The 56247-nt window shown below is 67.7% G+C and carries 52 protein-coding genes and 1 riboswitch (1 of these 53 only partly in view); of the genes, 26 read left to right on the plus strand and 26 right to left on the minus strand.

Translation table 11 applies throughout. The annotated features are described in order from the left end of the window. Positions 1-488 precede the first annotated feature (488 nt). Positions 489-1910 carry a DEAD/DEAH box helicase gene (locus ABIA73_RS17165; RefSeq protein ID WP_025878444.1) on the plus strand — a complete coding sequence of 474 codons (1422 nt, stop codon included), beginning with the start codon at positions 489-491 and terminating at the stop codon, positions 1908-1910. 602 nt (positions 1911-2512) lie between these two features. Here the strand turns inward: ABIA73_RS17165 and ABIA73_RS17170 are convergent. Together ABIA73_RS17170 and ABIA73_RS17175 are read right to left on the minus strand one after the other, a co-directional pair. Beyond that, on the minus strand, positions 2513-5107 hold the full coding sequence (locus ABIA73_RS17170; protein ID WP_354276073.1) for a M14 family zinc carboxypeptidase: 2595 nt from the start codon (positions 5105-5107) through the stop codon (positions 2513-2515). A 64-nt stretch (positions 5108-5171) separates the two neighbouring features. Beyond that, entirely contained in the window at positions 5172-7811 is a 2640-nt protein-coding gene (locus ABIA73_RS17175; RefSeq protein WP_088101635.1) for a TonB-dependent receptor plug domain-containing protein, read from the minus strand. A gap of 195 nt (positions 7812-8006) precedes the next feature. Between ABIA73_RS17175 and queD the strand changes: the two genes are divergently transcribed. Next, positions 8007-8369: a 6-carboxytetrahydropterin synthase QueD gene (queD, locus tag ABIA73_RS17180; RefSeq protein ID WP_025878441.1), complete on the plus strand. Its 363-nt coding sequence runs from the start codon at positions 8007-8009 to the stop codon at positions 8367-8369. Between the two features lie 593 nt (positions 8370-8962). Here the strand turns inward: queD and asnB are convergent. Continuing rightward, positions 8963-10864: an asparagine synthase (glutamine-hydrolyzing) gene (asnB, locus tag ABIA73_RS17185; RefSeq protein ID WP_354276074.1), complete on the minus strand. Its 1902-nt coding sequence runs from the start codon at positions 10862-10864 to the stop codon at positions 8963-8965. Between the two features lie 345 nt (positions 10865-11209). On the opposite strand from asnB, the gene ABIA73_RS17190 reads away from it, so the two are divergent. Together ABIA73_RS17190 and ABIA73_RS17195 are read left to right on the plus strand one after the other, a co-directional pair. Continuing rightward, a complete protein-coding gene (locus ABIA73_RS17190; RefSeq protein ID WP_025878439.1) occupies positions 11210-11899 on the plus strand; it encodes a winged helix-turn-helix domain-containing protein in 690 nt (229 codons plus the stop codon). Continuing rightward, positions 11896-13239 carry an ATP-binding protein gene (locus ABIA73_RS17195; RefSeq protein ID WP_099841841.1) on the plus strand — a complete coding sequence of 448 codons (1344 nt, stop codon included), beginning with the start codon at positions 11896-11898 and terminating at the stop codon, positions 13237-13239. The genes ABIA73_RS17190 and ABIA73_RS17195 overlap by 4 nt, the downstream gene beginning before the upstream one ends. On the opposite strand, the gene ABIA73_RS17200 is transcribed toward ABIA73_RS17195, so the two are convergent. Together ABIA73_RS17200 and ABIA73_RS17205 are read right to left on the minus strand one after the other, a co-directional pair. Further along, positions 13236-14708 (minus strand): sensor histidine kinase, encoded by a 1473-nt coding sequence (locus tag ABIA73_RS17200; RefSeq protein WP_049466079.1) that lies wholly within the window; start codon positions 14706-14708, stop codon positions 13236-13238. The two genes, ABIA73_RS17195 and ABIA73_RS17200, sit on opposite strands and share 4 nt — an antisense overlap. Then, positions 14705-15424: a response regulator transcription factor gene (locus ABIA73_RS17205; protein ID WP_032976390.1), complete on the minus strand. Its 720-nt coding sequence runs from the start codon at positions 15422-15424 to the stop codon at positions 14705-14707. The genes ABIA73_RS17200 and ABIA73_RS17205 overlap by 4 nt, the downstream gene beginning before the upstream one ends. A gap of 144 nt (positions 15425-15568) precedes the next feature. On the opposite strand from ABIA73_RS17205, the gene msrB (ABIA73_RS17210) reads away from it, so the two are divergent. The 4 genes from msrB (ABIA73_RS17210) (at position 15569) to ABIA73_RS17225 (ending at position 20280) form a co-directional block, all read left to right on the plus strand. Continuing rightward, entirely contained in the window at positions 15569-16144 is a 576-nt protein-coding gene (gene msrB, locus ABIA73_RS17210) for a peptide-methionine (R)-S-oxide reductase MsrB (RefSeq protein WP_354276075.1), read from the plus strand. Positions 16145-16146: 2 nt separating this feature from the next. Next, the gene (locus ABIA73_RS17215) at positions 16147-17910 is read left to right on the plus strand and encodes a cytochrome c biogenesis protein DipZ (RefSeq protein WP_025878434.1); all 1764 of its coding nucleotides are present in this window, start codon (positions 16147-16149) and stop codon (positions 17908-17910) included. 14 nt (positions 17911-17924) lie between these two features. After that, positions 17925-18662, plus strand: a complete 738-nt coding sequence (msrA, locus tag ABIA73_RS17220) for a peptide-methionine (S)-S-oxide reductase MsrA (protein ID WP_025878433.1) — start codon at positions 17925-17927, stop codon at positions 18660-18662. Between the two features lie 169 nt (positions 18663-18831). Then, the gene (locus tag ABIA73_RS17225) at positions 18832-20280 is read left to right on the plus strand and encodes an aminotransferase-like domain-containing protein (protein WP_080150123.1); all 1449 of its coding nucleotides are present in this window, start codon (positions 18832-18834) and stop codon (positions 20278-20280) included. A gap of 65 nt (positions 20281-20345) precedes the next feature. On the opposite strand, the gene bioD is transcribed toward ABIA73_RS17225, so the two are convergent. Continuing rightward, positions 20346-21038, minus strand: a complete 693-nt coding sequence (bioD, locus tag ABIA73_RS17230) for a dethiobiotin synthase (RefSeq protein WP_032976392.1) — start codon at positions 21036-21038, stop codon at positions 20346-20348. A 67-nt stretch (positions 21039-21105) separates the two neighbouring features. On the opposite strand from bioD, the gene msrC reads away from it, so the two are divergent. After that, positions 21106-21588, plus strand: a complete 483-nt coding sequence (msrC, locus tag ABIA73_RS17235) for a free L-methionine (R)-S-oxide reductase MsrC (protein WP_025878430.1) — start codon at positions 21106-21108, stop codon at positions 21586-21588. Further along, the gene (locus tag ABIA73_RS17240; protein ID WP_025878429.1) at positions 21585-21947 is read left to right on the plus strand and encodes a TfoX/Sxy family protein; all 363 of its coding nucleotides are present in this window, start codon (positions 21585-21587) and stop codon (positions 21945-21947) included. Before msrC ends, ABIA73_RS17240 begins: the two co-directional genes overlap by 4 nt. A gap of 90 nt (positions 21948-22037) precedes the next feature. Here the strand turns inward: ABIA73_RS17240 and ABIA73_RS17245 are convergent, their stop codons facing one another. Continuing rightward, positions 22038-22616: a histidine phosphatase family protein gene (locus tag ABIA73_RS17245; RefSeq protein WP_354276076.1), complete on the minus strand. Its 579-nt coding sequence runs from the start codon at positions 22614-22616 to the stop codon at positions 22038-22040. 176 nt (positions 22617-22792) lie between these two features. Next, a riboswitch (cobalamin riboswitch) is annotated at positions 22793-23013 on the plus strand. 117 nt (positions 23014-23130) lie between these two features. Here ABIA73_RS17245 and btuB point away from each other — a divergent pair. Continuing rightward, the gene (gene btuB, locus ABIA73_RS17250; protein WP_354276077.1) at positions 23131-24972 is read left to right on the plus strand and encodes a TonB-dependent vitamin B12 receptor; all 1842 of its coding nucleotides are present in this window, start codon (positions 23131-23133) and stop codon (positions 24970-24972) included. Between the two features lie 78 nt (positions 24973-25050). Here btuB and gph read toward each other — a convergent pair whose 3' ends face one another. The 3 genes from gph to ABIA73_RS17265 are packed head-to-tail and all read right to left on the minus strand — an operon-like array spanning position 25051 to position 27487. After that, positions 25051-25719, minus strand: coding sequence for a phosphoglycolate phosphatase (gene gph, locus ABIA73_RS17255; protein ID WP_223483362.1), 669 nt, complete (start codon positions 25717-25719; stop codon positions 25051-25053). A gap of 50 nt (positions 25720-25769) precedes the next feature. After that, positions 25770-26561 (minus strand): class I SAM-dependent methyltransferase, encoded by a 792-nt coding sequence (locus ABIA73_RS17260; protein ID WP_223483297.1) that lies wholly within the window; start codon positions 26559-26561, stop codon positions 25770-25772. Continuing rightward, a complete protein-coding gene (locus ABIA73_RS17265; RefSeq protein WP_025878424.1) occupies positions 26558-27487 on the minus strand; it encodes a LysR family transcriptional regulator in 930 nt (309 codons plus the stop codon). Before ABIA73_RS17265 ends, ABIA73_RS17260 begins: the two co-directional genes overlap by 4 nt. Before the next feature lie 106 nt (positions 27488-27593). Here ABIA73_RS17265 and ABIA73_RS17270 point away from each other — a divergent pair, with 106 nt between their 5' ends. Together ABIA73_RS17270 and ABIA73_RS17275 are read left to right on the plus strand one after the other, a co-directional pair. Beyond that, on the plus strand, positions 27594-28232 hold the full coding sequence (locus ABIA73_RS17270; RefSeq protein ID WP_154879260.1) for an NAD(P)-dependent oxidoreductase: 639 nt from the start codon (positions 27594-27596) through the stop codon (positions 28230-28232). A 173-nt stretch (positions 28233-28405) separates the two neighbouring features. Further along, entirely contained in the window at positions 28406-29317 is a 912-nt protein-coding gene (locus ABIA73_RS17275) for an MBL fold metallo-hydrolase (protein WP_033830260.1), read from the plus strand. Positions 29318-29688: 371 nt separating this feature from the next. Here ABIA73_RS17275 and dinB read toward each other — a convergent pair whose 3' ends face one another. After that, positions 29689-30783: a DNA polymerase IV gene (dinB, locus tag ABIA73_RS17280; protein ID WP_354276078.1), complete on the minus strand. Its 1095-nt coding sequence runs from the start codon at positions 30781-30783 to the stop codon at positions 29689-29691. A 191-nt stretch (positions 30784-30974) separates the two neighbouring features. On the opposite strand from dinB, the gene fabA reads away from it, so the two are divergent. Continuing rightward, the gene (gene fabA, locus ABIA73_RS17285) at positions 30975-31490 is read left to right on the plus strand and encodes a 3-hydroxyacyl-[acyl-carrier-protein] dehydratase FabA (protein ID WP_025878420.1); all 516 of its coding nucleotides are present in this window, start codon (positions 30975-30977) and stop codon (positions 31488-31490) included. Beyond that, on the plus strand, positions 31490-32698 hold the full coding sequence (gene fabB / locus ABIA73_RS17290) for a beta-ketoacyl-ACP synthase I (protein ID WP_025878419.1): 1209 nt from the start codon (positions 31490-31492) through the stop codon (positions 32696-32698). The genes fabA and fabB overlap by 1 nt, the downstream gene beginning before the upstream one ends. Positions 32699-32989: 291 nt before the next feature. Here the strand turns inward: fabB and ABIA73_RS17295 are convergent, their stop codons facing one another. From ABIA73_RS17295 to ABIA73_RS17305, 3 genes are read right to left on the minus strand one after another with little or no spacing between them, the layout of a single operon-like run. Further along, positions 32990-33673: an HAD family hydrolase gene (locus tag ABIA73_RS17295; RefSeq protein ID WP_263930278.1), complete on the minus strand. Its 684-nt coding sequence runs from the start codon at positions 33671-33673 to the stop codon at positions 32990-32992. Continuing rightward, a complete protein-coding gene (locus tag ABIA73_RS17300) occupies positions 33670-34371 on the minus strand; it encodes a pseudouridine synthase (RefSeq protein ID WP_059065872.1) in 702 nt (233 codons plus the stop codon). Before ABIA73_RS17300 ends, ABIA73_RS17295 begins: the two co-directional genes overlap by 4 nt. Next, the gene (locus ABIA73_RS17305; protein WP_025878416.1) at positions 34368-35438 is read right to left on the minus strand and encodes a class I SAM-dependent methyltransferase; all 1071 of its coding nucleotides are present in this window, start codon (positions 35436-35438) and stop codon (positions 34368-34370) included. The genes ABIA73_RS17300 and ABIA73_RS17305 overlap by 4 nt, the downstream gene beginning before the upstream one ends. A gap of 156 nt (positions 35439-35594) precedes the next feature. Here ABIA73_RS17305 and ABIA73_RS17310 point away from each other — a divergent pair, with 156 nt between their 5' ends. Further along, positions 35595-35858 carry a hypothetical protein gene (locus ABIA73_RS17310; protein WP_025878415.1) on the plus strand — a complete coding sequence of 88 codons (264 nt, stop codon included), beginning with the start codon at positions 35595-35597 and terminating at the stop codon, positions 35856-35858. Between the two features lie 156 nt (positions 35859-36014). Here ABIA73_RS17310 and ABIA73_RS17315 read toward each other — a convergent pair whose 3' ends face one another. Further along, a complete protein-coding gene (locus tag ABIA73_RS17315) occupies positions 36015-36305 on the minus strand; it encodes a DUF3247 family protein (RefSeq protein WP_025878414.1) in 291 nt (96 codons plus the stop codon). 44 nt (positions 36306-36349) lie between these two features. Then, positions 36350-38335, minus strand: coding sequence for a hybrid sensor histidine kinase/response regulator (locus ABIA73_RS17320; RefSeq protein WP_223483302.1), 1986 nt, complete (start codon positions 38333-38335; stop codon positions 36350-36352). A 249-nt stretch (positions 38336-38584) separates the two neighbouring features. Here ABIA73_RS17320 and ABIA73_RS17325 point away from each other — a divergent pair, with 249 nt between their 5' ends. Then, positions 38585-39151, plus strand: a complete 567-nt coding sequence (locus ABIA73_RS17325; RefSeq protein ID WP_354276079.1) for a DUF3016 domain-containing protein — start codon at positions 38585-38587, stop codon at positions 39149-39151. Positions 39152-39360: 209 nt separating this feature from the next. On the opposite strand, the gene alr is transcribed toward ABIA73_RS17325, so the two are convergent. Both alr and ABIA73_RS17335 read right to left on the minus strand, forming a co-directional pair. Next, complete coding sequence (alr, locus tag ABIA73_RS17330; RefSeq protein ID WP_099782682.1) at positions 39361-40431, minus strand: alanine racemase; 1071 nt, start codon at positions 40429-40431, stop codon at positions 39361-39363. Beyond that, a complete protein-coding gene (locus tag ABIA73_RS17335) occupies positions 40410-41714 on the minus strand; it encodes a D-amino acid dehydrogenase (protein ID WP_032976409.1) in 1305 nt (434 codons plus the stop codon). Before ABIA73_RS17335 ends, alr begins: the two co-directional genes overlap by 22 nt. 149 nt (positions 41715-41863) lie before the next feature. On the opposite strand from ABIA73_RS17335, the gene ABIA73_RS17340 reads away from it, so the two are divergent. Next, on the plus strand, positions 41864-42343 hold the full coding sequence (locus ABIA73_RS17340) for an Lrp/AsnC ligand binding domain-containing protein (protein WP_025878409.1): 480 nt from the start codon (positions 41864-41866) through the stop codon (positions 42341-42343). Between the two features lie 57 nt (positions 42344-42400). On the opposite strand, the gene ABIA73_RS17345 is transcribed toward ABIA73_RS17340, so the two are convergent. Together ABIA73_RS17345 and ABIA73_RS17350 are read right to left on the minus strand one after the other, a co-directional pair. After that, the gene (locus tag ABIA73_RS17345) at positions 42401-42553 is read right to left on the minus strand and encodes a lana protein (protein ID WP_080150149.1); all 153 of its coding nucleotides are present in this window, start codon (positions 42551-42553) and stop codon (positions 42401-42403) included. A gap of 497 nt (positions 42554-43050) precedes the next feature. Then, complete coding sequence (locus ABIA73_RS17350; protein WP_025878407.1) at positions 43051-43425, minus strand: hypothetical protein; 375 nt, start codon at positions 43423-43425, stop codon at positions 43051-43053. 138 nt (positions 43426-43563) lie between these two features. Here ABIA73_RS17350 and msrB (ABIA73_RS17355) point away from each other — a divergent pair, with 138 nt between their 5' ends. The 5 genes from msrB (ABIA73_RS17355) (at position 43564) to ABIA73_RS17375 (ending at position 46944) form a co-directional block, all read left to right on the plus strand. After that, on the plus strand, positions 43564-44031 hold the full coding sequence (msrB, locus tag ABIA73_RS17355) for a peptide-methionine (R)-S-oxide reductase MsrB (RefSeq protein ID WP_025878406.1): 468 nt from the start codon (positions 43564-43566) through the stop codon (positions 44029-44031). Between the two features lie 101 nt (positions 44032-44132). Then, the gene (motA, locus tag ABIA73_RS17360; protein ID WP_012509934.1) at positions 44133-44987 is read left to right on the plus strand and encodes a flagellar motor stator protein MotA; all 855 of its coding nucleotides are present in this window, start codon (positions 44133-44135) and stop codon (positions 44985-44987) included. Positions 44988-44990: 3 nt separating this feature from the next. Next, positions 44991-45965: a flagellar motor protein MotB gene (gene motB, locus ABIA73_RS17365; RefSeq protein WP_033830250.1), complete on the plus strand. Its 975-nt coding sequence runs from the start codon at positions 44991-44993 to the stop codon at positions 45963-45965. A gap of 180 nt (positions 45966-46145) precedes the next feature. Continuing rightward, entirely contained in the window at positions 46146-46655 is a 510-nt protein-coding gene (locus ABIA73_RS17370) for a hypothetical protein (protein WP_032977057.1), read from the plus strand. A gap of 13 nt (positions 46656-46668) precedes the next feature. Then, positions 46669-46944 carry a DUF4031 domain-containing protein gene (locus tag ABIA73_RS17375; RefSeq protein ID WP_025878403.1) on the plus strand — a complete coding sequence of 92 codons (276 nt, stop codon included), beginning with the start codon at positions 46669-46671 and terminating at the stop codon, positions 46942-46944. An 87-nt stretch (positions 46945-47031) separates the two neighbouring features. On the opposite strand, the gene ABIA73_RS17380 is transcribed toward ABIA73_RS17375, so the two are convergent. Beyond that, positions 47032-47574 (minus strand): DUF6630 family protein, encoded by a 543-nt coding sequence (locus tag ABIA73_RS17380; protein ID WP_025878402.1) that lies wholly within the window; start codon positions 47572-47574, stop codon positions 47032-47034. A gap of 90 nt (positions 47575-47664) precedes the next feature. On the opposite strand from ABIA73_RS17380, the gene ABIA73_RS17385 reads away from it, so the two are divergent. Next, complete coding sequence (locus ABIA73_RS17385) at positions 47665-47913, plus strand: DUF3297 family protein (RefSeq protein WP_025878401.1); 249 nt, start codon at positions 47665-47667, stop codon at positions 47911-47913. 81 nt (positions 47914-47994) lie between these two features. Here ABIA73_RS17385 and ABIA73_RS17390 read toward each other — a convergent pair whose 3' ends face one another. From ABIA73_RS17390 to ABIA73_RS17405, 4 genes are all read right to left on the minus strand, one after another. Continuing rightward, on the minus strand, positions 47995-49638 hold the full coding sequence (locus ABIA73_RS17390) for a Na+/H+ antiporter (protein WP_025878400.1): 1644 nt from the start codon (positions 49636-49638) through the stop codon (positions 47995-47997). A 110-nt stretch (positions 49639-49748) separates the two neighbouring features. Further along, positions 49749-49880, minus strand: a complete 132-nt coding sequence (locus ABIA73_RS17395) for a hypothetical protein (RefSeq protein ID WP_263930282.1) — start codon at positions 49878-49880, stop codon at positions 49749-49751. After that, entirely contained in the window at positions 49877-50686 is an 810-nt protein-coding gene (locus ABIA73_RS17400; RefSeq protein WP_354276080.1) for a dioxygenase family protein, read from the minus strand. Before ABIA73_RS17400 ends, ABIA73_RS17395 begins: the two co-directional genes overlap by 4 nt. 43 nt (positions 50687-50729) lie before the next feature. Continuing rightward, complete coding sequence (locus tag ABIA73_RS17405) at positions 50730-51140, minus strand: DoxX family protein (protein WP_033830247.1); 411 nt, start codon at positions 51138-51140, stop codon at positions 50730-50732. Positions 51141-51234: 94 nt separating this feature from the next. Here ABIA73_RS17405 and ABIA73_RS17410 point away from each other — a divergent pair, with 94 nt between their 5' ends. Next, entirely contained in the window at positions 51235-52116 is an 882-nt protein-coding gene (locus tag ABIA73_RS17410) for a LysR family transcriptional regulator (RefSeq protein ID WP_279208436.1), read from the plus strand. Between the two features lie 145 nt (positions 52117-52261). On the opposite strand, the gene ABIA73_RS17415 is transcribed toward ABIA73_RS17410, so the two are convergent. Beyond that, complete coding sequence (locus tag ABIA73_RS17415; RefSeq protein ID WP_032952063.1) at positions 52262-55324, minus strand: bifunctional diguanylate cyclase/phosphodiesterase; 3063 nt, start codon at positions 55322-55324, stop codon at positions 52262-52264. Between the two features lie 174 nt (positions 55325-55498). Between ABIA73_RS17415 and ABIA73_RS17420 the strand changes: the two genes are divergently transcribed. Further along, a protein-coding gene (locus ABIA73_RS17420) for a M13 family metallopeptidase (protein WP_080150158.1) crosses the window boundary here: on the plus strand, positions 55499-56247 show its beginning. Its footprint extends 1363 nt past the window's final position; the window shows 749 of its 2112 coding nt (coding positions 1-749); its start codon is at positions 55499-55501; its stop codon lies off the right edge, out of view.

Raw genomic sequence — 56247 nt, forward strand, 5'->3', positions numbered from 1 at the left:
CGGAAACCGGTCGACGGCGGGGTGGGTCCGGTTGCGGGGGCGTGAGCGCCATGGATGGCGCGACCGAGCCTACATGGACGTATTCACGGCGGCCCCCGCAACCGGACCCACCCCGCCATCCCACGGTATGCCCGCTGTTGCTGTTGCTGTTGCTGTTGCCATTGCCGTCGATTCGGCGGGTGCAGGGCGCAGCCCTGCCGAACCCCCAACCTGAACAGCCTGCTTTGCGTCAGGTCTCATCCTTCCGTTAGACTATGCGGGTCTGCAGCGGCCGTCCGTTTCCCTCCGGGATCGCCGGCGACCGGGGTTCGCCCCATCGCCCGCCCCCACTCCGACGCCGTTCGTCACGCATTCCAGCCTGCGCTTCGCGTTGGCTGCACCCAATTCTCGCAGCGCGGTTCACGGGAACGCTCCGAGTCAGCCGATCAGTTTGATCTGCCCCCGTCTGTCCGTTCGGACAGGCGTTAACTGTACTTGGAGCAATCTCGATGTCTTTTGAATCCCTGGGCCTTGCGCCCTTCCTGCTGCGTGCGCTCGCCGAGCAGGGCTACGAAACCCCGACCCCGATCCAGCAGCAGGCGATCCCGCTGGTGCTGGCCGGTCGCGACCTGCTGGCCGGCGCACAGACCGGCACCGGCAAGACCGCCGCGTTCGGCCTGCCGCTGCTGCAGCACCTGGGCACCGCTTCGCAGGAAGTGCGCACCGGCCCGCGCAAGCCGCGCGCGCTGATCCTGGCACCGACCCGCGAACTGGCCACCCAGGTGCATGACAGCCTGCGCGGTTACAGCAAGTACCTGCGCATCCCCAGCGCCTGCATCTACGGCGGTGTCGGCATGGGCAACCAGCTGGACATCCTGCGTCGCGGCGTGGACCTGCTGGTGGCCTGCCCGGGCCGCCTGATCGACCACCTGGAGCGTCGCAGCATCGACCTGTCCGGCATTGAACTGCTGGTGCTGGACGAAGCCGACCGCATGCTGGACATGGGCTTCCTGCCCTCGATCAAGCGCATCCTGGCCAAGCTGCCCAAGCAGAACCGCCAGACCCTGCTGTTCTCGGCCACCTTCGAGGACAACATCCGCCAGTTGGCGCTGGAATTCATGCGCAACCCGGAACAGATCCAGGTCACGCCGAAGAACACCGTCGCCGAAACCATCACCCACAAGGTGCATCCGGTCGATGGCAGCCGCAAGCGCGACCTGCTGCTGCACCTGCTGGCGCAGGACAGCCGCGAGCAGACCCTGGTGTTTGCCCGCACCAAGCACGGCAGCGACAAGCTGGCCGCGTTCCTGGAAAAGTCCGGCATCAAGACCGCGGCGATCCACGGCAACAAGAGCCAGGGCCAGCGCCTGCGTGCGCTCGGCGACTTCAAGGCTGGCCGTGTCACCGTGCTGGTGGCCACCGATATCGCCGCGCGCGGCATCGACATCAACGAGCTGCCGAAGGTGATCAACTTCGATCTGCCGATGGTGGCCGAAGACTACGTGCACCGCATTGGCCGTACCGGCCGCAACGGTGCGACCGGTGAAGCGATTTCGCTGGTGGCGCAGGATGAAGTGAAGCTGCTGCGCGCGATCGTGCGCCTGCTCGGCCGTGACATGGACATCCGCGATGTGCCGGGCTTCGAGCTGCAGACGCCGATCCGCTGGGGCAACAGTGCTCCGGGCAAGGCCGAGGCCGATACCGGCGAGCGCGTGCCGCGCAAGACCCACGCGCGCCGTCCGCACGGCGATGCGCCGCGTCATGCCCATGCAGGCCCGAAGAAGGCCGGCGGTGGCCGCCGCGAGGGCGCCGGCAACGGCCAGCAGCGCGCAGGCGCAGGTGCCGGTCAGGGCCAGCGTCGCGGTGGCGGTGCCAATACTGGTGGCGGTCGTGGCCGCGGCCAGGGTGGCGGCGGCGGTCGCGCCAGCTGATCCCAGCTGACAGGGATGGCGTCTCCCGCTGCGCGGGGGCTGCTTATCGGGGGACGACGCTTACGCGTCGTCCCTTTTTTGTTGCTGGCTGCCGGGTGGTTTGAAAGCTGGCGGTGGGTTTTGTGTGGGCGTTGGGGAGCGGGGGCGGTGCAAAACACGCCGTAAACCCATCCATGGGGGCTCGTAGGCGCCTTGCTCGTGTGCGCTGTCCTGCGCACACGGCAAGATCGGGGTTCGGCGTCCTGCCCAACCCGCCCGGGGCATGCCTCGGGCCCATGGCGCCTGCGGTTTTGCACCGCCCCCGCTCCCCAACGCTTCAGACATTTCCAGCGCCTACTTGTCCCGCCGGGTAGCCGAGAGAAGAAGGCTCAATTCAAAGACAAAAGCAAAAGCCGGAATTCCAGCTTTTGCTTTTGCCCTTGCTCCCGCCTTGGGTTTGATGCATCCGCGCCCGCAGGAAACTGTCTGGGGAGGACGGATGGGCCGCGCAGGACCGCAGGCGCCATGGATGGCGCCTACGAGCCTACACGGACGTACTTGCGGCGTGTCCTGCGCGGCCCATCCGTCCTCCCAATCCCAGCGTCAGTTCGGCGCGTAATGCCTCAACCCCGCGCTTTACTCGGATTCACCAGATTCCCGAAGAAGATCGCGTTGATCAGCATCCGATCAGTGCCATGCCAGTACTTGCGATGCGCCGGATCATCAGCAAACAGGATCACGTTGCCCTGCCCCTGCGCTGACACCAGCAGCCATGCGCTGCCGGCCACGCGACTGCGGTTGCGCTCGGACAGATACCCGTTCACCCGCGGTGTGTCGTCGATCCGCACCACCGTGGAAAACCCGTTCGCGCTCGGCTGCAGGATGACCGTGTTCTCCTTGTTGATCGCCAGTTGCCGGCGCGGCACGCCGAACGCCAAAGGATGACTGGGGTCGACGTCGGCGCTGAGGATGTTGCCGCTGACCCGCTCGATCGCGGCGATATCGCGCTGGTCACCGAAGGCGCGGCGCGCGGTGTCTGTTGCTTCCTCGTCCTTGCCCAGCTTCTCGCCGTCGGCAAGTTTCTGTTCGATCGCCCACTTCGACGCGCTGCCATAGGTGACCAGTGACCCGCCGGCCTGGATCCAGCGCTTCAATGCCGCTACCGCGGCCGCGTCGATGCCGGCATAGGTGCCGCCGGACAGCACGATCGTGGTGTAGCGGTCCAGAGATACCTTGCCCAGCTGCTGCGGGTCCAGCTTGCTGGCCGGCAGGCGCAGCTGCTGGTCGAGCAGGAACCAGGCCGAACCGATTTCGGTGGCGGCCACGCCCTCGCCCATCACCAGCGCGACGGCGGGCTTGCGCAGTGCCTTGACGCCGTCACTGCCAAGGTCGATGCCATCGCGGCTGCGACCGCTGGCCAGCGCATGCACCTGCAGACCGGCGGCCCGCGCGGCGGCGGCGACCGCCTCCTGCAACGCCGCACCCTGCAGCGGCTGCCCGGCCACCGGTACCACGATGCTGCCCCCGGCAAAGGCCACCTCACCTTGTGCGGTGGCCGCGGTGAACGGCTGGAAGGTGGCACGCGTGGACAAGCCCTTGGCCTGCAGGGCGGCCAGTGCGCGGCCCGCGTTGTAGTCGCGCCAGTCGATCACGTAGGCGAAGCCCGCTTCACCGCCGGTCAGCCCGCCCTGCACTGCGGGAACCTCGACCATGCGGGCGCCGCCATCGATGCGGCTGCGGCTGCCGGCAAAAGCCACGCCGTAGGCCGGGGCGATCGCGTAGCTGGTGCTGCCGTAGAACACGTCGCCCTTGATCGGCGGGGTCTCGGCGAAGATCGAATGGACCAGGCGGAACTGCGCCTGCTGCACCGGCACCACGTAGGCGCTGCCCGCTTCGAAACGCTGGCCATCTACGCTGACGGCGCGGTCCAGTGCATGCACTTCAATCCTGTGCAGCAACAGCAGTTCCAGCAGGCGTCGGGTCAATGCCGGATCATGCGCGTCGCCGAACACGAAGCTCTTCACCGGCTGTTGTGCGGCCTGCTTCAGCGCGCTCTGGAAGAAACTCTTCTGCAGATCGAACAGGGCGCTGCGCTCGGTCACCGCACCGCGCACCGTGCCCAACCCGGTGGCAACCTGATTGCGGATGGTGAACGGGAACGTCAGCAGGCCATTCACCGATTCCTGCACGCGACCGCGCGAGCTGGCCTGCTCCACGGTGACGCCGACCGCGCCGTGGAAATCCGGATAGGTCGAGCCGTACACGGGCGAGAAATTGTCGAAGTTCTCACCGGTGTAGTACAGCGAACCCAGCGCATCGAGCGCCTGGGCGTGGTACTTGGCCAGGGTCTTGTTGAACTCGTACGATGCTGCCGGGATCAACGGGCTATGCATGCTCTTCGGCGATGGCTCGAAGTAGTACGTGCTGTCCTTGCCCATTTCGTGGAAGTCGATCTGCACGTTCGGGTACCACTGGTGGAACTGCGCCACCTTCGGCCGCGAATCCTGCTGTGTCAGTGCCAGCCAATCGCGGTTGAGATCGGTGAAGTAGTGGTTGGTACGGCCCTGCGGGAACGGTTCGACGTGTTCCTTGTCGGCCGGATCGGCCGAGGCCGGATCGGACGCCCAGGCGTTGTGCCAGTTGGCGGCGCGATCGCGGCCGTCGGGATTCTGCGCCGGGTCGAACAGCACCACTGCCTGCTGCAGCCACTGCTGCGTTTCCGCGCTGCGGTTGGCCACCAGGTAGTAGGCGGTCAGCATCGCCGCTTCGCCGCTGGAGGTCTCGTTGCCGTGCACGCTGTAGCCCAGCCACACCACCACCGGGCTGTCACCGGCAGCGCTGCGCGGCTGCGCCGGGTCGGCCAGGGTCGCGTGCTGCTGGCGGATCTGTTCCAGCCGCGCGTGGTTGCCTGCAGCAGTGACCGTGGCGATCAGCAGCGGTCGGCCCTCATAGCTGCGGCCGATCTCGCGCACGCTGATCTTGTCCGAGTGCTTGGCCAGCTCCTGGAAGTAAGCCACCAGCTGGTCATGGCGGGTGTAGCGGCTGCCGATCGGATAGCCGAGGAACTGCTCCGGCGTGGGAATGGCGGTATCGAATGCCGCGGCATCGGTGGTCTGCGGGAAGAAATAGCCGCTCTGCGCATGTACCGCAGGCGGCAACGATACGGCGGTGGCGACGGCGAGCAACAACGGGAAAACGGCACGGCGGTGGAAGGACACGGTGACTCCCCTGGAACATGGCAACACGGCCGGCCACACACGGTGGCCGGCCGCGGTGGGTGGATCAGAAGCGGTAGTCGAAGCCCAGCGTGAAGTAGCGGCCGCGCAGGTCGTACTGGCTGAAGTCGTACGGCGCGCGGATGCCCGGGAACGAGGCATCGTACGGCGGCGTCTTGTCACCCAGGTTCTGCACCTTGGCGTACACGGTCAGGTTGTCGATGCCGGTGTAGCCCAGGTAGAGATCGAACTGGTTGTAGGCGTCGACGCGGCTCTGCACCGCAGCGGCAGCGGTGCTGGCCTTCTGGTCGTAGCCACTGGTGTAGTACCAGGTCACCGCGGCGGTGTAGTCGCTGTACTTCCAGTCCAGGGTGGTGGTGGCCTTGTTCTTCGGCAGGGTGGCGCCGAGATTGCTGCCGGCATAGTCCACCAGCGGGCCACCGACCACGGTCGGGCGCCGGTAGTCGCGAACGTGGGTGTAGGCCGAGGTCACGGTGAAGTCACCGAAGGCCGTGGTCGGGATGCGCTGGCGCAGCTCGACGTCGATGCCCGAGGTCTTCAGCTCGCTCAGGTTCTGGTAGCGGTTGTAGACCGCCTGCAGCTTGCCGCGCTCATCGCGCTGCACGGCACCGGCGACGTTGTCGTTGACCAGGGTCTGGGTGTTGTTGGTACCGACCAGGTTGTCCAGCTGGATACGGTAGTAGTCGATGCTCAGGTTGGTGTTCGCCCACGGCGACAGCACCACGCCGAAGTTCACGCTCTTGGTGCGCTCCGGCTTCAGGTCGCTGTTGCCGACGGTGAAGAAGGTCGGGTTCTGCCGCGAGCCCGGCACGTCCGGATCACGCGGATCGACCACGCTGCCGTAGGCGATGCTGGTGCTGTTGGAGTTCTCCGACAGCGACGGTGCACGGAAGCCCTTCGACGCGGAGGCACGCACCAGCAGGAAATCCAGCGGCTGCCAGCGCAGGCCGAGCTTGGGCGAGAACGCGTCGCCGAAATCGTCGTAATGATCGGCGCGGGCGGCGGCGGACAGTTCCAGGGTCGAGGCCAGCGGCACGTTGACCTCGGCGTAGGCGGCGCTGACCTTGCGCTCGCCATGCACTTCGGCGATTGCCGGGCGCACCTGCAGGCCGGCATCGATCTGCCACGGGTTGTTCGAATCAAGCTTTTCGCGGCGCCATTCGGCACCGGCGGCGAACCCGATGTCGCCGGCCCAGGTGTGGCCGAGACTGCCGGAGATCTTCGCATCGATGCCCTGCAGCACCGACTCGGCCGGACGCAGGGTGGCGATGTTGATCGAATCGCGCACCGACTGCGGCGTCGCGGCCGGGTTCAGCAGGTTGTAGCTGCCGGTGGCCAGTGCATTGGCCAGTGCCCAGCGGTTGGCGAAGCCGCCGGAGACGGTTTCGCGCTCGCTGCTGCGCGCGCCGAACGCGGCCACTTCCCAGTCCCACTTCTCGGTGTTGCCACGCAGCCCGAACACACCGCGATAGGCGGTGGACCGGTTGGTCTTGATGGTGCCGCCGAGGTCGAAGAAGGTGTATTCGATGGGGATCGCGCGGCCGTACGGGTTGTACGGGTTGCTGGCCGGCAGGTTGGACGACACCGGCTCGGCCAGGCCGGTCTGCGCGTTCAGTGCGAAGCGACCGCTTTCCAGGGTGAAGAACGGGCTGCTGCCGAACCAGGCAGCACTCTTGATCTGGCTGTACAGCACTTCGCCGAACGCTTCGACGTTGTCGCCGAGGCGGAACGTGCCGTTGGCGTAGGCCTGGTAGCGCTTGGTGGAGGGAATCAGGGTGGTGTACGGGGCCTGGTTGAAGCCGCAGGTATCACCGGCCAGGCCGTCGATCGGCGCGCTGGCCACGCGGGTGGTGCCGGTGGGGCAGTTGCCGTTGGCATCGAGCATCGGCACGGAGGTGCCATTGACCAGATAGCGTGCACCCTTGGCCGACCAGCCGTTCCAGCGGCCGCCGGGCTGGTCGCTGTAGATGCCGCTCTTGGTCAGGTTGCGCTCGTCCTGGTCCAGTCGCTCGCGGTTGTAGCCCTGCAGGCTGAAGAGGATGTTGTAGCCGTCCTTGTCGATGTCGCCCAGGCCACCGACGAACTTCAGGTTCTGCTCGTGCAGGCCGCCCTGGTCGGCGCCGCCGAAGCTGCCGCCGATCTCGGCGCCTTCGAAATTCTGCCGGGTGATGATGTTGACCACGCCGGCCACCGCATCGCTGCCATACACCGCCGATGCACCGTCCTTGAGCACTTCGATGCGTTCGACCGCCACCAGCGGCAGCGCGTTGAGATCGACGAAGGTGTCCGACAGGCCGCCGGCCGGGAAGCCGTAGTTGGCCAAGCGGCGGCCGTTGAGCAGCACCAGCGTGTTCTTCTGCGAAAGACCGCGCAGGCCGATGCCGGCCGAGCCCGAGGCCCAACCGTTGTTGGTGGTCTCGTTGCTGGCGTTGCCGGTGTTGGCCGAGATCGAACGCAGCACATCGGCCACGGTGGCCTTGCCGGTCTGTTCCAGCTGCTGGCGACCGATCACCTGCACCGGGTTGGAGGCTTCGGTATCGGCGCGTTTGATGTTGGAACCGGTGACGCGCACGGCAGCCAGGGTGCTGGCTTCGCCGCTGGCGTCGGCGGGGGTTTCGGCGGCGGCAGACAAAGGCGCGGCCAGAGCGACGGCCAGGGCCGCCACGAGCAGGGTGTGCTGGGGCATGACGATGTGGGGGAGGTAGTGGAAGGACGAGGTAAGTTCCGCAGTAATCCATGCCTGGCCGGGGTGCGGCCAATAACATCTCTTCATACGGATATAAGAGAAACTATCATCTCTTCATCCGGATGGAAATAATTTCTTCACGGGAAGGCAACGCAAAGCCGGGCTGATCGGCCGCCCGCGGCGTACAATCGCGCCATGGAAATCTTCAAAGTCTTCATGCTCGAGGCGGCGCACCGCCTCCCCAACGTGCCGCCGGGGCACAAGTGCGCGCGCCTGCACGGCCACTCCTTCCGGGTGGAACTGAAAGTCGAGGGCGAGCCGGGCGCGCAGACCGGCTGGATCATGGATTTCGGTGACGTGAAGGCGGCTTTCCAGCCGATCTACGACCGCCTGGACCACCATTACCTCAATGACATCCCCGGCCTGGAGAACCCGACCAGCGAGAATCTGGCCGTGTGGATCTGGAACGAGCTCAAGCCCACCCTGCCGGCATTGAGCGAGATCACCGTGCACGAAACCTGCACCTCGGGCTGCCGTTACCGCGGCCCCGCCGCCTGATCAACCCATTGATCTGAAAGGCCTCAAGGCGCCAGAGATGGCGCCTTCGTGATTTTTGTTGCATTGCCGCATGATCGGCGTATGCTGCATTGCATCAATACAAATGCACGGCGGATGCGACTGGCAGGCAACAGCCACCGGCGCGACGCCCACGCTCATTGCATGGGTCCCTCCCCCCATGCAATCCGGACCCGGCAGATCCCTCCCTCTGCCGGGTCTTTTTTTGTCTGACGTCTGGATTCTCGAGCGCGTCTTCGTCCGGGTCTCTGCGATCTGAAGGGCCCCGTCGGGGCAGGTGGGGGCCTGGGCAAATGTCCCCCGGCGCCGGCCGTTGGCCGCCACCTCCTCCTTTACTTTGCCCAAACCCCCACCTGCCCCGACGAGGCTCGGCTTGCGGCACCAGGCGCGCAGATGCAGCGCTCGCGACGGCCCTTCAATGAGACGCCGACGAGCTCCGGACGCAGGGCGGAGGCCCTTGCGTGCGAAGTAAAGGGGGAGGCGGTGGCCGCAGGCCGGCGCCGGAGGACATTCGCACGCAAGGGCCTCCGCCCTGCGCCAGGAAGATTCGCCGCGCCCGTAAGGATCGCTCCGGGTTATCGCCCGCGGTTGCCGTGCCAGTGCTGGTACCACGCCTGGAACATCAACACGTTCCACAGGTGCGTATGCCATTTGCGCTCGCCGCGCAGGAACGCCTCCCAGATCGCGCGCACGCGTACCGCATCGAAGCATCCCTGGTTGCGCAGTAGCTGCGGGTCGAGCAACGCTTCCGCCCAGTCGCGCAGCGGGCCGGCCAGCCAGCGTGCCATCGGTGGGCCGAAACCGCGCTTGGGGCGATAGACCAGCGGCGCGGGCAGGTAGCGCGCCAGCAGATGCTTGAGGATCCGCTTGTGCTCGCCGTCGTGGTACTTCAAGTGCTGCGGCAGGCGCCAGGCCAGGCGTATGACCTCCATGTCCAGCAACGGCGAGCGTGTCTCCACGCCGGCCGCCATGCCGGCACGGTCGACCTTGGCAAGGATCCCCTCGGCCAGGTCCATGCGGAAATCCAGCAGCTGGATGCGCGCTTCCGCCGGCAGTGCGGTGTCCTGCTGCTGGAAGATCGTCGCCGGTTCGCGCGCCCCCAGTACCACCTGGGTCGGTTGCCGCCAGCGGGTGACGCGCTGCAGGTAATGCCCCTCCACGTCGTTGGCGGCCACCTCGGCCACCAGTGCGCGCCAACCGCCAAGCCGACCACGCTCGACGTTCAAGCGGCTGCTGCCACGCCGCGCCAGATCGCGCACCCAGTCCGGCAGGCCACCGCACAGGCGCGCATTGCGCAGCGCGCGGCCATAGCTGGGGTGGCCGAAGAACAGCTCATCGCCGCCGTCGCCGGTCAGCGCCACCGGCTTGCGCGCGCCGAGCAGCTCGCTGGCCAGCAGGGTGGGCAGCTGCGAGGCATCGGCGAAGGGTTCGCACCAGACCTGCGGCAAGCGCTGCAGCAGTTCCAGGCCCTGCCGGCTGTCCATCCTGTGCAGGTGGTGATGCACGCCCAGGTGGCGGGCCACCTGCGAGGCCCAGTCGCTCTCGTCGTGACCGGGGTCGTCGAAACCCACCGTCCATGCTTCCACCGGCAACGCCGACTGCGCCTGCATCATCGCCACCACCAGCGACGAATCGGTGCCACCGGACAGGAATGCACCGCAGGCCACGGGTGAATGCATGCGCGTGGCGATCGCCTGCTGCAGCACCACCTCCAACTGGTCGGTGGCCTGCTCCAGGCTGGGCGCCGGCTGCAACGGCTGCTGCAGCGCGGATTGCATCGCATCGCGCGCGCACCAGTAGCGATGGCCGCCCTGCGTGGCCTGCGCTGATCCGCCGGCGGCATGATCGTTGAGGTCCACGCGCAGCATCGCCCCGGCCACCAGCTTGTGGATGCCGCGATAGATGGTGTGCGGCGCCGGCACATAGTCATGGCGCAGCAGCAGGCTCAATGCATCCTGGTCGATGCTGGGAGCGAATCCGGCAAAGGCCTGCAGCGCCTTCAACTCCGAAGCGAACAGGAACTGGCCCTGGTACCAGCCGTAATACAACGGCCGTTCGCCGACCGGGTCACGCGCCAGCCAGAGCTCATGTGCGTGGCGGTCCCAGACGCTGAACGCAAATGCCCCTTCGATGCGCGACAGTGCACGCTGCACGCCCCACTCGACGATGGCCTGCAGCAACAGGCGTGCATCGGTGCAGCTGCGTGGCAGGTCGCGCAGCTGCGACTGCAGGGCCGCGCGGTTGTAGATGCGGCCATCCAGGCACAGCACGTAGCGCCCGCAGCTGGAGCTGAGCGGCTGCAACGGCATGTCGGTCGGCGCACGGCAATGACCGAGGGCCAGCCCTGCGTCGGCATCGGTCCAGTACCCGATGCGACCGCGGCCGCGCTGCTGCAGCGCCCGCAGCATCGGCGCCAGCTGCTGCAGCAGCTGCTCATCGTCGGCAGGCGGCAGCCAGGCCCCGACCACGCCGCTCATCGCTGGCCTCCATGGCAAGGGCATTCAAGGAAAAGCGCGGGACAGGAGGCGGACGGCATGAGGGCGGCACGCGGATGGGGAGAGCTGCCATGCTCGGCCCCGCCGAGCGCCACGTCAGTCGTAGCGCTGTCAGCGACCGTCACCGCAGGCGCGGCTTGCGTAACGTTTTGTAACAACCCGATGGCTACCGTGCGGCCAAGTCGTTGCCCGGCCTGAGGCCCGGCCCGCGCGCCAGCAACCCCGGCTGAATGGCGCCCGCTCCTTGGACCCGAGCGGCCCGGCAGCTGGGATAGCATCGCCGCGCTCGTGCCACGGCGGTACGGAAGCACCCCGGAGGCCTTGTAGATGCTGGATATCGTACTGGTTGAAGACGACGCTCGGCTGGGCACGATGGTCAGCGACTACCTGAAGCGCCACGGTTACCAGGTCGCCCACGAACGCTGCGGCCAGCGCGCGATCGCCCGGATCCTCAGCGAGAAGCCGGCGCTGGTCCTGCTCGATATCGGCCTGCCGGGCCAGGATGGTTTCGAAGTGTGTCGGCAGATCCGGCCCCACTATGACGGGATCATCTGCGTGCTGAGCGCCCGCACCGACAACATCGACCAAGTGCTGGGGCTGGAGCTGGGCGCCGACGACTACATCGGCAAGCCGATCGAACCACGGGTGCTGCTGGCCCGGCTGCGCGCCCACCTGCGCCGCCACCGCCGGGTCGAGCCACGCGATGGCGCCCTGCGTTTCGGTGAACTGAGCATCGACCCGTCCACCCGCAACGTGCACCTGCAGGGCCGCCTGCTGGAGCTGACCACCGCCGAGTTCGACCTGCTGTTCCTGCTGGCCGGCAACGCGGGCCAGATCCTCGACCGCGATGCGCTGCTGCGTGGCCTGCGCGGCATCGCCTTCGATGGCCTGGACCGCTCGATCGACGCACGCATCTCGCGCCTGCGGCGCAAGCTCGGCGACAACCCGGAGCAGCCCGAGCGGATCAAGACCGTGCGCGGCCGTGGTTACCTGTTCAGCCGATCAGCATGGGGATGAAGCATCCGTCGTCGGCCATGCGTGGCCATGCCTTCCACTTCCTGCGCTACGGCATCGGTTTCCTCACCGCCCATCTGCTGCTGATCGTGCTCGGGCTGTGGGCCTGGGATGCGCTGCTGGAAGACCGCACCGAGGCCAGCCTGCAGGCGGAAATGCGCGGCCCGCACGCCATGCTGCAACATCGCTTCGCCGAAACGCCGCCGGCGCAGTGGCCAGCCCTGGCACAACAGTTGGACAGCGATTTCGCCTATCCGCTGCAGCTGATGCCGCTGACCGAAGCTGCCGCGATACTGCCGGCGAAACAGCGCAAGGGCTTGCTCAACGGACACGTGCAGATCGAGCTGGACAGCATGCGCAGCCTGCAGCGCGTCGGCAACAGCAGCAGTGCGCTGATCCTGGGGCCGCTGGACCAGGCCCTGCCCGAAGAAGGCTGGCAGGACAGCGAAGCCTCCGGCGTGGCCATCATCCTGCTGATCCTGATGGTGGCGGTGGCATTGCCGATGTACGTGATGGTCTACCGGTTGTGGCGCGATGTCTCGCAGCTGGCGCAGACCGCACGACGGATGCGCGATGGCCAGCTCGACAGCCGGGCGCCACGCGCCGGTACCGCACTGGTGCGGCCATTGGCCAAGGCGTTCAACCACATGGCCGAACAGCTGCAGCTGCTGCTGGACAGCCAGCGCGTGCTGGCCCAGGCGGTGGCGCACGAAGTACGCACGCCGCTGGCACGCATGCGCTTCGGCCTGGCTGACCTGGAAGACACCGGACTGGACGACGCCCAGCGCGATGCGCTGTCCGGCCTGCGCATCGACATCGACCGGTTGCAGCACCTGACCGATGCGGGTGTCGAGTACGCCGCGCTCGGCCGCTGCCATCAGGTCACCCGCCAGCGCCTGCAACTGGCCGCGCTGGTACGCGGTGTGGTCGAGCAGTTCGCACCACTGACGATACCGGTGCAGCAGGACCTGTCACCGGCAGGGCTGGTCAACGTCAACCGGCACATGCTGGAACTGGCGCTGCGCAACCTGCTGGGCAACGCGCTGCGCTATGCGCGCCGGCAGATCCGCATCGTCAGCACGCTCAACGAGGGATGGCTGTGCCTGCAGGTGGAGGACGACGGCCCCGGTATCGCCGTCGAACTGCGCAGCCAGGTGCTGCAGCCCTACGTGCGGCTGGACCTGGCCAGCCCGGGCTTCGGGCTGGGCCTGGCGCTGGTGCAGGTGGTGGCGGACAAGCATCGCGGCCACGTGGAAGTGGCCGATTCGGTGCTCGGCGGTGCCTGCATCCGGCTGCTGCTGCCGATGGAAAGCGGTGTCCCGCCACCGGCAGACAACGTCTAGTTCGCCTCGGCATCGGCACGCGGCAAGGCGAACACGAACAGCGCGCCCTGTTCGCTGTCGCGCAGTTCGATACGGCGGCCATGCAACTGCACGATGCGCTGCACGATCAGCAGGCCGAGCCCGCCGTTCTCGCCACGCCGCGCGCCCAGTGCCGCCGGCGCCTGGAACAGTTGCCCACGCAGCGCCGGCGGCACCCCAGGGCCATCGTCCTGCACCGCCACCTGCACACTGTCGGGCAGCGCCGACAGCTGCACCTGCACACGGCCCCCGTCCGGGGCATGCCGCAGCGCGTTGTCGAGCAGATTGGTCAGCACGCGCTCCACAAGACCCAGGTCGGCGCGCACCAGCGGCAGGCCCGGCGGGAAATCAGCGTGCAGGCGCTGCCCACGTGCCTGCGCGGCCAGCTCGAACTTCTGCAGTACGTCCTGCAGCAGTTCCGGCAGCGCGAACACTTCCCACTCCAGCCGCACTTCACCGTGCTCCAGCCGCGCCAGTTCAAACAACGCCCGGGCCAGACGGCCGACCTTGGCGCTCTGCGCCAGCGCGATTCCGAGATAGCGACGACGCTCCTGCGGCGACAGCGTGGCTTCTTTCAGCGCCAGCGTTTCCAGGTAACCGTGCAGCGAGGACAACGGCGTGCGCAGGTCGTGCGAGATGTTGGCCACCAGTTCGCGGCGCTGCAGGTCCTGCTGGCGAAGCTGCTGCCACTGCTCGCCCAGCCGCTGTGCCATCTGCGAATGGGCATGTTCGAGGATCTTCAGTTCATCGCGCTCGCCCGCGCGCAGCGGTACCGGCGCGGGCAGTGGCGTCGGTGCGTCGATGTCGAAGGCCTGTATGCGCCGGGTGACCTGGCGCAAGGGCCGGGTCACCCAGTAGAAGGCCACCAGGCCGGCAAGCAGGCCCAGCCCGCCGATCAACAGCACCGACCAGAGCGTGGTGTGCCATTGGCTGCCGGCGGCCAGATCGTCGGCCAGCATCTGCCGGTGTTCGCCCACCAGTACCACGTACACGTAACCCGCCTGCCGCCCCTGCACCACCAGCGGCGCGACACTGAACACCTTGCGGCCATCGGCACTGCGGGGATCGTCACCGAGGATCGGCAGCGGCGCACCGGACAGCAGGCGCCGCAGCGGTGCCACGTCCACCCGGCTGCGCACCAGATGGCCGCTGGGCGCATCGTGGCCGAGGATGCGACCCTGCTCATCCAGCAGGTACACCTCGACACTGGGGTTGACCGCCATCAGCTGGCCGAACAATGCGCGCACCGCCGCATCGCGCATGCCGCTGGTGTCCATCAGCTCGCTGCGCTGGGCGATGTGCTCGGCCAACCCAAGCGACAGGCGCTGCACCACTTCCTGCTCATGCCGGGTATTGGTGCGCATCTGCCAGGCCAGCAGCGCCATGCAGCACGTCAGCATCAGCGCCGACATCACCAGCGCCAGTTTCTGCCACAGGTTCGGCTTGATCATGTGGCCGCCCCGGCCGGGTCGACCAGTTTGTAACCGCGCCCCCACACCGTCAGCAGGCGCCGCGGGTTGCCCGGGTCGGTCTCGATCTTGCTGCGCAGGCGGTTGATGTGGGTGTTGACCGTGTGCTCGTAACCGTCGTGCTGGTAGCCCCAGACCTGGTTGAGCAGTTCCATCCGCGCAAACACCTGGTCCGGGTGGCGGGCGAAGAACAGCAGCAGTTCGAACTCACGCGGGGTCAGTTCCAGTGCATTGCCATCGACGGCGGCAGTACGGGCGACCGGGTCCAGCCGCAGCCCGCCGAGTTCGATCGCCCCGGCATCGATGCGCGCGTTCTGTGCCATCGCTTCGGCGCGGCGCAGAAGCGCACGCACGCGCGCCACCAGTTCCGGCATCGAGAACGGCTTGGCCAGGTAGTCGTCCGCGCCCAGTTCCAGGCCGACGATGCGCTGGGTTTCGCTGCCACGTGCGCTGATGATGATGATCGGCACGTAGCGCGCCATCGCGCGTGCACGCTGGCAGACCTGCAGGCCGTCCACGCCCGGCAGCATCACGTCCAGTACCAGTGCATCCCACGGACCTTCCTGTTCGATCAGGCGCAGGCCGGCATCGCCGCTGGCGGCGTGTGCGACTTCATAGCCCTCATCACCCAGGTGCATGCGCAGCAGGTCGGCGATGTGGGCATCGTCTTCAACGATCAGGACACGTTTGGCGGACATCGGCAGCTTCGGGCCAGTGGGGAGGCTGCCCGCATTGTGGCGCGGGAGCGACGTGGATACCTCACGAAAAATTGAATCCTGCGTGAGGATTCGTTGACCGGAGGGGGCGCAGCATGGCCCCGTCGCCCCTTCCCGGAGTCCACCATGTCCCTCACCCGCCGCCATCTGCTGGGCCTGGGCGGTGCTGTCACCGCCGCCGGCCTGCTGGGCCTGGGCGCGTGCAGCCGCGCGGCCCCGGCCGCTGCCGAGGCACGGCCTGCGCGACAGTTCGAGGTGGTCCGCAGCGATGCCGAGTGGCGCCGGCTGCTGAGCCCGGCGCAGTACGCCGTGCTGCGCCAGCAGGCCACCGAGCGCCCCTGGAGCAGTCCGCTGAACAAGGAACATCGGCAGGGCACGTTCGCCTGTGCCGGCTGTGCGTTGCCGCTGTTCTCTTCGTCCACCAAGTTCGAAAGCCACACCGGCTGGCCCAGCTTCTGGGCGCCGCTGCACAACGCCATCGGCGAGGACCGTGACACCACCTTCGGCATGTTGCGGGTGGAAGCACATTGCCGCCGCTGTGGCGGCCATCTCGGCCATGTGTTCAACGACGGCCCGCGGCCGACCGGACTGCGCTACTGCATGAACGGCGCCGCGATGGCGTTCATGCCCGGGTCTGCGCAACAGGACGCCGCTGGCGGCTGGCGCGTGCCGGTCGGTTCTTCCCCTGCTTCTGGAGTCTGATGATGCTGCTGTTGCTGCTTGCCTATCTCGGCGGCGTGCTGACCCTGCTCAGCCCGTGCATCCTGCCGGTGCTGCCTTTCGTGTTCGCACGCGCTGATCGTCCTTTCCTGCGCAGCACCCTGCCGCTGCTGCTGGGCATGGCACTGACCTTCACCGTGGTCGCCAGCCTTGCCGCGGTCGGCAGCCAGTGGGTGGCGCAGGCCAACCAGGTCGGCCGCTGGGTGGCATTGGTACTGATGGCGGTGTTCGCCATCGCGCTGCTGTGGCCGACCCTGGCCGACCACCTGCTGGCGCCGTTCCAGCGCATCGGCGCGCGCCTGAGCGCACGTGCCGACGCCGCGGATGCGGCTGGCCGTGGCGGCGCCTGGACCTCGCTGCTGATCGGCATCGCCACTGGCCTGCTGTGGGCCCCCTGCGCCGGTCCGATTCTCGGCCTGGTGCTGACCGGTGCCGCCCTGAACGGCGCCAGTGTCGGCACCAGTTCGCTGTTGCTGGCCTACGCGCTGGGCGCCGTCACCGCACTGGCGCTGGCGGTGTGGGTGGGCGGCCGTGTGTTCCGCGCACTGCAGGCCCGGCTCGGCCTGGGCAATGTGGTGCGCCGGGTGCTCGGCGTGGCAGCGTTGCTGGCGGTTGTGGCGATCGGCCTGGGCTGGGACACCGGCCTGCTGACCCGCCTGTCCGCGGTCAGTACCGCACGCATCGAACAGGGCCTGCTCGATGCCGTGCCCGGCACGCAGCCGGCAGCACCACCGATGATGATGATGGCAGCCGGCCAGGCAGGCGCGCCGCTGCCGGTGGAAGGAACGCTGCCCACGCTGGACGGCGCCACCGGGTGGCTCAACAGCCCGCCGCTGAGCCGCGAGCAGCTGCATGGCAAGGTCGTGCTGATCGACTTCTGGACCTATTCCTGCATCAACTGCCTGCGTGCGATGCCGTTCGTGCACGAATGGGCGCAGCGCTACCGCGACCATGGCCTGGTGGTGATCGGCGTGCACACCCCGGAATTCGCGTTCGAGCGCGACCCGCGCAACGTGATGAAGGCCGTGCAGCAGCTGAAGGTCGAGTACCCGGTCGCACTCGACAACCAGTATGCGATCTGGCGCGCGTTCAACAACCGCTACTGGCCGGCGCACTACTTCGTCGATGCGCAGGGCAACATCCGCGGGCATCAGTTCGGCGAGGGCAACTACGCGCACTCCGAACAGGTGATCCGCCGCCTGCTGGTGGAAGCCGGGCAGACCGAGCTGCCGCCGCCTGCTGATCCGGCCGCGGCTGACCTGCAGGGCGTGGCCACGCAGGCCGACATGGGCAACCTGCGCTCGCCGGAAACCTACCTGGGCCACGCACGTGCCGAGCAGTTCGCCTCGCCGGGCGGGCAGCGCGCCGACGCAGCATTCGGCTACACGCTGCCGTCCACCCTGGCGCTGAACCAATGGGGCCTGTCTGGACAGTGGCGGGTCAACGATGAGGCTGCACAACTGCAGCAGGCCGGCGGCCGCATCGCGTTTCAGTTCCACGCCCGCGACCTGCATCTGGTGCTGGCACCGGGCGAGGACGGCAAGCCGGTGCGCTTCCGCGTGCTGCTCGATGGCAAGCCACTGCCCGCGGCCGATGCCGGCGCCGACGTGGCCGCCGATGGCACCGGCACCGTCAACGAGCACCGCCTGTACCAGCTGATCCGCCAGCGCGGCACGATCGGTCCGCATCGTTTCGAGATCGAATTCCTCGACGCAGGCGTGCAGGCCTACGCCTTCACCTTCGGTTGAACCGGGAGCACACGATGAAACTCTCCTTCGAACAGGGCATTGCCGCCGGCGTCGCCGGCCTGGTCGCCACCGCGCTGGTCGCGGGTGTGCTGCTGGTGGACCACAGCGCGATCGCCGCCCCGGCCGAGCCCACCGCACAGCTGCAGGCACTGCCTGCGCCCAGCGGTGATGCGGCGTTCCGCGATGACGCCAGCCACGCCAGCGTGGTCTTCGCCGGCGGTTGTTTCTGGGGCGTGCAGGGCGTGTTCCAGCACGTCAAAGGGGTGAGCAACGCGGTGTCCGGTTACATCGGAGGCAGTGCCGCCGACGCCCGCTATGAACGCGTCAGCGGTGGCCGCACCGGCCACGCCGAAGCGGTGAAGGTGGACTACGACCCGCGCCAGGTCAGCTATGGACAGTTGATGCAGGTGTTCTTCTCGGTGGTGCACGACCCGACCCAGCTCAACCGCCAGGGGCCCGATCATGGCAGCCAGTACCGCTCGGCGATCTTCGCCGAAGACGCGCGCCAGCAGGCAGCAAGCCGTGCGTACATCGGCCAGCTCGGCCAAGCGGGGAGCTACCGCGCGCCGATCGTGACCCAGGTGAGCAGCGGCCAGCGCTTCTACCCGGCCGAGAGTTACCACCAGAACTACATGAGCAACTACCCGCAGGCCGCGTACATCCGCTACTACGACGCGCCCAAACTGACCGCGCTGGGCAAGCAGTTCCCGGCGTTGTACCGCCGCGATCCCGCGTTGGTGCCGATGCGCTGACACCCCATGGTGGGGCCGGCCGCTGGCCGCCACCACGGCATGAAAAAGACGCACGGCCACAGGGCCGTGCGCTTGGGAAGTATCGACCCGGCCCCGATCAGGCCCGGCCGACAACGACATGCTAGGCTCGTCAGCATCATGGGTACAGAACCAGACGCGGGCCGGGTCGATGGATACAGAAGACGCCACCACGATGATTCCTCCCCGCTACCAGCGGCTGTCGGACGAGCTGGCTGAAGCCATCCACGGCGGGCGCCTGCCGGTCGGCAGCCGGCTGCCGTCGCTGCGGCAGATGGCATCGCAGCGCCAGCTCAGCCTGAACACCGTGATCGCGGCCTACCGTCAGCTGGAAGACGCCGGTCTGGTCATTCCGCGGCCCAAGGCCGGCTTCGAAGTCGCGCCGCGACTGTCGGTTCCGCAGCGCTCGCTGCGTGATGCGCCGTCCGCGCCCACCGCCCCGCTGCAGCAGGTGCTGATGGCGCGGGTACTGGAAGCGCAGCGGCGCCCCGGCGTGATCGACCTCGCCTTTGCCGGCCCGCGTGGGCGCCAGTTCTACCCGGGTGCGCAGCTGGCCCGGCACACCGCGCAGGTGCTTCGCCATGGCCAGCAGACCGTGGAGACCTACGCCCGTCCCAATGGTTCGCCTCGCCTGCTGGCGCAGATCGTGCGGCGTGGCCCGCGGATGGGCCTGCATACCCACCCCGAACGCCTGCTGCTGACCCATGGTGCGATGGAAGCACTGCAACTGGCACTGCGCGCGGTCACCCAGCCCGGCGATGCAGTCGGCATCGAAGCACCCTCGTACTTCAACCTGTATCCCCTGTTGACCACGCTGGGCCTGCAGCCGATCGAACTGCCCACCCATCCGCAGCGCGGCCTGGACGTGGATGCGCTGGAAGCGCTGCTGGAGCACACCCCTCTTGCGGCGCTGGTGGTGATGCCGACCGTGCACAACCCGCTGGGCTGCACGATGCCGATCGCCGACAAGCAGCGCCTGGCCGAACTGGTCAACGCACGCCAGCTGCCGCTGATCGAAGACGCGGTGTATGCCGAACTGCAGTTCAGCGAGCCGCCGGCGCCCTTGCTGAAGGCGTTCGACCGCGACGGTTGGGTGATGGTGGTCGGTGGATTCTCGAAGACGCTGGCACCGGACTACCGCATCGGCTGGCTCGATGGCGGCCGCTTCGCCGAACGCATCGCGCTGCTCAAATTCCAGTCCACCGGCGGCGAACCGCAGCTGCTCGGTGATGCGGTGGCGGCCTACCTGGAAGCAGGCAGCTACGAGCACCACCTGCATCGCATGCGCCGGTTGTACCGCGAACAGGTCGGTCGCCTGCGGCAGCTGGTGGCCGAACATTTCCCGGCCGGCACCTGCGCCACCGAGCCGCAGGGAGGATTCCTGCTGTGGCTGGAGCTGCCTGGCGTAGACACCCGGGAGCTGTTCGAGCGCGCATTGGCAGAGGACATCGTGTTCATGCCGGGCCAGGTGTATTCGCGTGGCGCGCGCTACCGGCATTGCCTGCGGTTGTCGTGCTGCCAGACCCTGGACGCGCGCTTCATCGCTGCGGTGGAACGGCTGGGTGCGATTGCACGGGAGCTGGTGACGGCAACACGGTAGTGCCGGCCGCTGGCCGGCAACCTCGAGGTGGTGAAACGCGTGCAGTTGCCGGCCAGCGGCCGGCACTACCTGTGGTCGCTGTGCAGATACGCGCTCAACGCTTCACCATCGGCGCCCGGCAGATGCGGCAGCCGGCCCCAGCAGGGCATCGGCAGACGCTGCTGCAAGGTCGCGAAATTCTCATCCTGGCGCTGCATCGAAGGATCGATGTGGTTGCCGATCCATCCCAGGCACTCCACGCCACTGGCCTGCAGCGCGTGTGCGGTCAACCGCGCATGGTTGACGCAGCCCAGGCGCATGCCGACCACCAGCACCACCGGCAGCCGCAGCGCACGTACCAGGTCAAGCTGGTCCAGCTGCGCCGACAACGGCGCCAGCCAGCCGCCCACGCCTTCGACCACCACCACGTCGGCCTGTGCGCGCAGGCGTTCGAAGGCCGCCACGATCGGGGCCAGTTCGATGCGCACGCCATCTTCTGCGGCCGCCAGTTCGGGCGCCAACGGCTGGCGCAATGCGTAGGGGTTCAGATCGGCGTAGTCAGGCACCGGCAGGCTGGCGGCCTGCAATGCCAGCGCGTCGTCGTTGCGCAGCCCCTGCCCCGCGTCATGGCTGCCGCTGGCCACCGGCTTCATGCCCACCGCGCGCAGGCCGCGCCGGCGCAGCGCGTGCAGCAGCGCGGTACTGGCGGCGGTCTTGCCGATCTCGGTATCGGTACCGGTGACGAACAGGGCCGTCGGCAACGTGGCAGGCAGGGACATCACAGGCTCCAGCAGGGCAGCAGAGCCCCCATTATCGCTGGCCCGGCACGCTTGCTAGACTGCGGCCATGTTCGCCAACGCCTCGCTCACCGGCAGCAAGCCGGAACAATACGCCCAGCTGCTGGAACAGGCCCGTGGCCTGGTCTACGGCGAGTCCGACCGCATCGCCAATGCGGCCAACCTCGCTGCACTGGTCTACCACGCCCTGCCCGACCTGAACTGGGTGGGCTTCTACCTGTATGACGGCAAGGAACTGGTGGTCGGTCCGTTCCAGGGCCTGCCGGCCTGCGTACGCATTCCGCTGGACAAGGGCGTGTGCGGTGCGGCCGCCAGCCAGCGCGTTACCCAGCGGATCGAAGATGTGGACGCCTTCCCCGGCCATATCGCCTGCGATGCCGCATCGCGCTCGGAACTGGTGGTGCCGTTGCTCCGTGGTGGGGAGCTGATCGGTGTGTTCGATATCGACAGCCCGGTCGTCGGCCGCTTCGATGCCGAGGACCAGGCCGGCCTGGAAGCCATCGCCGAGGTGTTCGTCGGGGCGTTGGCGTGAGCGCGGTCAAGCTGCGCAACATCGGCCCGAAGAGTGCGGCATGGCTGCGCCAGGTGGGCCTGCGCAGCCGTGAGGACCTGGTTGCCATTGGTGCCGTCGGTGCCTTCGTCAAGGTCAAGCGTGCCGGCTTCAAGCCCAGCCTCAACCTGCTGTATTCGCTGGAAGGTGCGCTGCTGGACTGCCACTGGCAGGAATTGAGCGAGCCGCAGCGTACGGCACTGGTGCAGGACTACGAAGCGCGGATTGCCGTGCATCCGCTGAAGGCGGCAGGTCCGGCCTCGGGCCCGGTGCATGAGCAGCGCTTCGACGCCGAGGACGACGGCGAAGAAAGCACGGCAGAAAGCGCCGACGAGGATTGACTGTTTGGTAGTGCCGGCCGCTGGCCGGCAACCTCAGGAACGTTGCGAAGATCGTGCAGTTGCCGGCCAGCGGCCGGCACTACCGTCCGATCAGGGTTGCTGCAGCTCCAGCAGCTCGCCCACCAGCCCCACTTCACCGCGCTCGACCCACACGCGCAGGCGCGTGCCGTGGTCGATGCGCAGCGCCCAGCACAGCGACATCGGCAGGCCGCACACCAGCGACAGCACCATGCGCAGCGGTCCGCCGTGGCTGACCACGACCGTCGGCGGCGGGTCGTCGTCATCCAGCAGGCGATCCAGCGCGCGTGCGATGCGCCGTTCGAAGTGGCCCCAGCTCTCGCCATGCGGCGGCGGAAACGCGTGCGGATCGGCGTGGAACGCGGCCAACGCCTCTTCCGGCAGATCGAACAATGACTGGCCATCCCAGTCGCCGAAATCCAGCTCTTCCCACTCCTGGTCGGCCTCAACATCCAGCGCGCGCGGTGTGGCCAGTGCCATCGCCGTATGCAGCGAGCGCAGGCGCGGCGAACTGATCACCCGTTCCCACGATTGCCCGGCATAGGCATCGACCAGTTCCTGCGGCAGGCGGGCCAGCTGCGGCGGATCGCTGCGGCCATCGAGGAACTCATCGCGACCGTTGCCGGCATGGCGGACCAGGTCGAGGATCATGCGCGTGCCCAGTCAGGGCGGCGCGGGAACAGCGGAAAACAGACGGACATCGGCAACGGCACCACGATAATTCGAGCTGCATTCTAGGCGCTGGCGCAGGTCTGCTGCACCGTGCAGGTGCATCCGCGCCTGCTCAGTCGTGCGGGTTCGACGCTACGGGCCGGCCGCGATGCCGTAGACTGCGCGCACTTCCAGGTGACCTGCGGCCCTGCCGGCAGGTTGAAACGGGAAGCCGGTGACGCGTGACAACACGCCATGCCGGCGCTGCCCCCGCAACGGTAAGCACGTCAATTCCAGGCAACCCGCCACTGTGCCGCAGGCATGGGAAGGCGCCTGGACGGTGGCCTCGGGCCACCCGGCGGCGAGCCCGGAGACCGGCCCGGAAGCCTCAGGTCGCGATGCGGTGGGCATGGCGCTGGATGTCTGTGGCGATGGCCGCGGCATCGGCGCGTGCCTGCCTGTTGTGACTCCTCCCCTTCGCTGCGCGGGCGTGCGCGGCACCTGGAGTCCCCCGATGAAACTGCAGTCCCGAATGCTGTCCCTGGCCGTGCTGGCCGCACTTCCTGCATTGGCCCTGGCCGATGATGGCGCCGCCGACCTCGACCAGGTGCTGGTCACCGCTACCCGTACTCCGATCGCCCTGCAGGACAGCATTGCGCCTGCGCAGGTGATCGACCGTGCGCAGATCGAATCCAGCCAGGCCACCTCCCTGCAGGAACTGCTGCAGGGCCGCGCCGGCATCAACCTGACCAATGCCGGTGGCCTGGGCAAGCAGAGCTCGCTGTTCCTGCGTGGCACCAATTCCTCGCACACCGTGGTGCTGGTCGATGGCGTGCGCATCAACAGCGCCGACCTCGGCCTGGCGATGTACCAGGATCTGCCGCTGGCACAGATCGAGCGCGTGGAAATCGTGCGCGGCCCGCAGTCCAGCCTGTACGGTGCCGACGCCATCGGCGGCGTGATCCAGATCTTCACCCGCCGCAACCAGGGTGATTTCGCTCCGCACTTCCAGCTGGGCGGCGGCAGCAATGGCCTGCGTGAAGCCAGCGGCGGCATCGGTGGCGGCACCGAACGCGGCTGGTTCGGCGCCGACATCGCCTACCAGCATTCGGATGGCATCGATGCCTGCCGCGGTTCGGCCACGCTGTTCACCGGCTGCTTTGCCGATGAACCCGACCGCGATGGCTACCGCAACCTGTCCAAGAGCCTGCGCGGTGGTTACAACCTGAGCGACCAGTGGACCGTGGAAGGCAGCGCCCTGCGTGCCGACGGCAAGAACCACTACGACGGCTACTACAACTACTCCGAGACCCGCCAGCAGGTGCTGGCCGGCAAGGTGCGCTACACCCCGTCCGAGCAGTTGACGCTGACCGCCAACGTCGGCCGCAGCGACAACGAGTCCGACAACTTCGGTGATTTCGGTGCACGCGGCAGCGCACAGACGCACCGCGACAGCGCTTCGCTGCAGGCCGACATCGGTATTGCCGAAGGCCAGCTGCTCAGCGCCGGCGTGGACTGGAGCGAGGACAACCTGGATGGCAGCAGCGCCGGTTACCTGGTCGACAGCCGTCGCAACACCGGCGTGTTCCTGCAGTACCAGGCGCGCTTCGGCCGTCACCAGCTGCAGGCCAGCGCACGCAATGATGACAACCAGCAGTTCGGCAACCATGCCACCGGCAGCCTCGGCTGGGCGATGGAGCTGGGCCACGGCCTGCGCGTCAACGCCAGCTACGGCACCGCGTTCAAGGCACCGACCTTCAGCGACCTGTACGACCCGTGGAGCGGCGTGCCGACGCTGGACCCGGAGAAGTCCAAGAGTGCCAACCTCGGCATCTCGCAGCAGGGCCAGGGCTGGCGCTGGGGCCTGGACGTGTACGAAACCCGCATCGATGACCTGATCACCTACGACGCGGCCAACTTCCGCATGCAGCAGGTCGAAAAGGCACGCATCCGCGGTGCGGAACTGACCGGCGGCGCCACCGTGGCCGGCTTCGACATCAACGCGCAGCTGAGTTTCACCGACCCGCGCAACCGCACCAACGGCAGCGCGCAGTTCGACAACTGGCTGGCACGCCGTGCGCAGCAGACCGCGCGCCTGGACATCGACCGCCGTTTCGGTGATTTCCGCACCGGCCTGACCGTGCAGGGCGCGGGCAAGCGCTACGACGATGCCGCCAACGCGGTGAAGGTCGGCGGCTACGGCACGCTGGATCTGCGCGCCGAATACGCGCTGACCCCGGCATGGTCGGTGCTGGCGCGGGTGGCCAATGTGTTCGACCGCGAGTACGAAACCGTGGCGTGGTTCAACCAGCCAGGCCGCGAGTATCAGCTGAGCGTGCGTTACCAGCCCAGGTAAGTGGTAGCGCCGGGCCATGCCCGGCGTCGGGGCGCCAGATCGAAGGGCCGCCGGGCATGGCCCGGCGCTACCGGCGGGTCAGATCGCCGATACCGCAGCCAATCCCGGCAGTTCACGCAGGTCGTCGATTACCGCGACGGCCTGCGCGTTTTCCAGGTCCAGTCCTCGCGGATAGCCGTAGCGCACCAGCACAATCGGCATGCCGGCGTCCTCGGCAGCACGATAGTCGGTGAGCGAATCGCCAACCATCAGGCACGCGTCGACGGGCAGTTCGAAGTGCGCGGCGATATGCCGCAACGGCTCACCACTGGGCTTGCGCTGCGGCAGCGAATCACCCCCCAGCACCAGCGCAAAGGCATCGGCGATGCCCAGGTGCTGCAGCAACGGCGGCACCAGCGCGGCCGGCTTGTTGGTGCAGATGGCCAGCGGCACGTTCAACGCGCGCAACTGCGCCAGCGCGTCCACTACGCCAGCGAACAGCTGCGGGCTGCGCAGCAGGCATTCGCGGTAATGGACCATGAAGGTCGGCATCACCGCTGCCAGATCGATCTGACGCCCGGCGGCCTGCACGGCCTGTTCGACCAGCCGGCGCACGCCGTCGCCGATCCAGCCCAGCACGGTGGCTTCGGGTACGCGCGCCAGGCCGATGTCTTCCAGCGTGCGGTTCAGTGCTTCGGCGATATCGGCGGCGCTGTCGACCAGCGTGCCATCGAGGTCGAACACGACCAGCGGATAGGGATACGACAAGGGACGGCTCACTCGTGCAACGTGGGGCCGTCCATTGTACGCCCGCGTCTTCAGCCGATCCGGCGTGCGCGGGTGGCCAGGAAGGTCGGCAGGTAACGGTCGATCAGGAAGCGCGGCTGCGGCTGCCAGTCTTCCATGAAGCGGTCGATGACGAACCCGGCATCCAGCTGCCCGGCGATCAGATCCCCCAGGCTGTGGCCGAATGTCAGCGCTTCGCCACGGGCCAGCTTGGCCTCGCGCGCGGCGGGCTCCAGGTCTTCCAGGTCGGAATAGGGAATCGCGTGCTGCGGACGGATCAGGCCCTGCTCGCTCAGCTGTGCATCACGCGCAGCAACGAACACCACCGGATTGTAGAAGCTGGCCATCAGCAGGCCATCGCGTGCCAGCACCCGGCGGCACTCGGCCCACACCGGACGCACGTCGGGCACGTACAGGTTCGATATGGGATGGAACACCACGTCGAAGCTGTCACTGGCAAAGGCCTGCAGATCACGCATGTCACCCTGCACGGTGCGCAGCGACAGACCGTCGCGGTCGGCGACGGCGCGGTCCTGCGCCAGCTGCCCTTCGGAAAGATCGAATACGGTCACCTCAGCGCCTGCCGCGGCAAGCACGGGTGCCTGTTGGCCACCGGCCGAGGCCAGGCACAGGATGCGCCTGCCACGCACATCGCCCAGCCAATCCAGCGGCAACGCACGCGGCGTCAGGTGTACCTGCCAGCGTCCCTCGCGTGCGGCGGCAATCGTTTCGGCATCCACCGGTCGCGACCACTCGCGCACCTCGCTGGCCTGGCGGTCCCAGGCAGCACGGTTGTGGTCGATCAATGCCTGTCCATGGTTCATGTGTTCTCCTTGCCCGAAGGGCGCCAGTCCAGATCCTGGAAGGCCGGGCTGGCGAAGCACTCGGCGAGGAAATCCAGGAATCGCCGCATGATAACGGGCTGTTGCCGGCGCGAGGCGTACACGGCATGAATGCCCAGCTCGTCCAGGCTGTACTCGGGCAGCAGTTCGATCAGCTCACCACTGCGCAGCAACGGCGCGACCTGATAGGTCGGCAACATGGCAATACCGGCATTGGCGCGCACCGCCTCCAGCAACAGCGATGCTTCATTGGCACTGATGTTGCCGCCCACCGCCACCGACAACGAGCGCCCTTCGCGATGCAGCTGCCACAGGCTTTTGCCGACGTAATGATGGGTCAGGCAGTTGTGCACGGCGAGGTGTTCGGGCGCGGTCGGTGTGCCACGCGCCTGCAGGTAGGCCGGCGTCGCGCACAGCACCGAACGGCAGATCGCCAAACGACGTGCGATCAGGCTGGGATCGATCTGCCGCGCGATGCGCACGGCCAGGTCGACGCGCTCCTCCACCAGGTTGACCATGCGGTCGACCAGCAGCAGTTCGATGCGTGCGGCCGGATGGCGTTGCACGAAGGCGGCCACCGCACGCGCCAGATGGCTCTGCCCGAACGACACGCTGGCGGTGATGCGCAGCGTGCCGTGTGGCTCGGGATCGTCGCTGGCCAGCTCACCCTGCAGTTCTTCGCCGATCGCCAGCATCTGCCGGAAACGCGCCAGCGCGGCTTCACCGGCCCCGGTCAGGCTGACCCGACGCGTGGTCCGGTGCAGCAGCCGCGCGCCCAGCCAGCCCTCCACCTCGGCCAGGTAGCGGCTGACCATCGCCCGCGACATGTCCAGCACCTCGGCGGCGGCGGTCAGGCTGCCGCGCTCGGCAACTTCGACGAATACGGTCATGGCGGTCAATCGGTCCATCTGCTCGATCCATGCAACAAACAAGCGCGTTATACGCTGTTTTTCGAGCGACTGCAGCGGCCTACAGTGGCCCCATTCCCAGCCACCACCCCCACGGAGTCCTGCCATGAAGATCGCCCTCGTCGGTGCCACCGGCAACATCGGCCGCCAGATCGCCCGCCACGCGCTGGCCAACGGCCATCAACTGACCGTCATCGTGCGCAGCGCGCAGGACCTGCCGGCCGAGCTGGCCGGTGCCCATCCGGTCATCGCCTCGCTGGATGACCAGGACGCCCTGGTCGCCGCCATCACCGGCCACGATGTGCTGGCCAGCGCCTACGGCCCGCGCCCGGGCGACGACATCGGTCGCGTCGGCGAGGTTGCCGCACAACTGGCCAACGCCGCCCGCAAGGCCAACGTGCCGCGCCTGGTCGTGGTCGGCGGCGCCGGCAGCCTGGAAGTCGCCCCCGGCGTGCAGCTGGTCGACACCCCCACCTTCCCGGACGCCTACAAGCCCTACGCGCTTGCCCACCGCGAAGCGTTCAACCGCCTGCAGGCGGTGGATGACCTGGACTGGACCTTCTTCTCGCCGGCCGCCGAAATCGGCCCAGGTGAAGAGCGTGGGCAGTACCGCGTGCAGCCCAAGGCCTTCCTCGCCGATGCCAGCGGCCACAGCCGCATCAGCTACGCCGACTACGGCGCCGCGTTCGTCGCCGAACTGGAAGCGCACAAGCACCCCAGGCAGATCATCACGGCGGCGTACTGATCGCGCACTCGCCGGCCTGACCGCCCGCCGGGCATGGCCCGGCGCTACCCACCTGTAAAGCCGAAGGCAACGGCAGGAGCCGTTGCCAACGTCGCTTGCGACGGCCCGTAGGGGGCCGGGCAAGGACGCCCGGCATAGCCAACGCTCGGCTCGACACTCCAAGGACACCTCCCATGCGTACTGCTGCCCTGCTGCTTCCTCTCGCGCTGGCTGCCAGCTTCACCAGCGCCCCGCTGCTGGCCGCACCGGCCGCGCCTGCACCCGCCAGCGCTGCCAAATCCCAGCTGCGCCTGCAGACCTTCCATCCCGGACCGCAGGCAATGTTCTCGGTGTCCTCGGTGCTGATCGAAGGGCGCAACGACGCGATCCTGGTCAACGCGCAGTTTGCTGCCGGCGATGCACGCCGGCTGGTCGAGCAGATCCGTGCCAGCGGCAAGCGGCTGACCACCATCTACATCAGCCATGGCGATCCGGACTATTACTTCGGCCTGGCCACCGTGCAGGATGCGTTCCCGCAGGCGCGCATCGTCGCCACCGCGCAGACCGTGGCGCACATCCGTGAATCCCAGGCCGGCAAGCTGGCGTACTGGGGGCCGAAGATGGGCGCTGATGCTCCCGCACGCATCGTGGTGCCCGCAGTGCTGGAAGGCGATGCACTGCAGCTGGAAGGCCAGCGCCTGCCGTTGATCGGCCTGGATGGCCCGACGCCGGACCGCAGCGTGCTGTGGGTGCCGTCGCTGCGCGCGATCGTCGGTGGCATTCCGGTGGTGGCCGGCGAGCACGTGTGGATGGCCGATACGCAGACGCCGCAGTCGCATGCCGATTGGCTGCGCACGCTGCAGCAGCTGCAGGCGCTGAAGCCGAAGGTGGTGGTACCCGGCCATTACGCGGAGGGTGCGGTACTGGATGCCAGTGCGTTGCGCTTCACCGCGGATTACATCCGTGCCTTCGATGTTGAAACCGCCAAGGCCAAGGACAGCGCTGCGTTGGTGAAGGCGATGCAGGCGCGCTATCCGCAGCTGGCGGGCGTGGCGTCGCTGGAATTGAGTGCGAAGGTGGCCAAGGGCGAGATGCAGTGGCCGTAAGGTAGGGGGTTCTTTTGCAGGGCTGCGCCCTGCACCCGCCGAAACGGTAGTGCCGGCCGCTGGCCGGCAACCTCAAAGCCAAAGCAACAGCAGGCATTCCGTGGGTAGGCGGGGTGGGTCCGGTTGCGGGGGACGCCGTAAACCCCCAGACCGGCCCAGCCGCTGGCGGCTGTGCGTTCGGGCGCTTGCGAAGCAGTGCTTCGCAAGCAAAGCGCCCTCACCCTTGGGGGCTTGGCCGCGGCATCCATGCCGCGGACACCCCCGCAACCGGACCCACCCCGCCTTCGACAGGTTCCCGCTGCTGTTGGTGGGTGCTGACCGTTGGTCGGCACGCGGCTGTTGGTAGGTGTCGACCTTGGTCGACACATGTATCAGGTCCGTGGGGAGTCGTTCGTTGCGTGCTCGAACAATTCGCCCTGCACCACGGCTTCCTTTTCGCGGAAGCCGCCGAGGCCGACGCCGACCAGCCGATAGCGGGTGTCGGCGGGTAGATCTACGCGGGCGCGCAATGAAAGTGCGATGTCGCGCAGTTCTTCCATCGATTCCGGCGGGCGTTCGGGGGTGAAGCTGCGGGTGAGGATGCGGAACTGCGCGGTCTTCAGTTTCAGCACCACGGTGTGGCCGATGCGTTCGGTCTTGCGCGTGGCCTGCCAGGTCTTCCCGGCCAGCTGCACGATCGCCTCGCTCAGGTCTTCCAGCAGCAGGTCCTCGGCGAAGGTGTCCTCCGAAGAGATCGACTGCACCTGCTGGTCAGGCTCCACCGGCCGCTCGTCGACACCACGTGCGCGGTTGTACAGGCTGCGGCCGAAGCTGCCGAAGGCGTCTTCCAGGTCCGGCAGCGTCCATTGCCGCAGGTCGCCGCAGGTGACGATGCCGCGCGCCGCCAGCTTGCCTTCCATCACCTTGCCCACGCCGGGCACGCGGTTCACCGGCAGCGGCAGCAGGAATGCGTCCACCCGCTGCGGCGGAATCACGAACTGGCCGTCGGGCTTGCGCCAGTCCGAGGCGATCTTGGCCAGGAACTTGTTCGGCGCGATCCCGGCTGAAGCGGTCAGGTTGGTTTCCTCGCGGATCTGCGCGCGGATGGTGCGGGCGATGTCGGTGGCCAGTTCGATGCCACTCTTCGGCTCGGTCACGTCCAGGTAGGCCTCGTCCAAGGACAGCGGCTCGACCAGGTCGGTATGGCGCAGGAAGATCTCGCGCACGTGGCGCGATACCGCCTTGTAACGCGCGAAGTCCGGCGGCACGAAGATCGCGTCCGGGCACAGGCGTTCGGCGCGCAGCGCCGGCATCGCCGAACGCACGCCGAACACGCGCGCCTCGTACGAAGCGGCACACACCACTGAACGCGCACCGCGCCATGCCACCACCACCGGCTTGCCGCGCAGTGACGGATCGTCACGCTGCTCCACCGACGCGTAGAAGGCGTCCATGTCGACGTGGATGATCTTGCGCAGTGCGTTCATGGTTGGCCCACATGATACCCGCACCGTACCGGTCCAGACGCCGAAGTATGGTCGTTGTGCATCAACGGGATGCGTGGTTTCAGCTGAAAACACTACGCACGCGTACGGAGACGCGGTTTGATATCCGCCTGATCCGTCGTGCATCCTCGGGAATTCGTTGCCTTGTTTTCGCTTCCAGGATTGCGCTTTCCATGACTCGTCTCCACGCGTTCAACCGCGACCAGCTGCTGGCCAGCGCACGCGGTGAACTGTTCGGCGCTGCCGCCGGCCGGTTGCCCAACGACCCGATGCTGATGTTCGACCGCATCACCGAAATCCGCGAGGACGGCGGACCGCATGGCAAGGGCATGGTACGCGCCGAACTGGATATCCGCCCGGACCTGTGGTTCTTCGGCTGCCACTTCATCGGCGACCCGGTGATGCCCGGCTGCCTGGGCCTGGATGCCATGTGGCAGCTGACCGGCTTCTTCCTGACCTGGCTGGGTGCACCCGGCAAGGGCCGCGCCCTGGGCTGCGGCGAAGTGAAGTTCACCGGCCAGGTGCTGCCTGATGCCAAGCTGGTGCGCTACGAGATCGACATCAGCCGCGTCATCAACCGCAAGCTGGTGATGGCCCAGTCCGACGCACGCATGTACGTGGACGACCGCGAGATCTACAACGCCCGCGACCTGCGCGTGGGCCTGTTCACCGAAACCGGGAGCTTCTGATGCGTCGCGTCGTCATCACCGGCATGGGCATCACGTCCTGCCTCGGCAATGATCTGGATACCGTTTCAGCTGCCCTGCGTGAAAGCCGCGCCGGCATCACCGCGCTGGCCGACCACGCCGAAGCCGGCCTGCGCAGCCAGGTCGGCGGTCGCGTCGACCTCGACCTGGATGCGCTGATCGACCGCAAGCAGAAGCGCTTCATGAGCGATGCCGCTGCCTTCGCCTACCTGGCGATGGCCGATGCCATCACCGATGCGGGCCTGACCCCGGAACAGGTCAGCGGCCTGCGCACCGGCCTGATCGCCGGTTCCGGCGGTGGCTCCAGCGAATGGCAGGTGGGTGCGGTGGATCTGCTGCGCAGCCGTGGCGTGCGCAAGGTGGGTCCGTACATGGTGCCGCGCACGATGTGCTCGACCGTGTCGGCCTGCCTGGCCACCGCATTCCAGATCAAGGGCGTCAGCTACTCGCTGTCGGCCGCCTGCGCGACCTCGGCGCACTGCATCGGTGCGGCTGCCGACCTCATCCGCCACGGCGCGCAGGACATCATGTTCGCCGGCGGCGGTGAAGACCTGCACTGGTCGATGAGCGTGATGTTCGATGCGATGGGCGCACTGTCCACCAGCTTCAACGACACCCCCGCCAGCGCCTCGCGCCCGTATGACAAGGACCGCGATGGCTTCGTCATCGCCGGCGGTGGCGGCATGCTGGTGCTGGAGGACTACGACCACGCGGTGGCACGTGGCGCGCACATCCATGCCGAGCTGATCGGCTATGGCGTGACCTCCGATGGCGCCGACATGGTCGCGCCGTCCGGCGAAGGCGCCGTGCGCTGCATGAAGATGGCGCTGCAGAACGTGGACCGTCCGCTGGATTACCTCAACACCCACGGCACCTCGACCCCGCTGGGCGATGTGACCGAGCTGGGTGCGATCCGCGAGGTGTTTGGCGATGCGATTCCGCCGCTGTCCTCGACCAAGGCGCTGTCGGGCCATTCGCTGGGCGCCGCCAGCGTGCATGAAGCGATCTACTGCCTGCTGATGATGCGCGACGGCTTCGTGGCCGGCTCGGCCAACATCGGCGAGCTGGACCCGAGGGTGGAAGGCTTCCCGATCCTGCGCGAAAGCCGCGAGCAGAAGCTGGATACGGTGATGTCCAACAGCTTCGGCTTCGGTGGCACCAACGCGGCGCTGGTGTTCGGCAGGGTGTGATCTGAAAGCGTGCCAACCAAGGTTGGCACCTACCAGGGCGGTAGCGCCGGACCATGCCCGGCGAGAGCGGTGAAGCGTGCCGACCAACGGTCGGCACCCACCGGGTTCAAGGTGGCACCTACCAGAGCGGTAGCGCCGGGCCATGCCCGGCGAGAGCGGTGAAGCGTGCCGGCCAACGGTCGGCACCCACCGGGTTCAAGGTGGCACCTACCAAGGCGGTAGCGCCGGGCCATGCCCGGCGAGAACGGTGAAGCGTGCCGACCAGCGGTCGGCACCCACCATCCCCCACCGTTACTTCGGCAGTAGCGGCAGCAGCAAGGCGTGCGCGTCCACCAGCGAGCCGACGATGCGGTGGCCGAGCGCGCGCAGTTCTTCATCGGGATGCACCAGGTCCGGTACCTGGATCACGGTCATGCCGGCGGCCAGCGCGGCACGGGTTCCCGCCGGCGAATCCTCCAGCGCCAGGCAACGTTCCGGCGCCTGTCCCAGCCGCTGCGCGGCCAGCAGGTAGATGTCCGGCGCCGGCTTCGGCCGCGCCACATCGCCACTGGTGATCACCGCATCGAAGTATGGCAGCAGCCCGGCTGCAGCCAGCTTGCGGTTGGCCCGCGGCTGCCGCGTAGTGGTCGCCACCGCGCGCGGCACCGCGTGCGCCTTCAACAACTCCAGCAGTTCCAGGATGCCCGGCCGCAGCGGCAGCCCGGTCTGCGTGCGCTCCTCGTACAGATCATGGCAACGCGCGGCCATGGCCTCGATCATGCTGTCTTCGATGCCCTGCTGGCGCAGCAGCGCTTGGCTGTCGCGGTCGCCAAGGCCGACCATGCGCACGAAGAAGCTGGCATCCAGGGGCAGGCCGAATTCCTCCGCCGCCTCGCTCCAGCATGCAAGCGACACACGCTCGCTGTCGATCATCAAGCCGTCCATGTCGAAGATGACGGCGTCGGGCAGGAACGGCAGCGCAGCGATGGAAGTCATGGAGCGAACAACGTATCCAGATCGGTGGAGGTCAGCAGCCGCCATTGCCCTTCGGCCAGTCCCTGCAGGTCCAGGCCACCAACACGGCTGCGATGCAGTGCCTGCACATGGTTGCCTGCGGCAGCGAACATGCGGCGTACCTGATGGTAGCGGCCTTCGTGCAGTACCAGGCGCGCCTTGCGCGGCCCGAGCACCTGCAGTTCAGCCGGCAGCAGGGGCGTCTTCTCCGCTTCCAGCATCAGCGTGCCGCTGGCAAACAGCGCCACCTCGTCACCACGCAGGTCTTCGGCCAGCTCCACTTCGTAGACCTTGGGCAGCTTCGACTTCGGCGAAATGATCCGATGCAGCAGGTTGCCGTCGTCGGTCAGCAGCAGCAGGCCGCTGGTCTCACGGTCCAGGCGGCCGACGGTGGACAGCACCGGGTCGCGGTCGCGGAAGCGCGGCGGCAGCAGGTCGTAGATCAGGCGGCCCTTGTCCTTGGTCGAACAGGTGTAGCCGGCCGGCTTGTACATCGCCAGCGACAGGCCCACCGGCGGATCCAGTGGCTCGCCGTCCACCCGCACCGCTTCATGCGCCACCTGGTCGTCGGCGTAGAGCACCTCGCCGTCGGCGTCGGTAACGCGGCCTTCGCGGAACATCCACTGCACCTGCTTGCGGCTGCCGTAGCCGAGGTTGGCGATGTGCTTGACCAGCTTCACCGGCCCTTCCCCTTGCCCTTCACCGCTTCGACCAGCTTGAAGCCATCGCGCTCGGCAACCACGCGCACCGCGCCGAAGCTCTCGTTGAGCGTGTACTCGTAGGGCAGGTGGCGGTTGGCCACCACGTACAGGCGCCCACCCGGGCGCAGCGCCTGCGCGGCCACGGCGATGAAGCGCTGGCCGATATCCGGGCGATCCGCACGCGAGGGCGTGTGGAACGGCGGGTTGCTGATGATGACGTCGTAGTCCGGCTCGATTCCGGCGGTGACGTCGCGCCACAGGAAACGCAGCGGCACGGGGCGCGGTGGCGGTGCCAGATTGAGTTCGGCCAGGTCCAGCGCGCGCTTCTCGGCCTCGTACAGGTCCAGCGCGGTGATTTTCGGGCAGCGCTCCAGCAGTTCACGCGACAGGTAGCCGTAACCGGCACCGAGGTCAGCTGCACGCCCGGCCAGGTCGGCCGGCAGATGCTCGGCCAGCAGGGCCGACGCCGGGTCGATGCGGTCCCAGGCGAACACGCCCGGACGGCTGAGGAAACGGCCGCCGACGATCGGCCGCACCGCGTCCAGCGCGCCCCAGCGCTTGGCTACGTCCACATCGTGCTGGCCCTGCAGCGGAGCGGTCCAGAACACGCGGCAGTGGTTCTTGGTCAGGCTGCCGCCGAGGCCGGCCAGCTGCTTGAGGTCGCCTTCGCCGGAGCGGGCACCTTCGTTGTTGTGCTGGCAGGCCACGATGCGGCCACCCTCGGCGACCAGCGCCAGGGCGCGGGCGAACAGCGCGCGGGCTTCCTCGCGCTGGCGCGGCGGCAGCACCAGCACCAGCGGGTAACGGCCGCGGCCGGCAACATCATCCAGCTGCCCGCTGACGGTCCAGCCAGCGGCCTGCTGCAGCGGCTGCGCGAACGGGGCGAAGCTCTGCTCGCAGTCGACCTCGCGGCCGCCGGCCTGCTCGCGCAGTGGCCAGCCGTCACGGGCGCGCAGGAAGGCCACCGGACCCTCCGGCCAGCGCAGGGCGCCGCTGGAGAACGGCAGGAACAGGGTCTGCAGGGGGGCGTCGTCGCTGGATGCCATCGGCGCGGGTACTGGAAGCGTGAGGGCCGTCCATTGTACCGGCTTGTCCGGCCCGGCCCCGGCCACCGCTTTGCGAAACTTCAACGTTGCCTTGATGCCGCAGCAACATGCCAGCGTTCAGGGTAGAAGCTCCCCCGCAACCCCTGGAGATCCTGCATGCGTGCCTTGTTCGTCGGAGGTGTCGTCGACAACAGTGAAATGGACCTGGAAGGCAGCCATCCCCCCGTGCATTACCCGGAGGACACCGGCGGCGGCCATTCCCGCTACCGCCTGCACCAGGTTGGCCACGGCGCCGATGGCAGCGTGGCCTACGCCGTCTATGGCGCGCCGGATCTGGCAGACGATGAAGTGACCCGGGTAGCCGAGGAGCGCGCGTATGCGCGCAGGTTCGAAGCGACGGCAACGCTGTTCGAACATTGACCACCGCAGCCACGCATGGCGTGGCTCTACTGTTCGAATGACCATCGCAGCCATGCATGGCGTGGCTCTACTGTTCGAATGATCATCGCAGCTACGCATGGCGTGGCTCTACAGTAGATCCACGCCATGCGTGGATGCAGCCATCTGCAGTTGCCGTCAGAGCCTCGGCGGCAACCTGCGGATGCTGGCGATTTCATCCAGCCACACGTGATGCTGCTGCACCGGCGCATCAAGATCGTCCAGCCGCAGCTGGCCATTGCTGCCTTCGTCGCCGGCGTCGTTGCGGTACTGCTGCAGCGTCGGCTGCACCGCAACCGTGCCCAGCAGGCGTCGGCCATCGTGCAGGGTCAGCTGCACCTCGGTTTCCCCCTGCAACTGCGGCAACAGGGCTTCCAGGCGCGCGATCTGCGCGGAATCAGTATGGATACGGGGAGCAATACGGGACATCGGCGACCTCCTGAACTGCAGGGTCGCCGATCGTCCGTGAATGCTCAGTGCAGCAGGCTGTCCCCGCGCGTGGCCTGCACGCGCCGCACCACACCCACCAGCTGGGCCACCGAATACGGCTTGGCCACATGCTCCTGGAAGCCCGAGGCCAACGCACGGCGACGGTCATCGGCACGCGCCAGCGCAGTCACCGCTACCGCCGGCAGCGCTGCCGCGTCTACGCCCAGGTCCTGCCGCAACGTGCTTACCAGGCCATAGCCATCCATGCCCGGCATGCCGATGTCGGTCAGCAGCACCTGGTACTGCAGGTGGCCATTGTCGGCCAGCAGCGCCAGCGCCTCGCCCGCCGAACTGGCGGCGGACACGCTCGCGCCCTGCTCTTCCAGCATGCGCCGCAGGTACTCCAGCACTTCAGGCTGGTCTTCCACCGCCAGCACATGGAGGCCGCGCAGCGGGTACGGCTCGACCACCATCGGTTCCAGGATAGGACCGCTGACGACCTCACGCAGCGGACGCCGTTCGGCATCGGGCAGATGCTGCGGCAGGCGCACGGTGAAGGTGGAGCCGTGACCGTGGCCATCGCTGGCCGCGCTGACCGAACCGCCGTGCAGCTCGACCAGCTGCTGCACGATGGCCAGGCCCAGGCCCAGACCGCCATGGCGGCGGGTGGTGGTGCCGTCGGCCTGGCGGAAGCGGCTGAACAGATGGTTCAGGAACTCCGGCGCGATGCCGTCGCCGGTATCGCGCACGGTGATCGTCCAATAGTTGCCATCGGCCTGCAGCTGCACGTCGATGCGGCCTTCGGCCGGGGTGAACTTGATCGCGTTGGACAACAGGTTCCAGAACACCTGCTGCAGCCGGGTGGCATCGCCCAGCACCTGGCAGGGCTGTGCCGGCAGCTGCAGGGTGACGTCCAGCGCCTTGCCCTCGGCCACCAGCTCCTGTGCGCCCATCGCTTCGTTCAACTGGTCGCGCAGGTCCAGCACTTCCACTTCCAGCTGCACCTTGCCCAGCAGCATGCTGCTGAGGTCGAGCATGTCCGAGATCAACCGCTTCTGCGCGGTCGCGCTGTTGGCGATCACGCCCAGGCCCTTGTACAGCGGGCTGGTGGAATCCACGCGCTGCAGCAGCAGTTCACTCCAGCCCAGGATCGTGGTCAGCGGTGTGCGCAGCTCGTGCGACAGCGTGGCCAGGAACTCATCCTTCAGCCGCGCCATGTTTTCGGCCGCACTGCGCGCGGCACGCTCGGACTGCAGCAGTTCCTCGCGCGCCAGTTCGATCTCGCGGCGCTCGGTGACATCCGGGCTGCTGCCGGCCAGGCCGATGAAACGGCCCATCCGCGAGAAGCGCGGACGTGCGTTCATTTCCAGCCAGCGCCACTGCCCATCGGCACGACGGGCACGCACCAACGCATGCATCGAACGCTGTGCCTTAAGCGCTTCCTGCAGTTCGTATTCGAACACCGACGCATCGTCGGGATGCACCAGGCCGCGCCAGACATCTTCGGGCACCCGGTTCTCGTCGCCGCCGAAGAACTCGCTGAAGGCACTGTTGACGAAGCGGGCGTGGCCGCGCTCGTCCAGTACCCACACCGGCATCGGCAGGCCATCGGCCAACGCACTGAAACGGGCCTCGCTCTCGCCCAGTTCCACTTCCATCTGCTTGCGCGCGGTCACGTCGAAGAACAGGATGCCGACCTTGTCCTCGCCCGGCTGGCCAACCCGAACGGCATCCACGGCGAACGTGCGCCCCAGAGCACGGGCATCCATTTCGAACTGGGCCGGTCGCCCGGTCCGCGCCACTTCGCCGTAGATCCGGAACCAGTCGCCTTCGTGATGGGGCTCCAGCGTGCTCATGCGCTTGCCACAGGCATCCTTCAGGCCGGTGTGGCGCTCGAAGGCATCGTTGACCTCGAGGAAGCGGTAGTCGATCGCCTCGTCGCCATCGAACAGCACCTGGATCACACAGAAACCTGCGTGGATGCGCTCAAGCACGCCATGGTGCAGGTCGGTTTCGGGCGTCGGCACCATCAAGGGTGAGCGCTCCACGAGGGGCGGCAGTGTGGACAAGGGCGTGGGAGGAAAAGACCGGATGGAGGTACAGCATCTTCCAGAGTGCGTATTCACAGCGTCAAGCGCCGTCAGTCAGGGTTGACGACCATGAATTGGCGGCAACTGTTGACGCATTTGACGCTACTGGCCATTGCTGCGGCCCGGCGGCGGGATCACACTCGATCCGAGATCATCATCCTCCCCGCTTCGGGGACGCAGGAGACTGCCATGAAAGGTTCGCTTTCAACCGCCCTGCTGCTGGCCGGCATGCTTGCCGTGGGCAGCGTGGCCGCCGCACCGCGGACGGTAACCGCGCCCGATGCGCCGCGCGCACTACAGGCCGATGGCCCGGTCAGCGTGCAATGGAATGATCCGGCGCAATTCACCGAGATCCGCCAGAGCACCAACCGCTTCGAGGCCGAACGCGGGGACTGGGTGCAGCAGCTGGCACGCTACGTGCAGACCAGCGCCGCCAAGCCCCTGCAGGCCGGGCAGACGCTGGAGGTGGCCCTGGTGGACGTCAAGCGCGCAGGCGACTACGAGCCCTGGCACGGCCCGCGTGGCCGCGACATCCGGATCATGCGCGACATCTACCCGCCGCGGATCACCCTGCAATACACGCTGAAGGACGCCAGCGGGCGCATCATCGATGAAGGCGACGCCCGCCTGAGCGACAGCGGCTACCTGCACAACATCGGCCTGAAGAGTGATACCGATCCGCTGCGCTATGAAAAGCGCCTGATCGATGACTGGGTGAAGCGCCAGCTGACCTCGCGCGTTACCGCTGCCCGGTAGGTGTCGACCTTGGTCGACACGCATTCGCAGCGCCGACCAGGGTTTGATCCGATCCGGTAGGTGTCGACCTTGGTCGACACGCATTCACAGCGCCGACCAAGGTCGGCAGCTACCAGAGCCGTGCGCAGCGCTGATCCGATCCGGTAGGTGTCGACCTTGGTCGACACGCATTCACAGCGCCGACCAAGGTCGGCAGCTACCAGAGCCGGTCAGTCCTGGTAGATGCGTGCCACGCGCTTGACGCCGCACGGCAGCTGGTAGGCACTGACACCGCAGCGCGGCGCCAGCTCGGACAGCGTCGGCGCCGTACCCCACAGTTCCACCACGCTGCCGACACCGGCCTGCGCATGCGCGGTCAGGTCCACGGTCAGCATGTCCATCGACACGCGGCCGATCAGCCCACCGGGTTGGCCATCGATCAGCACCGGCGTGCCATTGGGGGCGAACTGCGGATAACCATCGGCATAGCCCAGTGCGACCACGCCCACGCGTGTGCGCGCCTTGGCCACGAAGCGCGCACCGTAGCCGACCGGCTCGCCGGCTTCGATCCAGCGCTCGGCGAACACCTTGGACTGCATCGTCATCACCGGGCGCAGGCGCGCGGTGAGTTCACTGTTGTCCGGCAGCGGATTGGCGCCGTACAGCATCAGGCCCGGGCGCACCCAGTCACTGCGCACGTCCGGCCAGCCCAGCAGCGCCGGCGAATTGCAGATGCTGGTCTCGCCTTCAAGACCATCGATGGCCTCGACGAAGGTCGCGGCCTGCTCACGGGTACGCTCGCTGTCCAGTTCATCGGCGCGTGCCAGGTGGGTCATCATCACGATGCGCGCCACCTGCGGCAGTGCAGACAAACGCGCGTGCGCGGCGCGGAATCCGGGAACGTCCAGGCCCAGCCGGTGCATGCCGCTGTCCAGCTTCAGCCACACCGTCAGCGGCCGCGGGCTGTCGAACGCGACCAGCGCTTCCAGCTGCCACGGCGAACCGACCGAGAACCACAGGTCATGCTCGGCCACCAGCGCCATTTCGCTGGGCTCGAAGATGCCTTCCAGCAGCAGGATCGGCGCACGGATGCCGGCCTGGCGCAGTTCCAGCGCTTCTTCGATGGTGGCCACGCCAAAGCCGTCGGCCTCGCCTTCCAGTGCCTGCGCACAGCGCACCGCACCGTGGCCATAGGCATCGGCCTTGAGGATCGCCAGCGCCTTGCCACCGCCCAGTTCACGGGCCAGGCGATAGTTGCTGCGCAGTGCGCCCAGGTCGATCAGCGCGCGGGCAGGACGCATGTGCGGTTCTCATGTTGCGGGGCGTGGCGGTACTGGCCGTAGCGGAAGATATCCAGGCCTTCGGTGCTGATCTGCGGCTGGCGCGCGCTCATCAGGTCGGCCAGGTAGCGGCCCGAGCCGCAGGCCATGGTCCAACCCAACGTGCCGTGGCCGGTGTTGAGGAACAGGTTGCGGAACGGCGTGGCGCCGATCACCGGCGTGCCGTCCGGCGTGGCCGGGCGCAGGCCGGTCCAGAACTCGGCCTTGGCCAGGTCACCGCCCTTCGGGTACAGGTCGCGCACCACCAGCTCCAGCGTCTCGCGGCGGCGCGGCGACAGCGACAGGTCGAAACCGGCCACCTCGGCCATGCCACCGACGCGGATGCGGTTGTCGAAGCGGGTCACCGCCACCTTGTAGCTCTCATCGAGGATGGTCGAGGTGGGCGCCATCGCCGGGTCGGTGATCGGCAGGGTCAGCGAATAGCCCTTCAGCGGATACACCGGCAGGCGCATGCCCAGCGGCGCGACCAGTCCCGGCGAATAGCTGCCCAGTGCGACCACGAAGCGGTCCGCGGTTTCCAGCTTGCCGCCGATGCGCACGCCGGTGATGCGGTCGCCGTCGGATTCCACGCCGGTGATGTCCTGGTCGTAACGGAACTCGACCCCCGCTTCGGCCGCCATCTGCGCCAGGCGGCGGGTGAACAGCTGGCAATCGCCGGTCTGGTCGCGCGGCAGGCGCAGCGCACCCACCAGGCCATCGACGTGGGCCAACGCAGGCTCGGCCTTGATGATGCCGGCGCGATCCAGCACTTCGTACGGCACGCCGTACTGGGCCAGGATCTCGATGTCCTGCGCCGATGCATCCAGCTGCTGCTGGGTGCGGAACAGCTGGGTGGTGCCCAGGTCGCGCCCTTCGAAATCGATGCCGATCTGCGCACGCAGCTCGTTCAGGCAGTCGCGGCTGTACTCGGACATGCGCACCATGCGCGCCTTGTTGATCGCGTAGCGCTCGTGGGTGCAGTTGCGCAGCATCTGCCACAGCCAGCGGTACTGGGCCAGGTCCATGCCCGGCTTGATCGCCAGCGGTGCGTGCTTTTCGAACAGCCAGCCGATGGCCTTCTTCGGCACGCCCGGGGCAGCCCACGGCGAGGTGTAGCCGAATGACAGCTGGCCGGCATTGGCGAAGCTGGTTTCCAGCGCGGGACCGGGCTGGCGGTCGACGACCGTGACTTCAAACCCGGCCTGTCGCAGGTACCAGGCACTGGTGGTGCCGATCACGCCGCTGCCGAGGACTAGGACTCGCATGGGAATTCTCCAACCCGATCATTCCCTGCATTTGCGTGCGCAGGGGCCATAATCGGGGAAGTATATTCTTCCGTATCCAGATGATTTGCCTGATTTCAGCAATGCAGTCAGGATATTTCCCTGTGATTCATTCCCCGAGCTTGACGCCCATGGCCACCCGTCCCCGCGAGCTGGACAAGATCGACCGCAAGATCCTGCGCATCCTGCAGGCCGAAGGCCGCATTTCCTTCACCGAGCTGGGCGAACGGGTCGGCCTGTCGACCACCCCGTGCACCGAGCGCGTGCGCCGGCTGGAGCGCGAAGCGGTGATCACCGGCTACCACGCGCACCTGGACCCCAGCGCGCTGAAAGCGAGCCTGCTGGTGTTCGTGGAGATCAGCCTGGCCTACAAATCCGGCGACATCTTCGAGGAATTCCGGCGTTCGGCGCTGAAGCTGCCCAACGTGCTGGAATGCCATCTGGTGTCGGGCGATTTTGATTACCTGCTGAAGGCACGGATCAGCGAGATGGCGTCCTATCGCAAGCTGCTCGGCAGCACCCTGCTGACCCTGCCACATGTGCGTGAGTCGAAGAGCTACATCGTGATGGAAGAGGTCAAGGAGACCTGGGCGCTGCCGATTCCGGATTGAACCGACTGGCGGCAGCGAGACCAGACCCCGCAACGCGGGCTCTGGCCCCTGGCTGCATCAGCGCTGCTGCGGGTTCTTCATGGAACCCTGTTGCGGATGCTTCTTCTGCTGCTCGTTCGGCTGCTGTTGCTGTTGCTGCTGGCGCTGCTGTTCCTGCGGCGTTTTGCCCTGCTGTTCCTTGCCGGGATGACGGTTCTGCTGGTTGGCCATGATCGTATTCCAAGGGGACGAGGGAAGCGCGACGACAGGGATGCCGGCGCAGGTCCACCGTGGTCCTGGCACGGTTAATCGCAGGCGAAAAACGGGTGATGCGGGGTGTGCAGGGCGGGGGCTGTTTTCCGGCGTTCATGTGGGTGGCGGGTTTCCTGCCAACGGCTGAGCCCCTCGTGGCTGGGGCCGGGTGCGGTGCTGCGAGTGGGCCGGGCGGGTGGGGTCAGGCGGGGACGCCGTGAATCCCCAGACCGGCCCAGCCGCTAGCGGCTGTGCGTTCGGGCGCTTGCGAAGCAGTGCTTCGCAAGCAAAGCGCCCTCACCCCTGTAGGCTCGGGCGCGCCATTCATGGCGCTTGCGCCCCTGCACAGCCCACCCGCCCGGCCTTGGACAGGTTCATGCGGGCGCCAGCCACGGAAAAGAAAAAGAAAAAAAAAAAGAGCGACAGCGGGTCGCTGCGCTCTCTTTGGGTTGCGCGATTGGTTGCGGGCGCTGGGGTCAGCGCTTGATCTGCTGGCCGTCGCCGGTCGGTACGCTGTCGTAGTAGCGGCCGGTGCGCGAGTCGAACACGCGGTTGGGGCCGACCGGTTTGACGCCGGGAACGATGCGGCCGTTGCGGTCGTAGACCTTGTCCGGCAGCGCCGGCGCGGGCGTGGGGGTCACCTGGGCCGGGCCGGTCGATCGGATCGGCTGTGCCGGCTGCGGCGAGGGCAGCACCTGCGGCTGCGGGCGCGACGCTTGTGGTGGCGGGGCGACAGGCGGCGGTGCCACCGTCGCGCTGCTGCGGGTGGCGGTCGGACTGCCGGTGGGAACCTGCGCCTGGGCAAGCAGAGGCACCAGGGCCGACAGCAACAGGACTAGGCGGGGTTTCATCGCGCGCTCCAGGGTAGGCCATCCTTACCCTGCGCCTGCCCCTGTGTGCCGGCCATGAACGGCCATCACACTTGCAAGCGTGTGCCGACACCCCCACGTCTGCTGGCATCCCAGGCCACAACCCCACGGAGAGCCGGCATGAGCGCTTTCGATCTGACGCCCCCCACCGCCACGCAGACCGACGCCCTGGTCGCCGGGCTCAGCGCCGAGGAGCGCCGCGTGCTGCTGCAGCACGGCACCGAGGCGCCGTTCTGCGGGGTATTCCTCGACAACAAGCGCGAGGGCGTCTACTGCTGCCGCCTGTGCGCCCTGCCCTTGTTCCGCTCCAGCACCAAGTTCGATTCGGGCACCGGCTGGCCCAGTTTCTTCGCCCCGTTCGACCCGTCGCACGTGCGCGAGATCCGCGACACCAGCCATGGCATGGTCCGCACCGAGATCACCTGCGCCCGCTGTGGCAGCCATCTGGGCCACGTGTTCCCGGACGGTCCGCCGCCCACCTACGAGCGCCACTGCCTGAACTCGGTCTCACTTTCGTTCACCGGTAACGGCGAGCCGTGGCCCGATCCGCTGCAGCGTGGCGGCGCGGAGGCCGGCGTGGCGGGCTGACACGCGCCGCAAGGCCCCGCTGACCGACTTCACAGAATTCCCTCTTCAGAAACACCGGTGTCAGGCCGACAAGGAGATATCCCCCCTCCTTGCGTCGCGCCATGCTCATCATCGTTGGATTCCTGGTCGTCATCATCAGCGTGCTGGGCGGCTACCTCGGCGCACACGGCCGCCTTGGGGCGCTGTGGCAGCCCTACGAACTGGTCATCATCGGCGGTGCCGCGCTGGGTGCGTTCCTGGTCGGCACCCCGGCCAAGACGGTCAAGCAGACGCTGCAGGCCATGGTCGGCGTGTTCAAGGGCCCGCGCTACAAGCAGCAGGACTACATCGACGTCCTCAGCCTGGTCTACGAACTGCTCAACAAGGCCCGCCGTGAAGGCTTCATGGCGCTGGAAGACCATGTCGAGCGCCCGGCCGAAAGCGCGCTGTTCGGGAACTACCCGAAGGTGCAGGCCGACCACCACCTGATCGACTTCATCACCGACTGCCTGCGCCTGATGATCGGCAGCAACATCGAGCCGCATGAGCTGGAGCCGCTGCTGGAGCTGGAGCTGGAAAAGCACCACGCCGAAGCGATGGCGCCGTCACAGGTGCTGACCAAGGTCGCCGACGGCCTGCCCGGTTTCGGCATCGTGGCGGCAGTGCTGGGCATCGTCATCACCATGGGCTCGATCGGCGGCGACATCGTCGAAGTGGGTGGCCACGTGGCCGGCGCGCTGGTCGGCACCTTCCTCGGCATCCTGCTGGGCTATGGCTTCGTCGGCCCGATGGCCTCGGCGATGGAAGCCCGTGCCGAGCAGGACAGCCGCATCTACGAGTCGGTGAAGACCGCCCTGCTGGCCTGCCTGCGCGGCTACAACCCGAAGATCGCGCTGGAGTTCGCCCGCAAGACGCTGCCGTCGAACGTGCGCCCGGCGTTCTCCGACTTCGAGCAGCACCTGAAGACGGTCAAGTAAGCCATGGCCGAGACCAAGCCCACCGTCATCGTCCGCCGGGTCAAGAAGGCCGGCCACGCCGCCCACCATGGCGGTTCGTGGAAGGTGGCCTATGCCGACTTCGTGACCGCGATGATGGCCTTCTTCCTGGTGCTGTGGCTGATGGCCAGCACCAGCAAGCCCGAGCGCGCGGCCATTTCCGAGTACTTCCGCAACCCCAGCCCGCTGGTCGGCTCCAGCGCGACGCCGGCGCCGGGCATGGCCGGGCCGGGCGGTGCCAGCACCTCGATGATCAAGCTCGGCGGCGCCACCGATGTTTCGCGCGGCAACAGCAACGATCCCTTCCAGAACCAGCAGAAGTCGATACCGCAGCCGGTGGACGAGCAGCAGCGCGACAAGCAGCAGCTGGAAGCGCTGATGAAGGAACTGCAGGAAGCGATCAGCCGCAGCCAGGCGCTGGAACCGTTCAAGGACCAACTGCTGCTGGACCTGACCCCGGAAGGCCTGCGCATCCAGATCGTGGACAAGCAGAACCGGCCGATGTTCGACCTCGGCAGCGCCACCCTGAAGCCGTACACGCAGCAGATCCTGCACGAGCTGGCCGAGTACCTGAACCACGTGCCGAACCGGATCAGCCTGACCGGCCACACCGACATCACCGCCTATTCGGCCGCGCGCGGTTACGGCAACTGGGAACTGAGCGCCGACCGCGCCAATGCCGCGCGCCGCGCGCTGATCGATGGCGGCCTGGAAGACAGCAAGATCACCCGCGTGGTCGGCCTGTCTTCGTCGGTGCTGTTTGACAAGGCCGATCCGCAGAACCCGATCAACCGCCGCATCAGCATCGTGGTGATGACCAAGGCCGCCGAGGAAGCTGCGCTGGCCGGCGCCGGGCCGCAGGTAGGCCTGTCGGCAACCACCGTGGACCCGGACGTGCAGGCCGCGCAGGGTGAGGCCGGGGTCGGATCCCGTTCCGCAGGAAAGGGCGCTGCCCCCTGACCCGTCTTCGCCGGGCATGGCCCGGCGCTACCGCATCCGGACACACCAAGGTAGCGCCGGGCCATGCCCGGCGAGCGCGCATCCGGACGCACCAGGGTAGCGCCGGGCCATGCCCGGCGAGCGCGCAGCGCGGCACCCAGTACAATGGCGGTCTTTCCGACTCCAGGTGATCACACCCCCATGTCCAAGTTGTCCAAGGCCAAGCGCGACAAGCGCAAGAAGCAGCAGACCAAGCGTCCGTTCCTCCGTCTGAACGCCCAGCAGCAGGTGCAGAACCATGCCGTGCTGGTCAACGAGGACGGCCAGGCCGTGGCCGCCATCGGCCTGCAGGGCCGCGAGTGGCTGCTGGCCATCGGCGGCCAGACCATGGGCAACGCCGACAACCCGGTGCCGATGCTGGCCATGCTCAAGCACCTGTCCAACGTGCAGGAAGCCGAAGGCCGCAAGGTCACCTTGGAATATTCCGAGCTGATGCAGAAGCTGCTCGACACCCTGGCCGAAGAAGCGGGCCAGACCGCCGAGGAATACCTGGACAAGCTGGTGGCCGAGTTCGCCAGCGAGCAGGCTGAAGATGCAGCCGCTGAAGGCGAAGCGTCCGATGAAGCGGCTGCAGACACTGCCGGCGCCGAAGGCGCTGCCGACGCCGAGGCCACTCCGGCCGCCGACGCCGACGGCAAGCCGCAGGCCTGATCCGGCGGCGGCGGTGTCGGTCTACGTCGATGACGCGGTGCATCCCTGGCGCGGTCAGCGCTGGGCGCACCTGATGGCCGATACCCTGGCCGAGCTGCACGCAATGGCGGCGCAGCTCGGCATTCCTCCACGGGCCTTCCAGAACAAGGCCAGCGGGGCGCATTACGATGTCACCGCCGAGCTGCGTGCGCAGGCACTCGCGCTGGGTGCGGTCGCCATCTCCCGGCATGTGGACCGGGCGCAGGTGAAGGCGGTGATCGCCAACGCCAGGGCGCAGTACCAGCCCTAGGCTGGTACAGGTGGCACCGGGCCGCGCCCGGCGAGTGCGCAGCGCGGCGGGAAGCCGCCGGGCATGGCCCGGCGCTACCGGTGAATCTCAGAACGGGTCGCTGCCCAGGCGCACTTCCACGTTCAGCAGCGAGCACAGCGCCAGCAGGGCGTCGTCATCGCGGGTCAGCGCCATCCAGCCACTGAAGCCGTCGTTGCCGGCATCCACGCTCCACAGCGTGTAGTTGTGCTCGCGCAGGCGGTCGAAGGCGGTGCTCATCAGCTGCACCCCATCCAGGTCCGCGGCGAAATCCTCGTCGTCCAGGTCGCCACCCCAGTCCAGCTGCAGGTTGAAGCGCGCCGACAGCTCGTTCACCGCCGACTGCAGCGAATCGAAATCATCACGTTCGACCTCGAAGCCCGACTGCCAGGCGATGGCCGTGAACAGCGCCGGCAGCCAGTCGCTGTCGGCCTCCAGCGGCTGGCCGTCCTCGGACAGATGCTCGCGCCAGCGGTTGAACTGCTGCAGGGCCAGCTCTTCGTCGCCCGGGTTGATCAGCACGAGCAGGTTCCAGACCCGCGCCTCGAAATCGTCCTCGTCGAAATCGTGGGCGTCTTCCTCGAAGTCGAAATAGTCGCTGTTGTCAGGCATGGCGGAACGTCCTCGGGAGCAGGGGGGCATTCTACGGTTTATCCTGTACCGCTGAAGCCGGCCGTGGTGGCCGTCATTGTGAATGAAGCGATGAGCGATACCCCTCCCGACCACCTGGCGATCAACCCGGCCAGCCCCTTCCACGATGCGCAGGCCCTGGAGCGCGGCGTCGGCGTGCGCTTCAACGATGTCGAGCGCGACAACGTCGAGGAATACTCGGTCAGCGAAGGCTGGATCCGCGTGCAGGCCGGCAAGGCCCGTGACCGTCGCGGCAATCCGATGACCATCAAGGTCAAGGGCAAGGTCGAGGCGTATTTCCTGGAACAGAAGCCGGAGTAACCGGCCGTCCCGGGGCGGGGTCAGATCCCTTTCCTGCTGAAAGGGATCTGACCCCGATCGGCAGCCCGGTCGGCATACCGTTCACTCGCGCTTGCGCGATTCCAGGAGGTCGAGGTTGCGGATCAGCCGCCGTGCGATCTCGTCCGACACCACGCCGCGGCGGGTCAGCCGGAACAGTTCCTCGCGTTCGGCATTGAGGCCGGCGCTGCGCAGCTGGCGATAGCCCATCTCCATCCGGTTCACCTTTTCCGGGTCCACGTCCGGGTTGTCGCGGTCCAGATGCCGCTGATACAGCAGGCTCACCCGCGATGCGGCGTCGTTGTACAGCTGCACGTTCTCGGTGTTCTGGTTCAGCACCAGCTGCTGGCGCATGCGCTCCACGCCCGCCAACGCGGCCTTCGAGGACAGCTTGCGGGCGAGATCCTCTTCCTTGCGCTCACCCGAATCGGCCGGCAGCTGCAGGCCCTTCAACAGCTGCGGCAGCGCCACGCTGGCGCCGACCAGCGAGCACAGGATCACCGCAGCAGCCAGGAAGATCACCAGGTCGCGTGCCGGGAACGGGCTGCCATCGGGCAGGAACAATGGCAGCGTCAGCACGCCGGCCAAGGTGATCGCACCACGCACACCCGCCACCGAGGTGGCCACCACGATGCGCCAGTTCGGTGCCTCGCCACGCTCCAGGCCGCGGCGACGCGCACGCAGCAGGTTCCAGCGCAGCGACAGCCACACCCACAGCAGGCGCAGCGCGATCAGCGTCGCGTTGATCACCAGCACGTACACCAGCAGCCACCACGCGCTCTGGTGGCCGCTCTCGTTCATGGTGGTGGTGGCGCGTTCGACGATGCCCGGCAGCTGCTCGCCCAGCAGCACGAACATGATGCCGTTGAAGCTGAACTGCAGCATGTTCCAGACGCCGGCGCGCTGCACGCGCATGCTGCCGGAGACACGGCCGGTCATTTCCACGTAGCTCATCGAAATACCCGCTGCGACCGCAGCGAGGATGCCCGAAGCATTGATTTCTTCGGCCAGCAGGTACGCCGCGAACGGGATCAGCAGGTTGACCAGCATCGCCGCGCCCGGCTCTTCGCCGAAACGGCGCCACAGCCAGCGCTGGAACGTGGACACGCCCAGGGTGACCGCCACGCCGACGGCCAGGCCGGCCACCGCCACCCACACGAAGGTCAGCGAGGCGGTCGCCAACGAGAAAGTACCGGTCATCACCGCCGCTACCGCGAAGCGGAAGCAGACCAGGCCGGAGGCATCGTTGAGCAGCGACTCGCCTTCCAGGATGTGCATCAGGCGCTTGGGAATCGGTGCCTTGGCAGCGATCGCGCCGACCGCCACAGGATCGGTCGGTGACACGATCGCGGCCAGCGCGAAACACACCGCCAGTGGCATCACCGGAATCATCCAGTGGATCAGCAGGCCCGCGCCGATCACGGTGAACACCACCAGCCCGAACGCCAGTTCGAGGATCGCGCCCTTGTCGCGGAACAGGCCCTGCTTGGGAATGCGCCAGCCATCGAGGAACAGCAGTGGCGGCAGGAACAGCAGGAAGAACACTTCCGGTTCCAGTGCATGACCGCGGTTGAATACCCCGGCGATCACCGCGCCGAGGCCGATCTGCACCAGCGGCAACGGCAACGAGAATGGCAGGACGCGAACCAGGTAACCGCTGGCGACAACGGCCACCAGCATCGCCAGGACGACTTCGATGGTGTGCATGCTTCTTCCACAGGAGCGGCGCGTGGGGCCGGAAAAACCGGAGTGCGCCGGGGGACGGGAAAAAACTTAACACAGCAGGCCGCCACTGCGCCCAGCGATCTGAATGCGCGTCAGGACCGCGACAGCAAGCGCCGCCCGATCCAGGCCGGCGTGCTGGCCACGTCGTCATGCACCACTGCCAACCGGCCCTGCACGCGTCCTTGTGCAGGGCGTTCCAGCCCTGGCAGCAGCGGTGGGGTCATGCCGCGTCCTGAGCGCGGTCCTCACCATCGAAGCGATAGAGGTCCATCGCCAGGAAGCCGGCATCGACACCCGCATCGATGCGCTTGGCACCGAAGCCCCCCTCCCCCGCCGCACCCATCGCAAAGTACAGCGGCAGCAGATGCTCATCGGTGGGATGCGCGCGCTCGGCAAACGGTGCCTGTCGGCGGTAGTCGAACAGGGCATCGCGGTCATTGGCGGCCAGCCGCTGCTCCACCCAGTCGATGAAAGGGCGCACGTAGGGCGCTTGCTTGCCGTCCTGGTAGTGGCCCCAGTCGTGCAGGTTGTGGGTGATGCTGCCCGAACCGATCAGCAGCACGCCCTGTTCGCGCAGCGGCGCCAGCGCACGGCCCAGCGCGAACTGATGCTGCGGGCCCAGCATCGGCTGGATCGACACCGGCACCACCGGGATGTCGGCCTGCGGGTGCAGCAGGCGCAGCGGCACCCACGCGCCGTGGTCGAGGCCACGTTGCGGATCGAGTGCCACCGGCAGGCCGGCGGCGGCGATGCGGCCCGCCACCTCTTCAGCCAACGCCGGATCACCGGGCGCCGGGTAGTGCAGCGCGAACAGTTCGCGTGGGAAGCCGCCGAAATCGTGGAGGGTGGGCGGCTGCGGATGGTTGCCGACCAGCGGCTGCCGGGCCAGCCAATGCGCCGAGGCGATGACGATCGCACGCGGGGTCGGCAGGTCGCGGGCCAGCTCGCCCAGCCGCACGCCGACCTGGCCCGGATGCAGGGCGGTCATCGGCGAGCCGTGGGAGATGTACAGCGAAGGCAGGCGGGACATGATCTTCTCCAATCACAGGAACAGGCAGCGGGCCGGGGAACGTTCAGCGCGAACGCAGGGTCCAGCGACCATCGCCCAGCAGGAACAGCACGACCAGGGCCAGCGCCCAGAACGCCGGGTATTCCCAGCCACCGCCAGCATTGGCGAAGCTGAACCCGTTGGCGCCGTGCACCGTCACGATGGTGCCCAGCAGCAGCGGCACACCGAGCAGGCCGATCCAGCGCGCGTAGATGCCGAGCAGCAGCGCTGCGGAAATCGCCAGTTCAACGGCGATGGTGAGGTAGCCCAACACGCCGGGCAGGCCCAGCGACTCGAAGAAGGCCGCGGTACCTGCCGGAGTGAACACCAGCAGTTTGGTCAGCGCATGGACCAGGAACAACACGCCCAGGGCCAGCCGCAGCAGGGTCGCGGCATACGGGGCGAGCGGGGACAGGGGAGTGGGGGTCGCGTTCATGGGGTACCTCGGCAGGGACAGCGCACAGGTTATTGCGCCCTCGATTGCCGATAAATACGATGGATCGACCGTATTTATTTCAGAAGGCGCAACAATGGACACCCTGGATGCCATGCGCGTGTTCGTCGCGGTGGTCGAGCGCAACGGCTTCAGCGCCGCCGCACAGGCGCTGGACATGTCCACGGCCGCTGTCACCCGCCAGGTCGCCGCACTGGAAAAGCGCCTGTCCACCCGCCTGCTCCACCGCACCACCCGCCGGGTCAGCCCGACCAGCGCCGGTGCCGCCTACTACGCGCAGTGCGTGCGCCTGCTCGCCGAGTTCGATGCGCTTGAGGCCAGCATCGGCGCACAGGCGCTGGAGCCGTCCGGCACGCTGCGCATCAACGCACCGGTCAGCTGGGGCATCGCCCGCCTCGGCCCGTTGCTGGCCGGCTACCGCGAACGCTTCCCACAGGTCGAACTGGACCTGGCGCTGTCCGACCGCCTGGTGGACATGGTCGAAGAAGGCTACGACGTGGCCATCCGCATCACCCGCGAACCGGGCCCGAGCCTGATCGCGCGGCGTCTGGGCCAATCGCGGATCAGCCTGTGTGCCGCACCGGCCTACCTGGCCGCACACGGAACACCGCAGGCCCCCGACGATCTGCAGACCCACGCCTGTCTCGGCTACAGCTACTGGGCCGCCGGCGACCACTGGCCCCTGCAGGGACCGGGTGGCGAAGTGAAGGTTGCAGTGACCACCCTGCTGCGCGCCAACAATGGCGACGTCCTGCGCGAAGCGGCGATTGCTGGCATGGGCGTGATCCTGCAGCCGGACTTCCTGTTGCACGAGGCGCTGGCCGATGGCCGCCTGGTGCGCATCCTGCCCGGATGGGAAGCTGAGCCGATCGGCATCTTCGCCGTCTACACCAGCCGCAGCCATCTCGCCCCCAAGGTGCGCAGCTTCATCGACTACCTGGTGGAAACCGGGGTGTAAGCGTGCGTCCGCCGGGCATGGCCCGGCGCTACCAGCGGCGCGCCCATGACACGGTAGCGCCAGGCCATGCCCGGCGAGCGCGAAGCGCGAAGCGCGCCCATGACACGGTAGCGCCGGGCCATGCCCGGCGAGCGCGAAGCGCGGCCTAGGCGACAACCTCATCCAGCTGCGCGATGATCTTTTCCAGCGGTGCCGGCCGTCCCAGCAGGTAGCCCTGCACCTGGTCGCAACCATGCGCGGCCAGCCAGTCCAGCTGCCCCGGCGTTTCCACGCCCTCGGCGATGATCGTCAGCCCCATGCTGTGGCCCAGCGACAGCAGAGCCCGGCAGATCGATGCGTTGCGCGGATTGGTCTCCACGTCGGCCACAAAACTGCGATCGATCTTCAGGACGTCCAGCGGCAGGTGCTGCAGGTAGGACATGCTCGAGTAGCCGGTACCGAAATCGTCCAGCGACACGCGGATGCCCTGCTCGTGCAGGCGCTGCATGGTCTGCATCGCCTGTGCCGGCTTGCGCATCAGGCTGCTCTCGGTCAGTTCCACGTGCAGTGCACCACGGGCCAGGCCGAAATCCTGCTGCGCGCGGGCAAACTCGGCCACCAGATCGCTGTTGAAGAACTGCACCGCCGACACATTGACCGCGATCGACAGCTCGCCCCACCCCGCTTCGACCAGACGCCGCTGCGCCTGTGCCGCTGCGCGGATCACCCAGCGTCCCAACGCCAGGATCAGGCCGGTGTCCTCGCACAACTGGATGAACTCGCTGGGCGGGATGAAGCTGCCATCGGCCTGCGGCCAGCGCAGCAGCGCCTCCAGCGACGCCGGGCTGCCATCGCTGGCGTGCCGGATCGGCTGGAAGTACAGCTGGAATTCGTTGTCGATCGCCGCGTGGATGCGCCCGGCCAGGCGCAGGCGGTCGGCCAGGCGGATGGTCACCGCCGCATCGAACCAGGCCACCACGTTGCCTTCGGCGCGGGCCGCGTGCGCCGCCTGCGCGGCCATGCCGATCGCCTGTTCGGCACTGTGGCCTGCGTCGGCGTCATGTACGGCCACACCAATGCGGGGTTCGAACTGGTGCAGCGAATCCTGGCCGCGCATCGGTGCCGAGACGATCTGCAGCAGATCGTCCAGCACGCGCTGGGTGTTGTGTTCCGGCGCGATCGCCAGCACGAAATCCTCCGCCGGCTGGAACGCCAGCAGGCCGAAGCGCGCGCCCAGCCCGCCCAGGCGCGAGGCCATCGACTGCAGGACCGCATCACCGATCTCGCGGCCCAGCGTATCGGCCACCAGCTGCAGCCCGCGCAGCTGCACATAGGCGATGGTGTAGGCGCCGGCCTGCTCGTCCAGCTGTTCGCTCAGTGCGCGCACGTTGAGCAGGCCGGTGGCCGGGTTGTGGCGTGCGTGATAGGCCAGGTCGCGCTCGTAGGCCAGCCGCTCGCTGACATCCTCGGCCAGCACCAGGCACGCGGGCTGGCCATCGAAATCCAGTTGCGACAGGTGCACGCGCACTTCGAACACCGTGCCATCCTTGCGCTGGTGCAGGCGCACCGCAGCGTCCTGCAGTTCACCACTGCGCACCTGCGCGATCGCGCCCTTGACCTCGTCCCAGCCCTCGCGTGGGCGGATGTCGAGGATGCTCATCGCCAGGAATTCATCGCGGCTGTAGCCGTACTGCTGCACGGCGGCCTCGTTGACCTCGATGAAGCGCAAGGTGTCCGGATCGAACACCCAGAACGGCGCGGGGTTGCGATCGAACAACAGGCGGAAGCGGCGTTCAACCTGGCGCATCTGCTCGCGTGCCTGGTAGCGCTCGCTGAGGTCGGTCAGTGCGCCGATCATGCGCCGCTGCCGATCGACCACCGCTACCCGCTGGCCACGCGCGGCGACCCAGCGCACGGCACCGCCGGGCAGCACCAGGCGGAATTCTTCGTCGAGTACAGCGTTGCCGGCGAAGGCCTGATCGAAGGCCTGCTGCATGCGTGCGCTGTCATCGTGGTGCACGCGGGCGAAGAATTCGGCCACCGGCAGCGCATCGGTCTGCACACCGAAGATCTCGCGCGCCAGCGGTGACCAGCGCAGCAGCGCAGCGTCTTCGTCGACATACCAGGTGCATACGCGGCCCACCTGATGGGCCAGGCGCAGCTCGGCGTGGCCGGTCCGCAGCTCTTCGGCCATCGACTGCTGCCGGTGCGTACTGCGGCGCACCGCGTACAGCAGCACCAGCAGCAGCGCCACGTAGGCCAGCATGATGGCAATCGCCGCCTGCAGATACGGCCACCACGGCTTCAGCACATCTTCGTTTGCCAGGCCGACCTGCACCGCCAGTGGACTGCGCTCAAGGGTGCTGATGGTGGAGATGCGCGGTATCTGGTCCACCGCGCCGGGAATGCTGCCCAGCTCGACCACTGCCTGCCGGCCCAGCAGCGTGCGTGCCGGCAGCGTGTAACGGCGGCCGACGGTGCCGTGCGGATCGGGGACACGGGCCAGCATGTAGCCATCGGCGTCGCTGATCGAGGCCAGGCCACTCGGTCCCACATCCAGCCCGCCCACGATCCGCTGCAGTTCGCCGCAGCGCAGCCGTGCCAGCAGCCAGCGATCGCCAGCCATCGGCAGCGCCAGCGGCACCACCCAGCCGCCGTCGCTGGCACGCTGCGGCGGCCCGATGTACAGCGCACTGCCCTGCCCCCGTCGCTGCGGATCGGTCCACAGTGGCAGCTGCAGGTCGCCCTTGCCGGCGGTCAGGGCGCGGCCATAGGTATCGAGCACGACAATGCTGTGCAGTTCGGCGTGCCGGCGCAGCACGCCGGCTATGGCGGCGTCCAGCAGCGCGGGCGCCTGCGCAGGCACCGTGCGGAACAGCTCGGCCGCATCGGCGGCGATGCCGGCCATCGCCCGTTCCAGGTTGCGCAGCTCCAGTGCCAGCAGGCGCTCGCTGCCTATCGCCAGCGCCCGGCTCTGCCGCTGCGCGGCTTCCAGCCGGCGCTGGTAATCGTTGGCCAGCATCGCGGCCAGGCCTGCCGCCAGCAGCACGCCCAGCACCACGCCGCCCCAGGTAATGGCACGCAACGGCCGGGCCAGCGCGTGTCTCAGCGCCGGCATCGGTCGGTCTTCCCTGTGCAGTCGGCTGGCTTCATGCGCGAACGATTCCTCCACATCCCCGACCTCAACGGCCGGCGGACGCCATTCTTGACGCCTCGACCCGTCCTGCATGCGCCCTCCCCCGGGTGCTGCAGACATCCAGCCCGCAGCATGCACCACGCCGGTGACCGCGTGAAGATCGCTGCGGCGTGTTCAGCCAGATCACGCACAGTGCTGGCCCTGTCGAGCACGTCCAGCCGGCCCGCAGCGGATTAGACTTGGAGTTTTCCGCCGCAAGAGAAGTCCATGTCCAAGCTGCGCCGCCCCACCCTGGCACTGGCCATCGTTGCCAGCCTGTCCCTGGCCGCCTGCGACCGCCCGGCCGATCCGGCCGCCGGCACCGCCGCACCGGCCGAGGCGACACCCGCTGCCGCCAAGCCGATGCTGGGCAGCTTTGGTTTCGATGCCAGTGGCATGGACCGCAGCATCGCCGCCGGTGACGACTTCTTCGGTTTCGCCAACGGCAGCTGGGTGAAGAACACCGAGATTCCGGCCGACCGCTCGCGCTTCGGCAGCTTCAACGTGATTGCCGAGAAGACCCAGGCCGACACCCGCGCGATCCTGGAAGGCGCTGCCGGCAACGCCCAGGCCAGCGGCGAAGACAAGCTGATCGGCGACTACTACGCCGCCTACATGGACGAGGCCGGCATCGAGCAGCGCGGCCTGGCACCGGTGCAGCCGCAGCTGAAGAACATCGATGCGATCGCCGACAAGGCCGGCCTGGCCCGCGCCCTCGGCGGCGACGTGCGCGCCGACGTCGACCTGCTCAATGCCACCAACTTCTACACCGACCGCCTGTTCGGCCTGTGGGTGTCGGTGGACCTGCTGCAGCCGGACCGTACCGCGCCGTACCTGGTGCAGGGCGGCCTGGGCATGCCGGACCGCGATTTCTACCTGGGCGGTGGCCGCATGGCCGACCTGCGCAAGCAGTACCAGGCCTACATCGCGCAGGTGCTGCAGCTGGCCGGCGTGGCCGACCCGGCCGGCAAGGCGCA

This window comes from Stenotrophomonas sp. 2694 (assembly GCF_040548715.1).
Lineage (GTDB): Bacteria > Pseudomonadota > Gammaproteobacteria > Xanthomonadales > Xanthomonadaceae > Stenotrophomonas > Stenotrophomonas indicatrix.

Coding starts and splice junctions, on each gene's coding strand:
- btuB (WP_354276077.1), top strand. CDS start 23,131: ATGAAACTGCAGTCCCGAATGCTGTCCCTGGCCGTGCTGGCCGCACTT.
- ABIA73_RS17410 (WP_279208436.1), top strand. CDS start 51,235: ATGGACACCCTGGATGCCATGCGCGTGTTCGTCGCGGTGGTCGAGCGC.
- motA (WP_012509934.1), top strand. CDS start 44,133: ATGCTCATCATCGTTGGATTCCTGGTCGTCATCATCAGCGTGCTGGGC.
- ABIA73_RS17315 (WP_025878414.1), bottom strand. CDS start 36,305: ATGTCCCGTATTGCTCCCCGTATCCATACTGATTCCGCGCAGATCGCG.
- ABIA73_RS17305 (WP_025878416.1), bottom strand. CDS start 35,438: ATGGCATCCAGCGACGACGCCCCCCTGCAGACCCTGTTCCTGCCGTTC.
- dinB (WP_354276078.1), bottom strand. CDS start 30,783: ATGAACGCACTGCGCAAGATCATCCACGTCGACATGGACGCCTTCTAC.
- ABIA73_RS17190 (WP_025878439.1), top strand. CDS start 11,210: ATGCTGGATATCGTACTGGTTGAAGACGACGCTCGGCTGGGCACGATG.
- ABIA73_RS17350 (WP_025878407.1), bottom strand. CDS start 43,425: ATGAAACCCCGCCTAGTCCTGTTGCTGTCGGCCCTGGTGCCTCTGCTT.
- ABIA73_RS17295 (WP_263930278.1), bottom strand. CDS start 33,673: ATGACTTCCATCGCTGCGCTGCCGTTCCTGCCCGACGCCGTCATCTTC.
- ABIA73_RS17270 (WP_154879260.1), top strand. CDS start 27,594: ATGAAGATCGCCCTCGTCGGTGCCACCGGCAACATCGGCCGCCAGATC.
- ABIA73_RS17400 (WP_354276080.1), bottom strand. CDS start 50,686: ATGTCCCGCCTGCCTTCGCTGTACATCTCCCACGGCTCGCCGATGACC.
- ABIA73_RS17405 (WP_033830247.1), bottom strand. CDS start 51,140: ATGAACGCGACCCCCACTCCCCTGTCCCCGCTCGCCCCGTATGCCGCG.
- ABIA73_RS17215 (WP_025878434.1), top strand. CDS start 16,147: ATGCTGCTGTTGCTGCTTGCCTATCTCGGCGGCGTGCTGACCCTGCTC.
- ABIA73_RS17390 (WP_025878400.1), bottom strand. CDS start 49,638: ATGCACACCATCGAAGTCGTCCTGGCGATGCTGGTGGCCGTTGTCGCC.
- msrB (WP_025878406.1), top strand. CDS start 43,564: ATGAGCGCTTTCGATCTGACGCCCCCCACCGCCACGCAGACCGACGCC.
- ABIA73_RS17265 (WP_025878424.1), bottom strand. CDS start 27,487: ATGGACCGATTGACCGCCATGACCGTATTCGTCGAAGTTGCCGAGCGC.
- ABIA73_RS17195 (WP_099841841.1), top strand. CDS start 11,896: ATGAAGCATCCGTCGTCGGCCATGCGTGGCCATGCCTTCCACTTCCTG.
- ABIA73_RS17340 (WP_025878409.1), top strand. CDS start 41,864: ATGGCCACCCGTCCCCGCGAGCTGGACAAGATCGACCGCAAGATCCTG.
- ABIA73_RS17345 (WP_080150149.1), bottom strand. CDS start 42,553: ATGGCCAACCAGCAGAACCGTCATCCCGGCAAGGAACAGCAGGGCAAA.
- fabB (WP_025878419.1), top strand. CDS start 31,490: ATGCGTCGCGTCGTCATCACCGGCATGGGCATCACGTCCTGCCTCGGC.
- ABIA73_RS17380 (WP_025878402.1), bottom strand. CDS start 47,574: ATGCCTGACAACAGCGACTATTTCGACTTCGAGGAAGACGCCCACGAT.
- ABIA73_RS17325 (WP_354276079.1), top strand. CDS start 38,585: ATGAAAGGTTCGCTTTCAACCGCCCTGCTGCTGGCCGGCATGCTTGCC.
- ABIA73_RS17245 (WP_354276076.1), bottom strand. CDS start 22,616: ATGATCCTCGACCTGGTCCGCCATGCCGGCAACGGTCGCGATGAGTTC.
- ABIA73_RS17205 (WP_032976390.1), bottom strand. CDS start 15,424: ATGTCCGCCAAACGTGTCCTGATCGTTGAAGACGATGCCCACATCGCC.
- msrA (WP_025878433.1), top strand. CDS start 17,925: ATGAAACTCTCCTTCGAACAGGGCATTGCCGCCGGCGTCGCCGGCCTG.
- fabA (WP_025878420.1), top strand. CDS start 30,975: ATGACTCGTCTCCACGCGTTCAACCGCGACCAGCTGCTGGCCAGCGCA.
- ABIA73_RS17320 (WP_223483302.1), bottom strand. CDS start 38,335: ATGGTGCCGACGCCCGAAACCGACCTGCACCATGGCGTGCTTGAGCGC.
- alr (WP_099782682.1), bottom strand. CDS start 40,431: ATGCGTCCTGCCCGCGCGCTGATCGACCTGGGCGCACTGCGCAGCAAC.
- ABIA73_RS17225 (WP_080150123.1), top strand. CDS start 18,832: ATGGATACAGAAGACGCCACCACGATGATTCCTCCCCGCTACCAGCGG.
- ABIA73_RS17335 (WP_032976409.1), bottom strand. CDS start 41,714: ATGCGAGTCCTAGTCCTCGGCAGCGGCGTGATCGGCACCACCAGTGCC.
- asnB (WP_354276074.1), bottom strand. CDS start 10,864: ATGAGCGGCGTGGTCGGGGCCTGGCTGCCGCCTGCCGACGATGAGCAG.
- ABIA73_RS17275 (WP_033830260.1), top strand. CDS start 28,406: ATGCGTACTGCTGCCCTGCTGCTTCCTCTCGCGCTGGCTGCCAGCTTC.
- ABIA73_RS17385 (WP_025878401.1), top strand. CDS start 47,665: ATGAGCGATACCCCTCCCGACCACCTGGCGATCAACCCGGCCAGCCCC.
- queD (WP_025878441.1), top strand. CDS start 8,007: ATGGAAATCTTCAAAGTCTTCATGCTCGAGGCGGCGCACCGCCTCCCC.
- bioD (WP_032976392.1), bottom strand. CDS start 21,038: ATGTCCCTGCCTGCCACGTTGCCGACGGCCCTGTTCGTCACCGGTACC.
- ABIA73_RS17370 (WP_032977057.1), top strand. CDS start 46,146: ATGTCCAAGTTGTCCAAGGCCAAGCGCGACAAGCGCAAGAAGCAGCAG.
- ABIA73_RS17200 (WP_049466079.1), bottom strand. CDS start 14,708: ATGATCAAGCCGAACCTGTGGCAGAAACTGGCGCTGGTGATGTCGGCG.
- msrB (WP_354276075.1), top strand. CDS start 15,569: ATGTCCCTCACCCGCCGCCATCTGCTGGGCCTGGGCGGTGCTGTCACC.
- ABIA73_RS17260 (WP_223483297.1), bottom strand. CDS start 26,561: ATGAACCATGGACAGGCATTGATCGACCACAACCGTGCTGCCTGGGAC.
- motB (WP_033830250.1), top strand. CDS start 44,991: ATGGCCGAGACCAAGCCCACCGTCATCGTCCGCCGGGTCAAGAAGGCC.
- ABIA73_RS17175 (WP_088101635.1), bottom strand. CDS start 7,811: ATGCCCCAGCACACCCTGCTCGTGGCGGCCCTGGCCGTCGCTCTGGCC.
- ABIA73_RS17395 (WP_263930282.1), bottom strand. CDS start 49,880: ATGACCCCACCGCTGCTGCCAGGGCTGGAACGCCCTGCACAAGGACGC.
- ABIA73_RS17310 (WP_025878415.1), top strand. CDS start 35,595: ATGCGTGCCTTGTTCGTCGGAGGTGTCGTCGACAACAGTGAAATGGAC.
- msrC (WP_025878430.1), top strand. CDS start 21,106: ATGTTCGCCAACGCCTCGCTCACCGGCAGCAAGCCGGAACAATACGCC.
- ABIA73_RS17165 (WP_025878444.1), top strand. CDS start 489: ATGTCTTTTGAATCCCTGGGCCTTGCGCCCTTCCTGCTGCGTGCGCTC.
- ABIA73_RS17415 (WP_032952063.1), bottom strand. CDS start 55,324: ATGCAGGACGGGTCGAGGCGTCAAGAATGGCGTCCGCCGGCCGTTGAG.